Raw genomic sequence first — 55570 nt, 5'->3', positions numbered from 1 at the left:
CACCAACCAGGCGATCCGGCGGGTCAGCACCCGGGTCTTGCCCGACCCGGCGCCGGCCACGACCAGCACCGGAGACCCCTCATGCAGCACCGCCTCGCGTTGGGGCGGGTTGAGCCCCTCGATCAGGGCGGCAGGATCGATCGACGGCGCCTTGCGCCCGCCTTCGCCCGACTGCTCGGCTCGACTCCGGTCGCTCGAGGGTCGCGCGGGCTGGGCCTCTGCGGCGAAGAACGAGAACAGGTCGGGCATCGGTTCGGTCATGGTGGTGATCAGGTTACTTGTTGGGGGCAGGTCCCCCCGCAGTCCCGCACCGGCGGCTGGCTACGCTGGGCCCCATGGTGTGGATGTCACGGACCCGACGCGTCGTGCACTGGGTCACCGCCACCACCTTCGGCCTCCAGTTGCTGGTCGCCTTCGTGCTGATGGTCAACGACTTCGTCCGCCGTCGGCATCGCAAGCCCTACCGCTTCCCGGTCACCGACCCCACCCCGGTGATGGCCGGTGAGGACGAGGTGGTCGTCCACACCTTCGGGGCCGTGCTCTACGAGGACATGCTCGACGCGATCGACCAGGCTCGCGAGACGGTCATGTTCGAGACCTACATCTGGAAGGGCGACGAGGTCGGCCAGCGGTTCAAGGACGCGCTGACCCGCGCTGCTGCCCGCGGGGTCGCCGTGCACGTGATCTACGACGCCTTCGCCAACCTGGTCGTACCGCCGAGCTTCTTCGAGTTCGACCCCCGGATCATGGTGCGCCGCCACCCGGTCATCTCCAGCCTGCTGATCAGGCCGCGCACCTCGGGGCGTGACCACCGCAAACTGCTCGTGGTCGACTCGTCGGTCGCCTTCGTCGGTGGCTACAACATCGGCTCGCTCTACGCCGACCGCTGGCGCGACACCCACGCCCGGATCACCGGTCCCAGCGTCGCAGAGTTCGAAAACGCCTTCGTCGACCAGTGGAACACCCACCCGATCGGGGTGCTCGCCCCGTTCCAGCGCCGCACTCCCCTGCCGTCACCCTCGGAGCGGATCTGGGAGGGCGCCATCCGGGTGCACCGCAACAGCCCGCGGTGGATGGTCTACCCCATTCGCAACATGTACCTCGAGGCGATCGACCGGGCCTCCGAACGCATCTGGCTCACCCACGGCTACCTCATTCCCGACGACGACCTGGTCGCTGCGCTCTACTGCGCTGCCCGACGCGGTGTTGACGTGCGCGTCATCGTCCCGGCCCGTTCGAACCACGTCATCGCCGACTGGCTCAGCCGTGGCTTCTATGCCGACCTGCTGGCCAAGGGCGTGCGCCTGTTCCTCTACCAAGGGGCCATGGTGCACGCCAAGACCGCTGTGGTCGACGGGGTGTGGTCGACCATCGGCACCGCCAACCTCGATCGGCTCAGCCTGCTCGGCAACTACGAGGTCAACGCCGAGTTCACCTCGGCCGACGTCGCCCATCGCATGCAGGAGGTCTTCGAGGTCGACCTCGGAAACTGCCGCGAGTTGACCGTCGAGGAGTGGCGAACCCGCTCGCACGCCGCCAAGCTGACCGAGCAACTGTTGGCGCCGTGGCGCCCCATCTTCTGAGGTCCTCACCCGTGAGGGTGGACTGCAAGCACAATCTGAGAGCTTCTGCAGAGAATCGGAGGAGACGTTCAGGCCCCTCACAGCTTGGTCCACCCCTGCGGGTGAATTCGATTCGTTGACGGCGAAAACACGCTGTCGAAACGGCGCCGTCGGGGCCGGTCATGGCACTGTGGACCCATGGGTATTCTCGGTTGGCTCGTTCTGGGCCTCATTGCAGGGGCAATCGCCAAGGCGATCATGCCCGGAAATCAGGGTGGCGGCTGGATCGTCACCATCATCCTCGGCATCATCGGCGCCGTGCTCGGCGGCTTCCTGGGCAGCTTGCTGTTCGACGTTGGCCTCGGCACCTTCTGGGACATCAAGACCTGGGTGCTGGCGATCGTCGGCGCCCTGCTCGTCCTGTTCATCTGGGGCTTGGTCACCAAGAACCGTCGCGTCTGAGCGACACCCCACTCAACAACCTCGAAACCCCGGGTCGATGACCCGGGGTTTCGTGTCTTCTCACACCGTCGCGGTGGCGTCAGCCATCTAGACCAGCTTGCGGTCGGTGGCCCACTTGGTCAGCTGGTGACGGTTGCTCAGCTGCAGCTTGCGCAACACGCTCGAGACGTGGGTCTCGACGGTCTTGATCGAGATGAACAGTTCCCGCGCGACCTCCTTGTAGGCGTAGCCGCGGGCAATCAGCTTGAGCACCTCGCGTTCGCGCTGGCTGAGCCGGTCGAGGTCCTCGTCGATGCTGGCCACGTCGATCGCACCCGAGAAGGCGTCCAACACGAACCCCGCCAGGCGCGGAGAGAACACCGCGTCGCCAGAGGCGACTCGTCCGATCGCCTCGACCAGGTCGTGCGAGCCGATCGACTTGGTGACGTAGCCGCGAGCGCCGGCCCTGATCACACCAATGACGTCCTCGGCGGCGTCCGAGACGCTGAGTGCGAGGAAGCGCGGACGCGTCGCCGGGTCCTCACCGGCCGCGATCGAGGCCTGCTCGCACTGCCGGATCACTTCGGCCCCTCCCCCACCGGGCAGGTGCACGTCGAGCAGCACCACCTGCGGGCCGGCCTTGCGCACCATGGCAACCGACGTGGCGACGTCCTCACCCTCACCGACCACCTCGATCCGGTCAGCGAAGCGGGCCAGCTCGTGGCGCACTCCCGCGCGAAACATGGCATGGTCGTCGACCAGCACCACGCGAACGGGTCCACTCAGGGCTTCGGTGCCCTCGTCGGCGCTCTCGTGCGAGGACGGGTCGAGGTCGTGCTGGGTCATCGGTTCATCTCCAGTCTGATGTCGGTTCCTTCACCCGGCGCGGAGCGGATCCGCGCCGTTCCGCCATGGCGTTCCATGCGGGCGATGATCGAGTTGCGCACGCCCTGGCGGTCGTCGGCGATCTCGGCCAGGTCGAATCCTCGGCCCCGGTCGCGGACGAAGATCTCCACGGCCTCGTCCTCGACCTCGGCGAAGACGTCGATGCTGGGAGCGTCGGCGTGCTTGGCGGCGTTCATGATGGCCTCACGGGTCGCGGCGACCAGGGCCTGCAGGTTGGGGGTCAGCTCGACGTCGCCGACACAGACCACCTCGACCGGTACGCCGCGCTCGTCCTCGACCTCCTGGGCCGCCCGAACGAGCGCAGCCTTGAGGTGGGTCTCGTCCGAACCGCCACCGTAGAGCCAGCCGCGCAGTTCGCGTTCCTGGCGGCGGGCCAGCGAGGCCACCGCGCGCGGGTCGTCGGACTGGCGCTGGATCAGCGCCAGGGTCTGCAGCACCGAGTCGTGCAGGTGGGCGGCCATGTCGGCGCGGGCGTCGGCGAGCAACTTCTCCTCATGGGCCTCGGCGATCCTGCGCCGCATCCGGTAGAGCCACGGCGCTGCCACCAGCACCAGGCCACCGACGCTGAACACGTTCAGCAGCAACAGCGCCGGCAACTGGTCGAGCCCGATCTGCGAGGCGGCCACGATCGAGATCGCGGTGCCCACCATGCCCAGACCGAGCGCGACCCGGGCCATGGCCAGCCAGCCGCCCTTGGTGACGAAGGGGGCCATCAGCCTGTGAGTGCCGGGGGGCACCTCGGTGGGGTCGTCGGCCTGTCGCCACACCAGCGCCAAGCCGGCGGCGGCGAAGGCCATCGGCCAGAACCACTGGCTCGGGAGCCCGTGGCCGAAGCGCTGGGCGAGCATCGCCCCACCGACCGCGATGGCCGCCAGCGCCGACACTGCGCCGAACTCAGCCGGCGTGCCGCGAGGTCGGACGCGCTTGCCGGTGCGCTCGGCCGAGACCAGACCGGGGGCCTCCTCCTCGTCCTTGCGCGCGGGCAGCACCACCCACAGCAGGCCGTAGACGAACACCCCGAGGAACTGCCACAGGCTCAGGGCGACGAACACCCCGCGCACCAGCCACACCGGCCAGCCCAGGTGGTTGGCCACCCCGGTGGCCACGCCGGCGACCCATCGGCCTTCACGCTCACGGTGCGCGCGGGACGAGAGCGCAGGTGCGCCCGCCCCCGGGTCGGTGCGCTGCAGGTCGGTCGGCTGGGGGTTGGTTGCCGGAAGGTCAGTCGGAGACGGGTCGGCTGGCCGCAGGCCGGTCGCGTGCGGGCCCGCTCCCGGGGCAGGCGGAGCGGCCGGGACGGCGGCAGCCTCGATCGGCTGGCGGTCCGTCCAGGTGTCCTGGGTCTCGGGAGGCATCGTCATGCTGCGTCCAGCGTCACACGTCTCAGGCTCCCAAGCCAACCACCCCGGTGCCTGCTCAAGGACCGCTCAGGGTCTCCCCCGATGGTCGGCGGGCCCCGGTGGGGCTTGGATGGAACCATGAGCGGACTCGAGCCCGGCGCCGGCACACCCCGTGGTGTGCTGGACCTGCAGCGCAGTGACGAGGGCAAGCTCGCCGGCGTCTGCGCGGCACTGGCCGAGCACTGGCGCATCGACCCAACGCTGGTGCGAGTGGCTGCGGTGCTGCTCGCGGTCAGCGGTGGCATCGGTGCGGTGCTCTACGCCGGCGGCTGGCTGTGGATGCGCACCCCCGAGGGGGACGAGCCGATGGTCGCCAAGGTGCTGCCGGGCGCCGAGTCCTGGCCGCGCAGCCGGGTGATCGGTGTGCTGGTGCTGGCGGCGATCGTCGCCACCATCGTCACCGGCCAGCTGCTGCCGTTCGGACCGGGCCCGCTCATCGTGCTCGGCCTGGCCGCCTACTTCGCGCACCGGGCCCGTCGTCCGCAGGAGTCGGTGCCCACGCAGGCGCCGATGGCCGTGGCTCCGTTCGTGCCGGCCGTCGCGCCGCTCGACCCGAGTACCGACTTCGGACGAGCGGTGCGCGCCTGGCAGGCCCGCCTCGACGCCCTCGACCGCGGCGTCGTCGACCCCCCGCGCCCGCTGGTGGCTCCCGCACCTGTGCGTGACAACCCCTATGCGGCCGCGGCTGCGCTCCCGGTGCCCACGAAGGCCCACCGGCCCGCCCGTCGACGCCTGTCGTGGTGGTACACGTGGGTCGCCCTGGGGTCGTCAGCCGCTGCCTGGGCCATCACCTCCCAGGTCGTGACCGGTGCCTCCACCGTGCTGCTGGCCTCGGTCTCGCTGGCCACGATCGCGGTGTTCCTGCTGGTCGGTGCGTTCCTCGGACGACCGCGCCTGCTGGTCACCACGGGTCTGGCACTCGGTCTGGTCGTCATCCTTGGCCTGTCGCCGACGATGCCCGGGCAGTCCCACACCAAGGCGGAATGGTCCACCACCGCTGACGTGCCGGCCGACATCTCGCTCACCGGTCAGACCATGACCGTGAAGGCAGGCCAGCTCGTCCTCACCGCCGACCAAGAACTCAGCGTCGACATCTCGGGTGGAGCGCTCAACATCGACCTGCCCTCAGACACACCGGTCACGATCCACTACACCCTGTCCGGCGGGGCGCTGACCCTGCCCGGCGACCAGGCCGCCGTCGGCTGGAGCGAGGGCGAGATGAGCTCCGGACCCGCGGACGGACCGCGACTGACCATCACGATTCGCGTCACAGCAGGGGCGGTGGTGATCGAATGAAGCTCGACAGTGCATCACTGGTCTGGGGGCTGATCTTCCTCGCCCTGGCTGCCTTCGGCCTCTGGGTCGGCACCGGCAACCAGGTGAACTGGGCCCGGGTCTCGATCGTCGCCCCCCTGCTGCTCATCGCCGTCGGAGTGTTGGGGCTGGTACTCCAGCGCTCCAGCAGCCGCTCCTCCCGCCGCAAGAACCCCCGTCCATCCCGAAAGGACCGGTCATGACCGACCACCAGTTCTCCCACGAAACCCTGACCACCGACACCGAGAGGCCTCGTCCTGTGAACTACTCCACCGGCAAGCTCGTCCGCAGCAATGACCGCATGATCGCCGGCGTCTGCTCCGCCATTGCCAAGGCGACCAAGCTCGACGTCGGCCTGGTGCGGATCATCGCCGTCGTGCTCGCCTTCGTCACCAGTGGCGTCGGCCTGGCCATCTACCTCGCCGCCTGGGCGATCCTTCCCTCGGAGGGTGAGTCGTCGACCATGCTCGACTCACTGATCGAGACCGGCAAGAAGCAGTACTCCGACTACAAGGCCAACAAGGACGCCGCCCAGCCCGGCGCCGCCCCGCGGGCCGGCTCGACCGAGACCTTCGACCCCTACGCCGAGGACGACCGCGCCTGAGCGCCCGCCTCACCTGCTGCGGCCTCCCTGACCATCGGTCGGGGAGGCCGTGTCGTTGTCAGGAGCGTCGTTCCACGCCGCCAATCGGCCGAGCCTCGGGTGACGGACGAGCCCGACAACGGATTGGCGGATCGCTCCGCGACTACCCGGAGTGATCCGCCCATCGGAGGCCTGGCAGGTGCCTCCCCTACTCCCACTCGATGGTGCCCGGGGGCTTGCTGGTGATGTCGAGGGTGACCCGGTTGATCTCACGGACCTCGTTGGTGATCCGGGTCGAGATGGTCGACAGCACCTCGTAGGGCACCCGCGCCCAGTCAGCAGTCATCGCGTCCTCGGAGGTGACCGGTCGCAGGACCACGGGGTGGCCGTAGGTTCGTCCATCACCCTGCACACCCACCGAGCGCACGTCGCCCAGCAGCACGACCGGGCACTGCCAGATGTCGCGGTCGAGGCCGGCCTTGCTGAGTTCTTCGCGGGCGATCGCATCGGCCTCGCGCAGCAGGTCGAGCCGCTCGCGGGTGACCTCACCGACCACCCGGATGCCCAACCCGGGGCCGGGGAACGGCTGGCGCCACACCATCGCCTCGGGCAGCCCCAGCTCAGTGCCGACGGCGCGCACCTCGTCCTTGAACAGGGCGCGCAGCGGCTCGATCAGGGTGAACTGCAGGTCGTCGGGCAGCCCGCCGACGTTGTGGTGGCTCTTGATGTTGGCCGCGCCCTCGCCGCCGCCGGACTCGACCACGTCGGGGTACAGGGTGCCCTGCACCAGGAACTCGATGTCACGCTCGTCGTTGAGGGCGCGCGCGGTGGCCTCGAAGGTGCGGATGAACTCCCGGCCGATGATCTTGCGCTTGGTCTCGGGCTCGGTCACCCCGGCCAGCGCGTCGAGGAAGCGGTCGACCTCGTCGGCCACCACCAGGTCGACGCCGGTCGCGGCGACGAAGTCGGTTTTGACCTGCTCGGCCTCGCCCTTGCGCAGCAGTCCGTGGTCGACGAACACGCAGGTGAGTTGGTCGCCGATCGCCCGTTGCACCAGGGCAGCCGCCACGGCGGAGTCGACCCCTCCCGACAGTGCGCAGAGCACCCGCTTGTCGCCGACCTGTTCGCGGATCAGTTCGACCTGTTCGGTGACGAAGTTGGCGCTGGTCCAGTTCGGACGACAGCCCGCGATCTCGAACAGGAACTGCTGCAGCACCACCTGGCCGTACTCGGAGTGGATGACCTCGGGGTGCCACTGCACACCTGCCAGCCGCTTCTCGGGGTGCTCGAAGGCCGCCACCGGGGCCCCGGCGGTGCGGGCCAGCGCGATGAACCCCTCCGGCGCGTGGGTGACCGAGTCGCCGTGGCTCATCCAGACGTTGAACGAGGGTGCCAGCGCGCGCAGCAGGGTGGCGTCGTGGGTGACCGCACAAGCGGTGCGTCCGAACTCCGACAGGCCGGTCTTGGCGACCGTGCCTCCGAGAGCCTGGGTCATCGCCTGGAAGCCGTAGCAGATGCCCAGCACCGGCACCCCGGCCTCGAACAGGGCCGGGTCGACCTGCGGGGCGCCCTCGGCGTACACCGACTGCGGCCCGCCGGACAGGATGATCGCGGTGGGTTCACGCTCGAGCATGCTGGCCACCGGCATCGAGTGCGGCACGATCTCGGAGTAGACCTTGGCCTCGCGCACCCGGCGCGCGATCAGCTGGGCGTACTGCGCGCCGTAGTCGACGACGAGGACGAGGTCGTGCTCGCGACCTGCTGCGGCCTCTGGGTGTTCGGCGGACGCACTGGGCTGGGTCATGGAGGTGATTCTAGGGCTGTCGGCGCGGTGCTCCGCACGTGCACCAGCCCCACCGTCCGACCAGTCCCGGGGACGCGTTGCCGTCCCACGATGTGGATGGCGGGAATACCCTCGCCGTCAGCACGTTTCTTCCGACATGGGCATCTATGACAACGTCACCCACCTCGTGGGCCGCACTCCCCTGGTTCGAGTCAACCGTGTCGCCGGCGAGGCCGCGAACGTGATCGCCAAGCTGGAGTTCTACAACCCGACCAACTCGGTCAAGGACCGCATCGCGGTCGCCATGGTCGACGCCGCCGAGAAGTCGGGCCAGCTGCAGCCCGGCGGAACGATCGTCGAGGCCACCTCGGGCAACACCGGCATCGGCCTGGCCATGGTCGGCGCCGCTCGTGGCTACAAGGTCGTGCTGACCATGCCCGAGACGATGAGCCTCGAGCGTCGCGCCCTGCTGCGCGCCTTCGGTGCCGAACTGGTGCTGACCCCCGGCGCCGACGGCATGCGTGGCGCCGTGAACAAGGCCGAGGAGCTGGGTGCCCAGGGTGCGGTGCTGGTGCGCCAGTTCGACAACCCGGCCAACCCCGAGATCCACTACGCCACCACCGGTCCCGAGATCTGGGAGGACACCGACGGCTCGATCGACATCCTGGTCTGCGGTGTCGGCACCGGCGGCACCGTGACCGGCGCGGGCAAGTACCTCAAGGAGCGCAAGCCCGAGATCCAGGTCGTCGCCGTCGAGCCGGCCGAGTCGCCGCTGCTGTCGGGGGGCCAGCCCGGTCCGCACAAGATCCAGGGCATGGGCGCCAACTTCGTCCCGACCGTGATCGACCGCTCGGTGATCGACGACGTCATCACCGTCTCGAGCGAGCAGTCGGTCGAGACCGCCCGCAAGGCCGCCACCGACGAGGGCCTGTTCGTCGGCATCTCGTCCGGTGCCGCGCTGACCGCTGCGGCGCAGGTGGCCGCTCGTCCTGAGAACGCCGGCAAGAACATCGTCGTGGTGCTGCCCGACTTCGGTGAGCGCTACTTGTCGTCGGTGCTCTACTCCCACCTGTACAACCAGGAATGAGCCCCCTCGGCCCGCGCCTGCGCCTGATCAAGGATCGGGTGCTCGAAGACCTCGACACCGCGATGAGCGAAGACCCCGCTGCTCACTCGCGGCTCGAGGTGGCCGTGGTCTATTCGGGCCTGCACGCCATCTGGATGCACAGGGGGGCGCATGCGCTGTGGACGAAGTCCCCGGCGCTGCGCCCGCTGGCCCGGGTGGTCAGCCAGGTCTCACGTGCCCTGACCGGTATCGAGATCCATCCCGGGGCGCAGATCGGTCGCCGGTTCTTCATCGACCACGGTATGGGCGTGGTGATCGGCGAGACCGCCATCGTCGGCGACGACTGCATGCTCTACCACCAGGTCACCCTGGGTGGACGAAGCCTCAAGCCGGTCAAGCGCCACCCCACCTTGGGCAACCGGGTGGTGATCGGTGCCGGCGCGATGGTGATCGGCGACATCCACATCGGTGACGACGCCAAGATCGGGACGAATGCCCTGGTCATCAAGGACGTGCCCGCAGGTGAGATCGTGCTGGCTGCACCTTCGAAGGTGCGCTCGCGCACCCCGGACGCCCACGGCAGCCCGGTGCCCGGCCCGGACGACATCGTCACCCAGGTGGGCGGTCGTGGACGCACCCCCGACAGCGGCACCGACCTGGGCCTGGCGCCGGAGTTCATGATCTGAGGGCCTGCCCCTAGCTAGGCGGGTTGCGGTGCCGCCGCCGATGGCGGCGGGGTCGCTGCGGGAGCGCGCTGGGCGAGGATGATGCCCGCCAGCATCAGCGCACACCCGGCCAGCGACCGACCATCCATCCGCTCGGCCAGGAACAGGGTGCCGGCGACCACCGCGAACACCGACTCCAGGGCCATGATCAGCGCTGCGGTCGAGGGGCGTGCGTGCTGCTGGGCCATCACCTGCAGGGTGAACGCGACACCGGTCGACAGCACACCGGCGTAGAGCAGCGGGGCCATCGCGGTGAAGGTGCCGGCGAAGGGATCAGTCTCGGTGACCACCGAGACCACCAGGCCGATCACCGCACAGGCGGCGAACTCGGTGGCGGCCAGGCGCACCGCGTCCAGGGTCGGCGCGTACTTGTCGACCAGCAGGATCTGCACCGTCCAGGCGACCGCACAGGCCAGCACGAGGGTGTCGCCCAGCCCCATCCGGAACCCGTCTCGCACCGACAGCAGGTACAGCCCGGCGGTGGCCAGCAGTACACCCACCCACACCCAGCGGCTCATCCGCGCACCGAGCAGCCGGGCGGCCACCGGCACGAACACCATGTAGAGGCTGGTGATGAAACCGGCGTTGCCGGCGGTGGTGTAGGCCAGGCCGAACTGCTGCAGGTACGAGCCGGCGAACAGTGCGACACCGACCAGGGCACCGGGCAGCAGCACGCGACGGGTGCGTTCCCAGCCCTCGACCTTGCTGATGCCACGGCGTCGGTCGAACCAGATGATCACCGGGATCAGCACCAGGGCGCCGATCACGTGGCGAACCCCGGTGAAAGCCGCCGGCGGCATGGAGTCCGAGCCCACCCGCTGGGCGACGAAGGCTGAGCCCCAGATCGCCGAGGCGAGCAGGAGCAGCAGGTTGGCGCGGGCGGCGGGGGTCACGAGGCCACGCTAGTGCCAGTCGCGCACGTGGTGTGGCATTGACCAGCGCAGACGCCAGCTCAGTTGCCGGTGGCCTCGCGCGCGATCGCCTGGTGGTGGCGGACCACCTCGGAGACGATGAAGTTGAGGAACTTCTCGGCGAACTCCGGGTCGAGGTGGGCCTCCTGGGCAAGGCGGCGCAGTCGGGCGATCTGGGCGGCCTCGCGATCGGGGTCGGCGGGTGCCAGTCCTTCGGTCGCCTTGAGTTCCCCCACCCGCTGCGTCACCTTGAACCGCTCGGCGAGCAGGTGGATCAGGGCAGCGTCCATGTTGTCGATGGACGACCGCAGCCGGGCCAGTTCGGGATGCACCTGAGCCATGCGGCGAGTCTAGGAGCCAGCCCCCAACGCCACGGCGGTGTCCACGACCTCAGTGGATCCGCAACTCGATGCGCTGGAACTCCTTGAGCTCGGTGTAGCCGGTGGTGGCCATCGCCCGACGGATCGCGCCGACCAGGTTCATCGTCCCGTCGACGACGTGGCTGGGGCCCTGGACGACCTCCTCGAGGGTGCCGACCGGGTCGATCTTGACGCGGCGACCGCGGGGCAGGGTCTCGTGCCACGCCTCGGCCCCCCAGTGCCAGCCTCGTCCGGGAGCCTCCTTCGCGCGGGCCAGCGGGGTGCCCACCATGGCGGCGTCGGCACCGCAGGCCAGCGCCTTGATGATGTCGCCAGATCGTCCCATCGAACCGTCGGCGATCACGTGCACGTAGCGGCCACCTGACTCGTCCATGTAGTCGCGGCGCGCTTCGGCGACCTCGGCGATGGCGGTGGCCATCGGCACCTCGATGCCGAGGATGTCGCGGTTGGCCTTCGACGAGGCCCCGCCGAAGCCGACCAGCACACCGGCGGCACCGGAGCGCATCAGATGCAGCGCGGTCTGGTAGTTGGCGCAGCCGCCGACCACCACCGGCACGTCGAGTTGGTGCACGAATTCCTTGAGGTTGAGCGGCTCGACCTGGTCGGAGACGTGTTCGGCCGAGACCGCCAGCCCACGGATCACGAAGAAGTCGGGGTTGCTGGCCAGCACGTCGGCGGCGAACTCCTGGGTGTTCTGCGGCGACAGTGCACCGGCTGCGGGCACCCCGGCGTCCTGGATCTGGCGCATCCGCTCGCGGATCAGCTCGCCCTTGATCGGCTCGGCGTAGACCTGCTGCATGCGCATCGTGGCCTCGGTGCCGGCCTCGAGCCCAGCCAGTTCCTCCAGGATCGGGGTGGGGTCCTCGTAGCGCGTCCACAACCCTTCGAGGTTGAGCACGCCAAGGCCCCCGAGCTGGCCGAAGGCGATCGCGGTCTCGGGGCTCATCACCGAGTCCATCGGTGCGGCCACCAGCGGGTAGTCGAGCGAGACCGCGTCGATCTTCCAGGCCAGGTTGACCTGGTCGATCCCGCGGGTGCGGCGCGAGGGCACGATCGAGATCTCGTCGAAGGTGAAGGCCTTCACCGCGCGGCGGGAGCGTCCGAGGTCGTACATGGCAGGGGCTCGATTCACTTGGAGTGGTAGTTGGGGGCCTCGACGGTCATCTGCACGTCGTGCGGGTGGCTCTCCGACAGCGAGGCCTGGGTGATCCGGACCAGCTGGCCCTTGGTCTTGAGTTCGTCGATGGTGCGTGCCCCGACGTAGAACATCGACTGCGACAACCCGCCCAACAACTGGTGGACGACCGTGCTGAGTGCGCCGCGGTAGAGCACCCTGCCTTCGATGCCCTCAGGCACCAGCATGTCGTCGGACTCGACCTCGGCCTGGAAGTAGCGGTCCTTCGAGAACGACTTCTTGCCCCGCGAGCTCATCGCACCGAGCGAACCCATGCCTCGATAGGCCTTGTACTGCTTGCCGTTGACGAAGACCAGGTCGCCCGGCGACTCGTCGCAGCCGGCCAGCAGCGAGCCGACCATGACCGTGTCGGCGCCGGCGACCAGCGCCTTGGCGATCTCACCGGAGTGCTTCAGGCCGCCGTCAGCGATCACCGGCACCCCGGCTGGGCGGCAGGCCTTGGCCGCCTCGAAGACCGCCGTCACCTGGGGCGCACCGACACCGGTGACCACGCGGGTGGTGCAGATCGAGCCCGGCCCGACCCCCACCTTGACCGCGTCGGCGCCGGCGTCGACGAAGGCCTGGGCGCCCTCGCGAGTGGCGACGTTGCCACCGATCACCTGCACGTGGCTGGTGGCGGGGTCTGACTTCAGCCGGGCCACCATCTCGAGCAGCATCCGCACATGGCCGTGGGCGGTGTCGGCGACCAGCACGTCGACACCGGCGTCGATCAGGGTGGTGGCCCGCTCCCACGCGTCACCGAAGTACCCGATCGCGGCACCGACCATCAGCCGGCCCTGGTCGTCCTTGGACGCCTTGGGGAACTGCTCGGACTTCACGAAGTCCTTGACCGTGATCAGGCCGGCGACCTTGCCCTGCTCGTCGACCAACGGCAGGCGCTCGAGCTTGTGCTTGCGCAGCAGCAGGGTGGCGTCCTCGCGCGAGATGCCGACCGGGGCGGTGACCAGCGGCATCGGGGTCATCACGTCGCGGACCAGCGTGGTGCCCCACTCGGCGACCGGGGTGAAGCGCAGGTCGCGGTTGGTGCAGATGCCGATCAGGGTCTGGTCGGGCTCGACCACGGGCAGGCCAGAGACCCGGTACTCACCGCACAGCCGGTCGAGTTCGTCCAACGTGGCGTCGGGGCCGATGGTGACCGGGTTGGTGATGATGCCGGTCTGGGTGCGCTTGACCAGGTCGACCTGGTAGGCCTGGTCGGCGATCGACAGGTTGCGGTGCAGCACGCCGATTCCACCCTGGCGAGCCATGGCGATCGCCATCCGCGACTCGGTGACGGTGTCCATCGCGGCACTGAGCAGCGGCGACTTGATCTGGATCGTCCGGGTCAGCCGGGTGGTCATGTCGATGTCGCCGGGGGCCAGGTCTGAGAACCCGGGCAGCAGCAGCACGTCGTCATAGGTGAGGCCGAGCGGCAGGTCCAGGGGTGCGTCGTCAGTCAAGATGATCCATCCTCGCGGTCGTCCACGACGGGTCTCGGTGGGACGAGAGCCACTCTATCGCCGCCACCGGCATGCCCCTGCCGCCCGATCAGGGTGACCTGCGACCGCAGGACGATGTCGGTCGCTCCCCTGCGCTGCCAGACTGACCCGATGAGCGAGATCGAACCCCGCAGCACCGACGGATCCGATGACCTTCGGACGTCGCGCCACATGGTGCACAACCTCGGACGTGCCTTCGAGTACGCCCATTCGGTGCTGGCCGAGAACGCCGGCAGCGCCGTCACCGACCGGATCGGTGACCACATCGGCCTTCCGGCGTTGGAGGCCAGCATCGTCGAGGCGACGTGGCCGACCTGGGCGCACGCCTCGGTGCACCTGGCGGTGCAGGCCCACCTCGAGGCCCATCCCGACCCCGACGGCGCCGCACCCGTGTGGTTCGGGCTGTCGGTGTCGCACCACCAGCACCAGGACCTGGCCTCGGTGCTCGACCAGGAGCTGCGTCAGGGTCGCTCGACCCTCAGTCGCCCGACTCACGCCCAGGTGGCCGTCGGCCATGACCGGATGCTGACGGTGGTGCAGGCCGGGCTGGTGACCAGCCGTGCCCCCAGCGGTGAGCCGGTGGTGCTCGTGCTCCGATTCACCAGCAGGCAGTCGCCCGCCGAGATCACCCTCGAGGTGGTGTCGGCGACTCCTGAGGCGGGTCAGGCCACGCTGGAGGCGCTGCGGACCCTGGTCGACTCCAACGACCTGCTGCGCGGCCAGGTGGTCACCTTCGGCATGAGCGAGCACTACGGCAACGAGTTGGTCAGCTTCATGCCTCGCCCCGACGTGGCTGCCGAACAGGTGATCCTGCCCGAGGGCGTGCTGGACGAGATCGTCGACCACGTGATCGGCATCGGGGCCAGCGCCCAGCGGCTCGGCGAGTACGGCCTGCACCTGAAGCGTGGCGTGCTGCTGTACGGGCCGCCCGGCACCGGCAAGACCCACACCGTGCGCCACCTGATCGGACGAGCGCCCGAGGCGACCGTGGTCGTCCTCACCGGCGGCGGCCTGCGATTCATCAGTCCCGCGACCGCGTTGGCCCGCCGGCTCACGCCGTCGATCGTGGTCTGTGAGGACGTCGACCTGGTCGCCCAGGACCGCTCCTACACCCCTGAGGGGAACCCGCTGCTGTTCACCCTGCTGGACGCCATGGATGGGGTGTCGTCCGACGCCGACGTGACCTTCATCCTGACCACCAACCGGGCCAGCGAACTTGAGGAGGCGCTGGTGCAGCGTCCCGGCCGGGTCGACCTCGCGGTCGAGGTGCCGCGCCCCGACCAGGCCGGACGAGAGGCGCTGCTGCGGTTGTACGCGGCGAAGGTGCCGGTGACTGCTGACCTGTCGGTGGCTGCCGAGCGACTGGAGGGGGTGACCGCCTCGGCGATGAAGGAGGTCATGCGCCGAGCCGGACTCGCCGCCCTGCGCGCGAGCGAGGACTCCCCCGAGATCACCGACGAGGTGCTCGACGAGGTGGTCAGCCGCTTCCTGGACGACTCGTCCATGCTCACCCGGTCGCTGCTGGGCACGTCGGAGAGCGAACCGGGCGGTGGCGAGTTCGGGCTGGGCGGCGGCCCGCGGCCGGGGTTGTACCCCACAGATGGGTTCGCCCCGTTCCCGATGAACTGACGCACCGGCTGGTCGAGTGGGGAGCGCCAGCGCGAGGGCCCCGGAACCTGAGTCGGTTCCGGGGCCCTCGTGTGCCTGGTGAGGCGAGCAATCAGTGGCTGTGTCCAGCCGCCGGCTCCTCGTCCTCGGGCTTGTCGACCACCAGGGTCTCGGTGGTCAGCAGCAGCGCGGCGATCGAGGCCGCGTTGGCCAGCGCCGAGCGGGTGACCTTGACGGGGTCGATGACACCGGCCTCGAGCAGGTTGCCGTACTCACCGGTCTTGGCGTTGAAGCCGTGACCCGGCTCCATCTCGGCGACCTTGGTGGTGATCACGTAACCCTGTTCGCCACCGTTCTCGGCGATCCAGCGCAGAGGCTCGGCCACGGCCTTGGCGACGATCTGCACACCGGCCTTCTCGTCACCCTCGAGACCGAGGTTGTCCTTGAGCACCGACGCGGCATGGATGAGGGCCGAGCCGCCACCGGCGACGATGCCCTCCTCGATGGCCGCACGAGTGGCCGAGACGGCGTCCTCGATGCGGTGCTTCTTCTCCTTCAGCTCCACCTCGGTGGCGGCGCCGACCTTGATCACGCAGACGCCACCGGCGAGCTTGGCGACCCGCTCCTGCAGCTTCTCGCGATCCCAGTCGGAGTCGGTGCGCTCGATCTCCTGACGCAGCTGCGCCACGCGACCAGCGACCTCGTCCGATGAACCGGCACCGTCGACGATGGTGGTGTTGTCCTTGGTGACCACGATTCGGCGAGCCCGACCGAGCACCTCCAGACCCACCTGGTCGAGCTTGAGGCCGACCTCGGGAGCGACCACCTGGCCGCCGGTGAGGATGGCGATGTCCTCGAGCATGGCCTTGCGACGGTCACCGAAGGCCGGGGCCTTGACGGCGACCGAGGTGAAGGTGCCCCGGATCTTGTTGACCACCAGGGTCGACAGCGCCTCGCCGTCGACGTCCTCGGCCACGATGAAAAGCGTGCCGTGGGCGGCGATGACCTTCTCCAGCACCGGCAGCAGGTCGTTCATCGAGCTGATCTTGCCGGAGTGGATGAGGATGTAGGGATCGTCGAGGACGGCCTCCATGCGGTCGGCGTCGGTGACGAAGTAGGGCGACAGGTAGCCCTTGTCGAACTGCATGCCCTCGGTGAACTCGAGTTCGGTGCCGAAGGTGTTCGACTCGTCGACGGTGATGACGCCGTCCTTGCCCACCTTGTCGAACGCCTCGGCGATCAGGGCGCCGATCTGCTCGTCACGGGAGCTGATGGTGGCGACATTGGCCATGTCGTCGGTGGTTTCGACAGCGCGCGAGATGCTGCGCAGTTGCTCGACCACGGCGTCGACGGCCTTTTCGATGCCGCGCTTGAGGCCGACCGGGTTGGTGCCAGCGGCAACCGCGCGCAGGCCCTCGTGCACCAGCGACTGGGCCAGCACCGTGGCGGTGGTGGTGCCGTCGCCGGCCACGTCGTTGGTCTTGATGGCGACCTCCTTGGCGAGCTGGGCGCCAAGGTTCTCGTAGGGATCGCTGAGCTCGACGTCACGCGCGACGGTCACGCCGTCGTTGGTGATGGTGGGGGCGCCCCACTTCTTGTCGAGCACGACGTAACGGCCCTTGGGGCCGAGGGTCACCTTCACGGTGTTGGCGAGGGTGTCGACGCCGCGCTCGAGTGAGCGACGCGCCTCCTCGTCAAACTGAAGGATCTTGGGCATGGGTCAGACTCCTTGATCGCTGACTGTGTGGGTCGTCCGGGTCACTTGCTGACGACGGCGAGGATGTCGCGCGCGTTCAGCAGCAGGTACTCGGTGCCGTCGTACTTGACCTCGGTGCCGCCGTACTTCGAGAAGATGACGACGTCACCCTCGGCAACGTCCAGCGGGACGCGGTTGCCGTTGTCGTCGATGCGGCCGGGACCGGTCGCAACGACGCGACCCTCCTGCGGCTTCTCCTTGGCGGTGTCGGGAATGACCAGGCCGGAGGCGGTGGTCTGCTCGGCTTCGAGAGGCTGGACGAGGACGCGGTCCTCGAGCGGCTTGATCGTGGCTGCCACGTTCAAACCCCTTTCTGGCTAGTTCTGTGCCGCCGTGCGGCGGCTGGTGTGGACAGATCGGCCAGGGCGTCGTCGCGGTGTCGCCCCGAGCACATCTGGCACTCCGGTGGTGCGAGTGCCAGAGACAAACTTAGTACCGCTCTGGCACTCGATCAACCTGAGTGCCAACGAAGTCGCCTGGGCGCACGAGGATTGACGCAGGCCTCGCCCGTCGGAGGAGTCTTCAGCGCAGCCCAGCGCTGGTGTTCCGGGCACGGTGCCGGGCGAGTGCCCCACGCTCGTGCTGGTGCACCCGAGCCAGCGCCACGCCGGGCATGTGGTCGAGAAGCAAGCCGAACTCCTCCTGCAACACGCTGCGCCACGCCTCGAGAGAGTGGAGCTCGACGATCTGGGTCCTGCCTCCCCAACACGGGTCAGTACCACCCCGCGCATGGTCATGGAGGCGTCCTGCGGACGCCGGCGCACGATCACGTTCTGGACGAAGACCGATTCGGGGTCGGTGGAGAGCAGGTCGTGAATCACGGAGCAGTCGTCGTAGGCCACGCCGGCCGTGTCGAGGTCGATGCCGTGGCAGCTCTGCAGCCTGGGATCCTGGTCGAACCGCCAGCCGGACTCGACCACCTCCGATGGGCGCATCGCGAAGGCGAAGGGGCCTTGGCGGCTGACCGCACTGACCAGCGGCAAGGGGTCGACGGAGGCATTGCCCAGACCGGCATCGCAGTAGACAGCGACGTGGTCCGGCAGGGTCACCAACAGCCCCAGATGCGCACCAGTCGCGCCGACAGGTGCAGGATCACGCGCCAACTGCACCCCCGCCCGGACGCGCTTCACGGAGTAGCCCATCGTGTGCATCAACCACCCGAAGGCACCATTGAGGTGGAAGCAGTAGCCGCTTCGCCGAGACAGCACCAGGTCGACGCAGCTGTCAGGATCGGTGGGTGCCACCGCGGGGACCTCGCCACGTGCGGCGAGCACGATGTCGAGTGTGCTGGAGGGAACTCTCGCATTGTGGGCTCGGTGGAGTCGAGTCAGCGCTGCGAGCGTGGGGACCGCTCCCATCAGGTCGCTGCACCCGAGCGGGTCGAGGTATGCCTCGACCCTGGCCCCGTCCACTCGTCGGGGCTTCAGGCATCATCGCCTCCCGACTCTCGCAAGCCGGCCAGTCCAAGGCCGGCTTCGGCGGCCCCCGGCACCACCGCGAGCACCCTGTCGAGCCGGGACCGCGTGATGTCGGCGACAGATGCAAATCCCTGCGCGGCGGCGATCGACCTCGGGTGGGTCGGCTCGGCGTTGTTGACGCTGAGGCAGCGGCGTCGTCCGCCGTCGAGGGAGTTCTGCAGGGCCACGGCGTGACCGGTGGACCCAGACCCGGCAAAGAAGTCGAGCACCAGGTCGTCCGGGCCGGTGGCGGCAGCGATCAGCGGACGAAGCAGCGCCACCGGCTTGGGGGTGTCGAACACCCTCGCGAGCCCCAACGCAGCCAGGTCGGCCTGCCCGGTGAGCGTGCCGGGGCCGATCACCAGGTCCTTGAGGGCCACGCCGTCGGTGTCGCGGATCTTCGTCCAGATCCGCAACCGGTCGCCAGCGGTGTCGAACTTCAGCTCGGCGTGCTCTGCCAGCACCCGGGCGCGACTCCACCGCCAGGCGTGGAAGCGCACTCCCTCGCGGGCGTTCGGGTGGGGCATCGCTGTCACGAACCCGGGGAAGACCGTCTCGTCGTCGATGTCGGTGACCCGCACCTCGCCCGTGCCGGGGTGGTGGTGGATGCGGAACACCATCGACGGTGCGGTCTGCTCGTTGAAGCGGGAGTTGGTGTTGTGCAGTTCGTTCTTGGTGACGAAGGGGCCGCGATCGTCGTGCTGGATCGGGTAGCCGGCACGCTTGTAGACACTGGGCATCAGTGCGTGGAGCTCGGCGAGCGACCCGCGGAACTGCGGCACGCGACCGGCGTCGCGGGCGTACACCAGGATGTGTTCGTGGGTGACGGCCGCGCCCGGGGCCTCGAGTTGGCGGCCCTTGAGGTTGCTCACCCAGACGATGTCGTTGAGCCGGTTGGCCTCGCCGAAGACCTCATCCATGAGCAACGCCAAGTGGTGCACCTCACCGGAGTCGATCGAGACAGCGATCACTCCGTCGTCGGTCAGCAGGCGCCGGGCCAGCACCAACCGCGGGGCCATCATCGACAGCCAAGCCGCATGGTCGGGGTGCTCGTCGTCGCGGTAGACGAAGGACTTCCCCGTGTTGTAAGGCGGGTCGATGTAGATCAACTTCACCGCGCCGGTGTGCGTGCCCACCAGGTGCTTCAGCACCTCGAGGTTGTCCCCCTCAAGGAACACCTGACCGGCGTTCAGGTCGCCCACCAGCTGCGATCTCGGTGGCACCTCGGCCAGGGCGAGCGCCTCGTCCTTGCCGGGCCAGACCAGTTCGACTCGGGGTCCGCGGCGCTCAGGCATCTCTCACCCGCCGCACCACCAGGCAGACCGCTCCCCCGCTGTGCGGGGCGAGGATGACCGTCGCCGACGCCTGACCCGAGAGCTTGAGCCGTCGTCGCAGCGCGGCGGGATCGACGTCGAGTCCACGCTTCTTGATCTCCAGGGTGCCGATGCCGTGCTCACGGCACCAAGCCCGCAGGGTCTGCTCGCGCCAGGGCAGCACCTCGAGCACCTCGAAGCTGGTCGCCCAGGTCGAGGACGACGGCTGGTCGCTGCTGGCGTAGGCGACCCCGGGTAGGGGCCCCCACCACCGCTCGGCTCCGGGCAGGTCGGCGACCGCATGCGCGCGGATCGCCGCTCCGACCGGTTCGTGGACGAACCGACCGATCCGTCCCTGACCGTCGTCCAGGGCTCGCTCGGTGCTGGCGATGACCTCGATGTCGTCTCCGTCGACCCGCAGTGCTCGCCGGCCGGGAGCGACCTGGGGCCCGTGCCACACCGTGGCCTCGACCACGTCGCCACCCTCGTCGACGATGTCGACCTCGGCGTCGGTGGGCAGCACCCGGTCGGGCACCCCGGGCCCGAGCTTGACCACGACCAGCTGGCCTCGTCCCAGCATCGCCTCGACGAAGCTCCAGGGCGGGCTGAGATCGGTCAGGCTCCAACTGCGACCGGCGGCGGTGCGCCGTGCCGGGTCGAGGAAGACCGCGGTGTCGGGGCTGGCGGGAGAGGCCGGATCGACCAGGTCGAGCACGTCGCCGACCTCGACGTCAGCGTGCGGGAACCGAGCCAGGTTGAGGGCCGCGAACTCGGCGGTGTCCTCGTCGCACTCGACCGCCAGCACCTCCAGGCCCGCCTCGGCGAAGGCCACCGCGTCAGCGCCGATGCCGCAGCCCAGGTCGACAACACGGGTGATCCCCCACTCGACCAGGCGTCTGGCCCGCCACCTCGCGACCGCCGGGCGGGTGGCCTGCTCGAGCCCGTCACGGGTGAACCACATCGAGGCGGCAGCGTCACCGAACTTGCGGCGTGCGCGGCGCCGCAGCGCCTCCTGGGTGAGGGCGGCCGCTGCGATGTCGGCGGGAACCTCGGCACGCAGCCTCGAGGCGGCAGCCAGCGAGTCGACGTCGTCGAGGCCAGCGGCGAGTTCCAGGGCTCGTTGCCCCAGCGGCGTCAGCAGGATGCTCATCGTCGGCTCAGCGACGAACGCCGCCGCGCCCGGTGAGCAGTTGGGCGCGGGTCGGCAGTCCTTCCCAGTCGCCCGAGGTCGACACCGCCCAGGCCCCCATGGCGACCGCGCGAGCCAACGCGGCGCCGTCATCCAGACCGTCGAGCATCGCCGAGACCAGACCGGCGGTGAAGGCGTCGCCGGCACCGATCGGGTCGACCTCGACCGCCGGCTCTGCCAGCAGGTCGTGGCGTTGCCCGGCACGAACCAGCGACGCCCCGTTGACCCCGCGCTTGATCGCGACGAGGTCGACACCCTGGCTCATCAGGTCGGCGACCACGTCGTCCTCGGACGAGGCGTCGCTCAGCAGCCGCAGCTCGTCCAGGTCTCCGACGACGACGTCCGCCCGGCCGACCACCTGTCGCAGCGTTGCGGCGGCATCGTCGGACGACCACAGGGTGGGTCGGTGGTTGACGTCGAGTACGACCGTGGCACGTTCAGCTGCGGCGGCGACCACGGCCAGCCAGCCGTCGCGACAGGTCGGCGACAAGGCCGGGGTGATGCCGCAGACCAGGGCGATGTCAGCGTTGGCGCGCTCGAGCGACGTGGTGAGCGTGGCGGCGTCGAGGGCTGAGGCAGCCGACCCGCGGCGGGTGTAGCTGACCGACGAGGTTCCGGCTTGGCGCACCACCCGCAGACCACCGGTGTGGCGCTCGGGGTCGACCTCGACGTCGAGGGTGACCCCCTCGGCGCGGGCCTCGCGCACGACCAGTCGTCCGAAGTCGTCGTCGCCGACCCGGCTGCACCAGGTGACCTGGTGGCCGAGCCTGGCCAACCCGACCGAGGCGTTGAGTTCTGCGCCGGCGACGTGCGTGGTCCAGGTCGTGCCCAGCCGCAACGGTCCGTCGGTGCGCAGGGCTCCCATCGCCTCGCCGCAGGTCCACACGCTCAACGTCGGCACCGTTCCACGAAGTCACGGGCGCGTTCGCCCAAGTCGTCCAGTGATCCCCCGGTGGCGGCGTCGCCGACCAGCGGTCCACCGACCCCGACGGCGATGGCTCCGGCCTCGCGGTAGGCCACCACGTCGTCCGGCCCGACCCCGCCGACGGCCACCAACGGCACCCGCGGGAACGGGTCACGGATCGCCTTGAGGTGGGCAGGCCCCCCGGTGCGCGCCGGGAACAGCTTCACGGCGGTGGCGCCGGCAGCGTCGGCCTGGTGCACCTCGCTGGGCGTCCACGCACCCGGGACGACCGGCACGCCGCGTTCGACGGCTGCAGGCACCGCCTCGGCCCACGACGGGGTGACGATGAACTGGGCACCGGCCTCGAGGGCGCTGTCGAGGTCGTCGACGGTGAGCACCGTGCCGGCGCCGACCAGCACGCCCGGGGTGTCGAGGGCACGCAGTTCGCTGATCGCCTCGAGGGCATCGGGCGTGGTCAGGGTCACCTCGAGCACCGTCACGCCGGCCTCGATCAGGGTCCGTCCGATCGGGGTGGCGGTGCCGGCGCCCGGGCAACGGATGATCGCCACCAGTCCGGACTCGGTCAGGGCGGTGAGCAGGTCGGTCATCGGCTCACCACTCCGCGAACGAGCCGTCGCGCAGCCGCCAGAGCGGTCCGCGCCAGGCATGGCCGCGGGCACCGGCCTCACGCACGGCGGCCTCGTCCAACTCGACGCCCAGGCCAGGAGCCTCCCATCGCTCGATGAAGCCGTCGTGGGTGGTGAAGACCGACCGGTCGACCATCAGGTCGAGCAGGTCGCCGGTGGTGTTGTAGTGGATGCCCAGCGACTGCTCCTGGATGACGTGGTTGGCGGTCGCGAAGCCCAGTTGCAGGCAGGCGGCCAGCGCGATCGGACCCAGCGGGCAGTGCGGCGCGAGCAGCGCGCCGAAGGTCTCGGCCATGGTGGCGATCTTGCGGCACTCGGTGATACCACCGGCGTGCGACAGGTCCGGCTGGACGATCGCGATGCCGCCCTGCAGCACCGGCAGGAACTCCTGGCGGCTGTAGAGCCGCTCACCGGTGGCCAGCGGAATCGAGGTGCGGGCGGCGAGGTCGGCGAACAGGTGGCTGTTCTCGGGGACGACAGCCTCTTCGACGAACATCGGACTCACCGGCTCGAGCAGGTGCAGCAGCCGACGGGCGTTGGGCATCGAGACCCGGCCGTGGAAGTCGATGCCGACATCGCCCTCGTCGCCCATGGCCTGCTTGGCGGCAGCGACCCGCTCGACGGCGGCGTCGAGCACCGCGCCACTGGCCAGGTGCTCCAGCGCTGCGGTGCCGTTCATCTTGACGGCGGTGAGCCCGGTCTCACGGGCGGCAGCGGCCTGTTCGGCGACCTCGGCCGGCTCGTCACCGCCGATCCAGCCGTAGACCCGGATCCGGTCACGGACCGCACCCCCGAGCAGTTGGTACACCGGCACGCCCAGGGTCTTGCCCTTGATGTCCCACAGCGCCTGGTCGAGGCCTGACACGGCACTGGCGAACACGGCGCCACCGCGGTAGAACGACCCCTTGGTCATCACCTGCCAGTGGTCCTCGATCCGGCTCGGATCGGCGCCCATGATCAGTTCCGAGATCTCCTCGATGGCCTTCGCGGCGGTGGCGGCACGTCCCTCGACGGTGCCCTCACCCCAGCCGACCACCCCGTCGGCGGTCTCGACCCGAACCAGCAGCCACCGCGGTTCGACCAGGAACGTTTCAACGCGGGAGATTGTGTCGGTCATGGTCCAAGCCAATCACGGACACTGACCAGCCGGTGGGTCTTGCGTCGACGTAGGGCAGCACACCGTGGAACTGGGGCACCGAGTCGTCGAAGACCAGCGGCATGAAGTACCGATCGCCCTCCCACATCGGCAGTTGGTCGAGCGAGTCGATCCGCTCCCAGGTGAGCGGACCTTCCTCGTTGCGTTCGGGCGGGGTGCCCTCGAAGGCGTCCACCACGAAGACCAGGCCGAAGTGGTCGGAGCCGTCGGTGCCGAAACCCGGCCAGCTGACCGTTCCGCGCAACCGCATCCGGGTGGCGACGATGCCGGCCTCCTCGAGCAGTTCGCGTCGGATGCAGGCCACCACGTCCTCGTCGCGCTCGACCTTGCCACCCAGACCGTTGTACTTGCCGAGCTGCTGGTCGTCCTCACGCCCGATGCGGTGGCACATCAGCACCCGCTCGCCGTCGGGGTGGAGGACGAAGGCCAACGTGGTGAGGATGGGCGTGATCACGCTGGTCAGGCTAGTCGTCCCCCGTCTGACGTCATCTAGGGTGGCGCCATGGTCGACACGATGGACGCCCCGGCGGGCCGGGTACGGGCTGCGACGCGTGGTCTGGTGGTGCGCGACGGGCACCTGTTGGTGACCGTGCTGCACGACCGGGAGGGCGAGTGGTGGTTGACCCCGGGCGGTGGTCAGGAGTTCGGTGAGTCGAAGGTCGACAACGCCACCCGCGAGGTGTTCGAGGAGACCGGTTACCGGGTGCGCGTGGGCGACCTGGCCTGCGGACGTGACTACATCGGCGCCAACCACTTCGCCTGGGACTCGAGCTTCCAGCAGACCGAGTTGTGGTTCTGGTGCGAGCTTCTGGACGACCAGCCTGACGAGCCGCCCGCGGTGGACACGGCCCAGACCGAGGTGCGCTGGGTGCCGCTCTCGGAGTTGGTCGGGTCACCGTTCTATCCGCAGCGGCTGGCGACCTGGCTGCTCGAAGACCCGGCGACCCGGCCGCTGTGGTTGGGCGACGTGAACTGAGCGCTGCCCTCGCCGCTGAAATGTCGTGGATTGCGGCACCAACCCTCTGCGGGAGCGGTTGGCCGCGCCGGCGACGACATCTCAGCAGCGCAGATCTCAGGACCTCGCTGGCGCTGGCGCTGGCTCTTGGCTCCTCGACCGACGTCTGAGCGTTCGTTGTGGACTGCTCCGCCATGCGGAGCAGTCCACAAGGACGTCAGACCAAGACTGTTGAGACCGGCAGGCCCGAGTTGGCGCCGATGTCCATCGAGCTGGGACGAAGCCCTGCCTTGATCACCTGGGTGCCCACGGCAGCGATCATCGCGCCGTTGTCGGTGCACAGACCCGGGCGAGGCCGCCGCAGTTGCAGGCCGGCCGACGCGGTGCGCTCCTCGAGCAGGGATCGCAGCCGCGAGTTGGCCGCCACTCCCCCGCCGATCAGCACGTGCTTGACGCCGTGCTCGAGCGCTGCGTCCACGGTCTTGGCGGTGAGCACGTCGCAGACCGCCTCCTGGAAGCTGGCGCAGACGTCGGCGACGGGCACCTCTCGTCCGTCACGCCGTTCGGTCTCGACCCAGCGGGCCACAGCCGTCTTCAGGCCGGAGAACGAGAAGTCGAAGCGGTGGCGCTCCAGGTCGTGCCGGGCAGTCAGCCCCCGCGGGAAACGGATCGCCTTGGGATCACCCTCGGCCGCCAGTCGGTCGATGATCGGACCGCCGGGGTAGCTCAGATCAAGCAGGCGGGCCACCTTGTCGTAGGCCTCACCAGCGGCGTCGTCGATGGTGGACCCGATCTCGGTGATGTCTGTGGCAATGTCGCCCACCAGCAGCAACTGGGTGTGCCCACCCGAGACCAACAGCGCCACACACGGGGTGGGCAGGTCGCCGTGGTCGAGCAGGTCGACCGCGACGTGTCCGACCAGGTGGTTGACCCCATACAGCGCCTTGCCCAGGTACGAGGCCAAGGCCTTGGCGCTCGACAGCCCGACCACCAGGGCCCCCATCAGGCCAGGTCCGGCGGTGACGGCGATGCCGTCGAGTTCCGACAGGTCGACGTCGGCGGCGGCGCAGGCCCGTTCCAGGGTCGGCACCATCGCTTCGAGATGGGCCCGGCTGGCCACCTCGGGCACCACCCCGCCGAAGCGGACGTGCTGATCGACCGAACTGGCCACCTCGTTGGCGAGCAGGGTGTTGCCACGCACGATTCCGACACCGGTTTCGTCGCACGATGACTCGATGCCCAGCACCAGCGGTCCGGTGGAGCCGACCACATCGTTCGTCACAGCGACATCATTCATGACAGCGACATCATTCATGACAGCGCCTCCCAGGGAAGGTCGGACTGCATGACGACCGCGTGCAGGCCGGGGCCGTAGTAGTCAGGGCGCCGATCGATGGCACGAAAGCCCAGCCTCGCGTACAGCATCAGCGCCGCCGCGTTGTCGTGGCGCACCTCGAGCAGCACCCGGTCGGCGTCGCGCACGTGCCAGACCGCTTCGTGGACGAGCCGCTCGCCCAGGCGGCGACGACGCGATCGCTGGGCGACAACCACGCGCAGCAGGTCGACGGTGTCGAACTGGCGGGCGATGGAGATCGCCCCTGCCAACCCCTCGGTGTCACGGGCGACCAGCACCACCCGGTCAGCCGCGGCGAGTTCGTCCGCCCAGGCCTGGCGCGACCACTGCTCCCGCTCCTCGAAGCCGGCACGGTCGATGGCGGCGAGGTCGTCCAGGTCGTCGATGGTGGCCCGACGAACGGTGATCGTGTCGGTCACGGCCGCCTCCTCAACCCCAGTCGTGGCTGCAGCACGGTCGACTTCCGCGCCACGGGAACCTCCGCATCGGGCTTGCGCAGGTAGAGCGGTTCGGTGCCGGAGTCGGGCAACAGGTCGAGGTCGCGAGCGAGCACGCCGGCATCGAGGGCGGTCGGCCCCACCACGGTGATCCCACCGGGGTGCACCAGGGCGCCCGGCCCGGTCACCGGCAGGTCGGGCAGCTGGTCGTAGGTGCTCACCTGCGGCTCACCGCTCCGGCTGCCGTCAGCACGGTGGTGCGACCAGTAGAGCTCCTTGCGGCGGGCGTCCAGCGCGGCGACGAACTCCCCGGTCGGCGGTTCGGACGAGGTGACGTACTGCCGGGCGACGACGTCGAGAGAGCTCACCCCGGTGACCGGGACGCGTCCCAGGCTGGCGAGGGTGAGTCCGGTCACCACCCCGACCCGAAGGCCGGTGAACGGCCCCGGTCCGACGCCGACCGCTATCCGGTCGAGCTCGCGCAGGGTGATGCCTGCCTCGGCGCAGACCTGGTTGAGCAAGGGGGTCAGCTGCTCGGCGTGGGCTCGGCTGTCGTCGAGCCGTGCGCGCCAGGTGTCGTTGCCGTTGCTGAGTCCGACGCAGACCACGGTGGCGGTGTCGATGGCGAGCGTCCAGGTCATCGTGTCGCTCCCTCGACCGCGAGCACACCCAGGTCGACCGTCGCCCAGCGCGGCCCGACGCCGACCACGTAGACCTGTCGACCCTCGTCCTCACCGGTCGTGTCGCCCCTGTCGGCATCACGGCGGATGTCGACCTCGAGTCGATCGCTGCTCAGACCCTCGGCGAGTCCGGCACCCCACTCGACCAGGGTGACCGAGTCGGCGAGCGAGGCGTCCAGGTCGAGGTCCTCGAGTTCGGCAGCAGATCCCAGCCGATAGGCGTCGACGTGCACCAGACCGGGCCCACCCACCCGCGAGGGATGGATGCGCGACAGCACGAAGGTGGGCGAGATGATCGGCCCGTCGACCTGCAGGCCCTCGCCCAGGCCCTGGGTCAGGGTGGTCTTGCCGGCACCGAGTTCACCGGTGGCGATGACCAGGTCACCGGCGCGCAGCAGACCGGCCAGCGAGGCGCCCAGGCGGTGCATGTCGTCGGCGGTCGGCACCTCGACCCGCACCGGCAGTCGTCGACGAAGGATGTGGCCCAGGTCGTCCTCGCGGTCGATGGTGAAACCGTGCCGTTGCCACCAGCGCAGGGTCTGGGGGAACTCGCGTCGGCAGAGCAGTTCGATCCAGCGGGCGTCGAGGTCAGCGGCGAGTTCGGCCGCCCCTCGCACCATCGCCGCGGCCAGTCCGGCCTGACGGTGGTCGGGATGCACCGAGACCCGGTGCATGTAGACCACCCCATCGGCGCGAGGGGTGAGCAGCAGCGTTCCCGCGGGAACGCCGTCGACGTCGGCGACCACCCCGTAGCCCTCGACCAAGTGTGCCTCGATGTCGGCCAACGTTTCGGACAGAGCAGCTGCCGGCGGGTCGACCGGGGGACGCGCCGCGAAGGCCGCATGGATCAGGCGCAGCATGGTGGGCGCGTCAGCCAGTTCGGCCACGCGCAGTTCCACCACGGCTTCGTCCCCCACTGCGTCGATCACAGCCGACAACTCTAGTTGGACCAATCGCGGCGGGGACGCTCGTTCCCACGCCCACGACCGAAGCCGCCACGCCCGGATCCCCCGCGTCCGAACCCGCCACGACCACGACCACCGTGCGCCTGACGGGGACGGGCGACCCGCACGCTCTTCTTGGGGGCGATCAGCGCGTCGAAGTCCTCCTGGGCGATCGGCCCGTCGGTGACCGGACGAGCGCCGGTCAGTTCGGACAGCTGCTCATCGTCCGGCTCGAGCTTGATCGGCTCGGTGCGCACCCCGGCAGCCCCGACCAGTCGCTGCACCTGGCGTCGCTGGTGCGGCAGGACAATCGTGGCCACCACACCGGTCTCGCCGGCGCGAGCCGTGCGTCCGGCGCGGTGCAGGTAGTCCTTGGAGTTCATCGGCGGATCGACCTGCAGCACCAGGGTGACGTCGTCGACGTGGATGCCGCGCGCGGCAACGTCGGTGGCGACCAGGACCGGCACGCTGCCGGCCTTGAACGCGGCCAGCATCCGGGCCCGGGCACCCTGGGTGAGCCCACCGTGCAGGGCACCGGCCATCACGCCGGCCTCACGCAACTGCTCGGCGACCCGCGAGGCGCCCATCTGGGTGCGGGCGAAGATCACGGTGCGACCCTCGCGGTTGGCGATGGCGGCGGTGGTGGCGTTCTTGTGGTGCGGGGCGACCAGCAGCAGGCGGTGCTCCATGGTGGTGACCGCGGCCTTGCTCGAGTCGACCTCGTGCAGCGAGGGGTCGTGCAGGTAACGGCGCACCAACCGGTCGACCGCCCCGTCGAGGGTGGCCGAGAACAGCATCCGTTGACCGTCGGTCGGCACCGCGTCGAGCAGGGTGGTGACCGCGGGCATGAAGCCCAGGTCGGCCATGTGGTCGGCCTCGTCGAGCACGGTGACCTGCACCTTGGAGAGGTCGGCGACGCCCTGCTCGAGCAGGTCGATCAGGCGGCCGGGGGTGGCAACCACGATGTCGACGCCACGGTCGAACGCCTTGATCTGCGGCCCGTAGCTCATGCCACCAGCAACCAGGGCAAGGTGCAGGCCCAACGTCGAGGCCAGCGGCGACAACACGTCGGCCACCTGGAGGGCGAGCTCTCGGGTGGGCACCAGCACCATGCCGGCCGGTGAGTTCTTGTGTCCGTTGCGAGAGGCGATCCGGGTGAGCATCGGCAGCCCGAAAGCCAGCGTCTTGCCCGAACCGGTGCGTCCGCGGCCCAGCACGTCGCGCCCGGTCAGCGCGACCGGAACGGTCGCAGCCTGGATCGGGAACGGGTCGGTGATGCCCTGCGCGGTCAGCGCGGCCACCAACTGCTCGGGCAGGCCGAGTCGGGCGAAGCCGTCCTCGTCACTGACCGCCGACAGGTCGAGATCATCGATCTCAGTCTCGGTCCACTCCATGGTGTCGCTGGGCTCGACCTCGTCGTTGGCCCAGTCGTCACGGCGCGCACGATCATCGCGCGAGAAGCGGTCGTCGCGGTCCCGCCGCGGACGGTCGTCCCACTCACGGCGCGGACGGTCGTCACGACGAGGCCGGTCGTCCCGGTTGAACTGGGCGGCCCGGCTGAACCGATCGTCACGGCTGTGCCGGTCGTCACGGCGAAGACGATCGTCGTGCGAGAAGCGGTCATCGCGGCCCCGCCGCGGACGGTCGTCCCAGTCACGACGGGGACGGTCGTCACGGCCGGGACGTTCATCCCGGCTGGACCGCTCGTCACGGCGCGGACGCTCGTGGCGCCCCCAGGTCTCACGGCGCGGCCGGTCGTCGCGACCCCAGGCGTCACGACGCGCACGATCCTCGCGCGGGCCACGTCCCCAACGGTCCTCGGAGCGCTCGATGCGGTCGGCGAACTGACGCTCCTCACGCTTGATCCAGTCACGGTTGCGGGGGCGCTCGCCGGCCTGGGCGTGGCGGTCACGTCCCTCGACCCGGCCCTCGTGACGGTCGCGGCTCTCGCGACGGGCATCGTCCCAGCGAGGTGCACGCTCTTCGCGCGGACGCCTGGTGTCGTCGTCGCGGCGCTGACCACCACGGCGGCGCGGGTCGTGACCGCGCTCGGCGCGCTCGCTGGCGCTCCACCGCTTCTTGGGGGTGCCGTCAGCCTTGTGCGACTTGGCCGGACGGCTGGTTGATCGCTTCGGGCCGCCTTGGCGGGGGCCACCGGACTTCGCGCCGCGGGGCGCGTCGAACTTGCTCATTGCAGGCTTCAATCTCGACCGAACAGGTCGCATCAGTGCGGGAAATCGCAGGGAAGGTGTCATGCGAATTGGTCGCCCACATCTGCTCGCGTCCCTGTCGGACGCGCATCCACGCAACTGATTCGCCATGGGGTCCAGGCGTCGGGCCCAGACCGACTGACCACTCTACCAGTCGGCACAGGATCCTCGTGAATGGGCGAGGCCACCCCTTGTCAGCGATGGAAGCGTGCTGCCGTTCGCCAAGACGTCACCCGACGTTCAGGGTGCGGTGGCGCTTCGCGATGCAAGCCAGTCACCAGAGCGCAGTTACTCTGGAAAGGTGCGCGTAGCCATCGTGGCGGAGTCCTTCCTCCCCCAGGTCAACGGGGTCACCAACTCGGTGCTCCGCATGCTGGAGCATCTGCGAGCCACCGGGCACGACGCCTTCGTGATCGCGCCACAGGACGGTGGACGCACCCCACAGCACTACATGGGTTTCCCGGTGCTCACCCAACCCTCGGTCGCGCTGCCGGTCTACACCGACGTCCGCGTGGTCGGGACCACCACCAACGCGCTGGTCAAGATCCTCGACGAGCACGCCCCTGACATCGTCCACCTCGCCGCCCCGTTCGCACTCGGGTACAAGGCCGCCCTGGCCTCGGCCGAACTCGGCATCCCCGCGGTCGGCATCTACCAGACAGAGTTGGCCACCTACGTCGCCCGCTACGGCTTCCCGCAACTGGAACCGGTGTTCTGGCGGCGCCTGCGTCAGGCGCACTCGCTGTGCACGCTCAACTTCGCCCCCAGCTCGTATGCCCGCGACCAGCTGATCAGCCAGGGCGTCCCCCGCGTCGGCATCTGGGCGCGCGGTGTCGACCAGGTGCGGTTCAACGCCAGCAAGCGGGACGAGTCGCTGCGCCGTGAGTGGGCTCCCGAGGGCACCAAGATCATCGGCTTCCTCGGACGACTCGCCAGCGAGAAGCGGGCTGAGGACCTGCGCGCGGTCGCCGACGTGCCGGGCTCACGACTGGTGATCATCGGGGACGGCCCCCTGCGGGCGTCGTTGGAGAAGGCGCTGCCCAACGCGCTGTTCCTGGGTCACATGGGTGGCGAAGAGTTGGCGCGAGCGCTGGCCAGCTTCGACCTGCTGGTGCACACCGGCGACCTCGAGACCTTCGGCCAGACCATCCAGGAGGGCATGGCCAGCGGGCTGCCGGTGGTGGCACCGCGCCGTGGCGGCCCGATCGACCTGATCGACCCCTCCCGCACCGGGTGGCTCTACGAGCCGGGCGACCTCGAGGGCCTCAGGCGCCACGTCGACGACCTGATCGGGGACGACGCCAAGCGCGCCGCCTTCTCGGCCGCCGCCCTCGCCACGGTGAAGGGACGCACCTGGGAGGCCATCTGCGCCCAGCTGGTGGGTCACTACGAGACCGCGATCAACACCGGCAGCCGTCTGCCGCGGCCTCAGCGGTCGTTGTTGCGACTCTGATCCGCCCGAACCTGGGCCGGCCGTATCTCGGCCGTCAGACTCTGGGCTGACTGCTGCAACCCCGCGATCGTCTCGGGCAGCCACTGGGCGATCCGCTGCGGTGGCCACGGGCCGGGACGGAACCTGGCGGTCATCGCCTGCACCGATGCCGCAGCGGCAGCCGCGTCCGCAGCGGGCAGCCCTGCCGCCAGCAGGGTGCCGCAGATGCCGGCCAGCACATCACCCGAGCCGGCCTGCGCCGTCCACGACGGCCCGACCACGGCCACCGTCACCGCACCACCGGGGTCGGCCACCACCTGCGTGGCGCCCTTGAGCAGCACCGTGGCACCGAAGCGCTCGGCAGCACGCTGGACATGGCCTATCGGATCAGCGGCGACCTCGTGGCGTTCGACCCCCAGCAGCCGGGCCAGCTCACCGGCGTGCGGGGTCAGCAGACAGCCCTGTGGCAACGGGTTCTGGTCGTCCAGCAGGCTGATCGCATCCGCGTCGACCACGAGCGGCACCCCGTCGGCGACCCGGGTGGCGAGCCGATCGCGGTTGCCGGCGTGTTCACCCCAGCCCGAGCCACAGACCCAGGCTTGGACGCGTCCGGTGCCGACCACCACGTTGGGCAACTGCTCGACCACCCGGGCCGGTACCGGATCAGGCGAGGCGCAGCGCACCATGCCAGCACCGGCGTGCACCGCCCCCAGCGCCGACAGCACCCCGGCGCCGGGGTAGAGCACCGAACCCGTGTCGAGCCCGACCACACCGCGCGAGTACTTGTCGCTGGTGACATCGGGACAGGGCCACACGGCCGCCACGTCGTCGGCATCCCAGACACGGCCCAGCGCGGCCGGCACGGCGACGCCGATGTCGACCAGGTCGACGTCGCCGCAGCGCGAGGCGGCCGGTTGCAGTACGTGCACCGGCTTGGCGGCCACGAAGGTGACGGTCCGAGTGGCCTGCAGGTGGTTGGATGACGCGTCGGCGCGGTCGGCGTCCAACCCGCTGGGCAGGTCGACGGCCAGCACTGGCACTCCCGCGGCGACACAGTGCCCGGCGAACTCTGCGACCGACTCAGGCAGGCCCGGGCGGCCGCCGATGCCGAACAGCCCGTCGACCACGAGCGATGCCTCGCCCAGGGCGGTGACCGCCTCGGCCCGCGAGACCAGCAACCCACCTCGTCCCAGCGCAGCCCTCAGCCCCTCGGGGTGGGTGCGGTCGAACGGGGCCCAGACCAGAACCCGCACGTCCTGGTTCTCGAGGTCGGCAGCGGCCAGCAACGCGTCACCCGCGTTGTTGCCAACGCCTGCCAGCACCACCACGGTGTGCGGGGCGGGGCGCGATGACTCGGCCAGCATCTCGGAGGCCACCTCGCTGACCGCGGCCGCAGCCTGCCGCATCAGCGGGGTGACAGTTGACTGGTCGATGCCGCGCGCGGCGAACCAAGCCTGTTCGGCCTGCCTGACCTGGTCTGCCGTGGCGAAGGTGTGCATCATCCCTCGCAGACGACGTAGGCGCAGGCCAGGCCCGCGTCGTGACTGATCGACAGGTGCACGCGCGTGATGCCAAGTTCATCGGCCCTGGCAGCGACCGTGCCGCGCAGTTCGAAGCTGGGCTGACCGTGGCCGGCGCGCACCACCTCGGAGTCGAGCCACACCATGCCGGCCGGGGCGCCCAATGCCTTGGCCAGTGCCTCCTTGGCGGCGAACCGGGCGGCCTGTGAGGCGATCGGCACCTGTCGTTCGGAGGGGTTGAGCAGGCGAGCGACGACACCGGGGTGGCGCTCGACCATGCGCTCGTAGCGCTCGACCGAGCACACGTCCATGCCGATGCCGACGATCATGGGCCAAACCTACAGATTCGTGCGGCCCACGGGCGTTGACAGCCACAGTCGGCGGTGCGACGCTCACAGGCATGGCAGCCGAGTGGTGGCGCAACGCCGTGGTGCACCAGATCTACCCGCGAGCCTTCGCCGATGCGAATGGGGACGGCATTGGTGACCTGGCCGGCGTCACCGCCCACGTCGACCACCTGGCTGACCTCGGGGTCGACGCGGTGTGGCTGAGCCCGTTCTACCCCTCGACCCGGGGCTGGGTGAAGCTGTCGCTGCAGGGCGCCAGTCCGCCTCCCGAGACCTGATTCGGGGCCTGCCACATCGGGTAGCCCTCGAAGCCGGGATAGGTCGCGATGTTCCACCCGAACAGGTCGCTGTAGAACTTGGTCGCCTCGGCGCTGTTGCTCACCGGGATGTCGACGTGGGTGACGTCGCCATGAGCCATGGGGATTCTCCTTGATCCTGGTACGACGTGATTCCCGGGTACGACCTAGATCAGGGGTACTACCTAGACCATGGGTACTACCTAGATCATCACGGGTACGACGTGAATCGTGGGTAGGACGTGGTTGTGGGATGGCACAGCGTCGTGCGGTGACGGTAACAACTCGCACTGACAGTTGCGGCCACACTCGGGTGAAATCTTCGAGAACGTGGCCGCAACGACTCCGGTCAGCAGGTCACTCGACGGTCACCGACTTGGCCAGGTTGCGCGGCTGGTCGACGTCATGTCCCTTCTGGGTGGCCAGTTCGCAGGCGAACAGCTGCAGCGGCACGGTGGCCACCAGCGGCTGCAGCAGGGTCGAGACCCGCGGCAGCGGAATCAGCACGTCCGCGTAGGGCTCGACGTCGGTGTCGCCCTCCTCGGCCAGCACGATCGTCCTCGCGCCACGGGCGCGGATCTCCTGGATGTTCGAGACCACCTTGTCGTGCAGCTGGTCGCGGCCCTGGGGCGGCACCACCACGAACACCGGCAGCTCCTGGTCGATCAGCGCGATCGGGCCGTGCTTGAGCTCACCGGCCGCGAACCCCTCGGCGTGGATGTAGGCGAGTTCCTTGAGCTTGAGCGCGCCCTCCAGCGCCACCGGGTAGCCGACGTGGCGGCCCAGGAACAGCACCGACGGTACCTTGGCGAACTCAGCGGCCAGGTCGAGTACCCGCTGGCGCTCGTCGAGCACCTTCTGGATCTTGGCCGGCATGGTGTCGAGTTCGTCCATCAGCGCCTTGATCTCGTCGCCGTACTTCATGCCGCGCACCTGGGCGAGGTAGAGCCCGAGCAGGTAGCAGGCCACCACCTGGGTGAGGAAGCCCTTGGTCGAGGCCACCCCGATCTCGGGGCCGGCGTGGGTGTAGATCACCGCATCCGACTCGCGCGGGATGGTCGCGCCGTTGGTGTTGCAGATCGCGATCACCTTGGCGTGCTGCTCACGGGCGTGGCGGATGGCCATCAGCGTGTCGGCGGTCTCGCCGGACTGCGAGATGGTGACCACCAGGGTCATCGGATCGATGATCGGGTCGCGGTAGCGGAACTCGCTGGCGATCTCGACCTCGCAGGGGATCCTCGTCCAGTGCTCGATCGCGTACTTGGCGACCATTCCGGCGTAGAACGCAGTGCCACAGGCGACGATGACGATCTTGTCGATGCGTCGCAGGGTTTCGGGGCTGATCCTGATCTCGTCGAGGACGAGCTCGCCCTTGCTGCCCCAGCGACCGAGCAGGGTGTCGGCGACGGCCTTGGGCTGCTCGAAGATCTCCTTGCGCATGAACCAGTCGAAGCCGTCCTTCTCGGCCGCCGACAGGTCCCAGTCGACGTGGTAGGGACGGGTCTCGGCCTCACCGCCGTCGAAGTCGGTGACGGTCACGGTGTCGGGGGTGATCTCGACGACCTGGTCCTGCCCGAGTTCGAGGGCCTCGCGGGTGTGCTCGATGAAGGCGGCCACGTCGGAGGCGAGGAAGTTCTCCCCCTCACCCAGCCCGACCACCAACGGGGAGTTGCGACGAGCAGCGACCACGCTCTCGGGCTCGGCGGTGTCGATCGCCACCAGCGTGAAGGCCCCCTCGAGCCGCCGGCTGACGGCGCGCAGCGACTCGACCAGGCCGGCGCCGGACTCGACCTCGCGACCCAGCAGCTGGGCGGCCACCTCGGTGTCGGTCTCGGAAGTGAATTCGACCCCCTCGGCCTCGAGCTCGGCGCGCAGCTCGGCGAAGTTCTCGATGATGCCGTTGTGGACGAGGGCGACCCGTCCGTTCTGGCTTAGGTGCGGGTGGGCGTTGGCGTCGGTGGGTCCGCCGTGGGTGGCCCAGCGGGTGTGGCCGATGCCATGGGTCGACGCGGGGATCGGGTGCTCGTCCAGTTCGACGACCAGGTTGGCCAACTTGCCCGACTTCTTGCGCGCCGACAGCTCACCCTGCGACTCGACCGCGATGCCCGCGGAGTCGTAGCCTCGGTACTCGAGCCGGCGCAGCCCTTCGATCACGACGTCCTGGGCGCTTCGGGGCCCCACATATCCAACGATTCCGCACATGGCAAGAAACGTACAATGAGAGTGAGCGTTTCGCTAAATCGGCGCGGAGGGTGGCGCGTCGCCGACCGTGCGTGAAAATCTTGCCCGATGAACGCCGATCCCGGTGCCAAGCACGCCGACAACGGTGGGCCCTTCGTCGAGTTGACCCGTGATGAGTGGGCAGCCCTGGCCGACCACACCGACATCGAGATCGACCAGGCGACGCTCGAGCGACTACGAGGCCTGGGTGATCCCACCAGCCAACGCGATGTCGAAGAGGTCTACGTCCCGCTGACCCAGTTGCTGCACCTGCACATCCGTCACACCGGGCACCTGTACCGGGCGTCCAACGCCTACCTCGAACTGTCGACCACCCGCACCCCGTTCGTGATCGCGATCGCGGGCTCGGTCGCGGTCGGCAAGTCGACCACAGCCCGCCTGCTGCGCGAACTGCTGTCGCGCTCGCCGGGCAACCCGCGGGTCGAACTGATCACCACCGACGGCTTCCTGCTGCCCAACGAGGTGCTCGAGGCCCGCGGCATCCTCGAGCGCAAGGGCTTCCCCGAGTCGTACGACCGCAGGGCCCTGCAGCGCTTCGTGATGGACGTGAAGTCGGGCGCGGACGAGGTGCGTGCCCCGATCTACAGCCACCTGGTCTACGACATCCTGCCCGGGGAGTTCGAGGTGGTGCAGCGCCCCGACATCCTGATCATCGAGGGACTCAACGTGCTGCAGCCCGCTCGTCCGCACAGTGACGGCTCCGTCGGGCTCGCACTGAGCGACTTCTTCGACTTCTCGGTCTACGTCGACGCCGCCGACGACGACATCAGGGCGTGGTTCCTGGAGCGATTCCTGCAGTTGCGCGCCACCGCCTTCCAGGACCCGGACTCGTTCTTCCGCCAGTTCGCCGGCCTCAGCGAGGACGAGGCCACCCGGTTCGCCCACCAGGTCTGGGACGAGATCAACGGCCCCAACCTCGACCACAACGTGCGACCCACCCGCGAGAGGGCCACGGTGATCCTGCGCAAGGGGTCGGACCACTCGGTCGAGAGCGTGCGGATCCGCAAGATCTGAGTGCCTGGCGGGTCACGATGCCGTCACGGTCCCAGCCCGGGCCGTTGGCGACGGCCTGGGCAACCTACGGTGGCCCCATGAGAGGTCACACTGCCGACGCGGCGAGGCAACTCGTGCTGACACGCAGGTCCTTGGGATGGCTCGCGGGCGCCGCCGTGCTCGCCGCGTGCAGTTCGCCCAAGGCCGAGGGGGCGCGGTCACCAATCACCTCACTCGACGACCTGGCCTCGAAGAGCGACACCGTCACCATGGGCGAGTTCACTTCGTTCGAGACCGTCCCCTACAGCCCGGCACCGGGTGTCGAGGGCAGCCTCGTGGTGGGCCGCTTCCGGGTCGCACGATCGTCGCCCCGGCTGGGCGACCAGATCAGCATCGTGTGGCAGGAGGAGTTGGCCGAACAGAGGCCCGGCTTCGACAAGATCACACCCGGAGTCACCTTCGTGGTGTTCAGCAAGGTCAATCTCGAAGCCGACCGTGACGACCTGCCCGGCATGGGAGACCTGTACACGCCGACCGGCCTGACCACGGGCATCTTCGCGGTGGACGGCGACCAGGCCACCCAGGTGGGAGCCGATTTCGACTCGGCCGAGGGCCAGGGAACCACACCCGCACCAGCCAGGACCGGGCGGACCTTCCCGGTCGAGGAGCTGTTCAGCGTCGAGCTCGGCCAACGCTGAGGCCTGCACTCACCCGGGCGGCTAGCCTTCTGCGCAGGGACAGCTCAAGGAGGAGCCATGCAGGTGCAGCGTTTCGACAACCCCGGCGGGCGCACGATCTCGACCGCGACCGGACGCGTCGTCCACGCCGATGGGCTGGTCTTCCGCGACCTCGCCGGCACCGGTGAGCTGGTGCCGTGGGCCGACTGGCGGCTCAGCCCGGACGAGCGGGCGCGGGCGCTGGCGGCTGAGCTGTCGATCCAGCAGATCGCCGGCCTGATGCTCTACTCCCCCACCAGGTGGTGCCCAACCCACCCGGCGGACCGTTCCGCTCCACCTACGGCGGTCAGGACTTCGACCCTGCCGTGCATGCCCCCCACGAGCTGAGCGACCAGCAGCGCGACCTGTTGCTGCGCGACCACATCCGCCACGTGCTGGTGATCGGCTACGCCAACGTCGACACCGCGGTGACCTGGCACAACGCCATGCAGCAGTTGGCTGAGGAACAGCCGTTCGGCATCCCGGTGAACTTCTCGACCGACCCCCGCCACGGCGCCTCCGACAGCGGGGCGGAGTTCAAGTCGAGCGGCGCGGTCGTCTCGAAGTGGCCCGAAGGGTTGGGCATGGCCGCGATCGGGTCGGCCGAGCGGGTGCGCCAGTTCGCCGACATCGTGCGCCAGGAGTACCGGGCACTCGGGTTCTGCACCGCGCTGGGCCCGCAGATCGACCTGGCCACCGAACCACGCTGGATGCACGCGGTCGACACCTTCGGGGGCGACGTCGAGCAGGTGATCGCCTTCACCCGTGCCTACCTGGACGCCCTGCAGACCACCCCCGGCGCCGACGGGGCTGGGGCGGCGGCAGCGTCATCGGCATGGTCAAGCACTGGCCCGGCGGCGGCACCGGCGAGGGTGGTCGCGACGCCCACTACCGCTACAGCATGTACAACGTCTACCCCGGCGGCAACGCGGCCGCCCACCGTCGTCCGTTCACCGAGGGCGCCTTCAACCTCGACTCCCCCCGCGACTCCTGGGCGAAGACGCCCACAGAGTAGTTGTCCGGCATGTGGCTGGTCTCGTGCGCCGACGTGGCGACGTTGACCACCTCGACCTCGTGCCCCCCGCGCCGCAGGATCTCTGCGACCCTCTCGGACCGCGCCAGCGCCAGCGCCGACCCGCGTGTACCCAACCGAAGCTTCACCGTTGATCCTCCTAGAGTCTGCGCCTAGCTTCTCATGAATGCGCCGCGGCCCGCGCGGCGGCCGGCATGGCGTCCGCGATCCGGGCCATCGCGCCGTCGTCGTGGGCCGCCGAGAGGAACCATGCCTCGAACGCCGACGGCGGCAGGTAGACCCGCGAATCCAGCAGTGAGTGGAAGAACCGCGCGAACCCGGCGGTGTCCTGGGCCTTGGCGTCGTCGTAGGTGCGGACGGCGCCGTCGCGGAAGAACACCGAGAACAGGCTGCCCGCCGCCTGGATGACGTGCGGCACGGAGGCGGCCGTCAGCGCGTCACCGATCAACCTTCGCAGTTCCGCGGACCGGCGTTCGACGTGGGCGTAGACGGCGTCGTCGGCGAGGCGCAGCGTCGCGATGCCGGCCGCCGTCGCCAACGGGTTCCCCGACAGCGTGCCCGCCTGGTAGACGGGTCCGACCGGAGCGAGGAGCTGCATGAGTTCCGCCCGGCCACCCAGCGCCGCGAGCGGCATCCCGCCGCCGACGACCTTGCCGAACGTGATGATGTCGGGATCGTAGCCGCCCTCAAGGCCCCACCAGCCGGCCGGTCCGACTCGGAAGCCCGTGAGCACCTCGTCGAGGATCATGAGCGCCCCATGGCGCCTCGTGAGGCTGCGGATGGTGGCGTTGAAGCCGTCGTCGGGCGTGACGACGCCCATGTTGCACGGCGCACCCTCGGTGATGACGGCGGCGATCTGGCCCCCCGCCTCGTCGAAGACGCGGGTGAGGGCGTCAACGTCGTGGAAGTCGACGACGATGGTGTCCCCCGCCGCCGCGGCCGTGACGCCGGAGGAGCCCGGCAGCCCCTGGGTCGCGACCCCGCTGCCCGCGGCCGCCAGCAGCGAGTCGGAGTGCCCGTGGTAGCAGCCGGCGAACTTCACGATCTTGTCGCGGCCCGTCGCGCCGCGCGCGAGCCGGATGGCGGTCATCGTCGCCTCGGTGCCGGTGGACACGAAGCGCACCTGCTCGGCCAGCGGTACCCGGGCCCGGATGGCCTCGGCGAGTTCGACCTCGGCCTGGGTCGGGGCGCCGAACGACAGTCCCCTGGCGGCAGCTTCCTGCACGGCGGACACCACCTCGGGATGCGCATGGCCGAGCAGCGCCGGGCCCCACGAGCCGACGAGGTCGACGTAGTCCACGCCGTCGGCATCGACGACGTACGCCCCCCGCGCCGACGTCACGAAGACAGGGGTGCCGCCCACCGGGCCGAACGCCCGCACCGGCGACGACACGCCGCCGGGGATGACGCACTGCGCCCTCGCGAACATCTCGTCCATGTGCGTCACTTCAACCACCCTGCCATCTCCTCTGCCCAATAGGTGAGGACGATGTCCGCCCCCGCCCTCACGATCGCCGTCACCGACTCCTCGACGGCGGCCGTCCTGTCGATCCATCCCTGCGCGGCGGCCGCCTCCACCATCGAGTACTCCCCCGACACCTGGTACGCCGCCACCGGCACGTCCGAGACGGCGGCCACGTCGGCCAGCACGTCCAGGTAGTAGCCGGCGGGCTTGACCATGAGCATGTCGGCGCCCTCGGCGAGGTCGAGTTCCGCCTCTCGGAGCCCTTCGCGACGGTTGGCCGGGTCCTGCTGGTAGGACCGGCGATCGCCCTGCAGCGACGATGTGACCGCCTCGCGGAACGGCCCGTAGAACGAGGAGGCGTACTTCGCGGCATAGGCGAGGATCGCGACGTCGTCGCGGCCCACGCCGTCGAGCCCCGCCCGGATCACCTCGACCTGGCCGTCCATCATCCCCGACGGCGACACCACGTGGGCGCCGGCGTCGGCCTGGGCGATGGCCATGGAGACGTAGGCCGCGAGCGTCTCGTCGTTGTCGACGACGCCGTCGTCGCGCAGCATTCCGCAGTGGCCGTGGGAGGTGAACTCGTCGAGGCAGGTGTCGGCCATGACGACGAGGTCGTCGCCCACCGCCGCGCGGACCGCCCGCAGGCCGCGCTGGAGGATCCCGCCCTCGGCCCAGCCCTGGCTGCCTCGGTCGTCCTTCTCGTAGTCGCGGGGCACGCCGAACAGCATGATGCCGCCCAGCCCCACGGCGGCGGCCCGCTCGGCGACGCGACTGACGCCGTCGAGGTCATGGCGCCAGACGCCGGGCATGGACGAGATCTCCGCCCCCTCGTCGGCGACGAACACAGGCAGCACCAGTTGGGAGGGCCGGACGGCGACCTCGCGGACGAGCCGGCGCATGGCGGGCGTCGTCCTCAGGCGGCGCGGGCGGATGGGGATCATTGCGGTGCCTTTCCGAGCGAGGCGATGGCTGCGACGACGCCGGGGGCGTCCTGGGTGGCTGCGGTGGCCGCGACGTCGACGCCCAGACGGCCGAGCGCGGCGGCCGACGGCGGCCCGAACGCCACGACGGAGGCCGACGGCGCCCACCCCAGCAGCGACCCGACGGCCGCGGCGATGGACCCCGCGGTGATGACGACGACGTCGAAGTGCCCGTCGAGCCACTCGGCCAAGAGCTGGGCAGGGGCCCCGTCGAGGGGGTCGACGGCGTACGTCGCGAACTGGCTGACGGCGTACCCCTTGGCGGCGAGCCCGTCGGCCAGGACGGTGCTGGACAGCGCGGAGCCGGGGATCGCGACCCGTCCGCTCCCCTCCGGGAAGGCCTCGGCCAACGCCCTGGCGGAGGATTCGCCGTCGGGCACGAGGGAGACGGCCAAGCCGACGTCGCGGGCGGCCCGGGCGGTCGCCTCGCCGACGGCCGCGACCCGCGCACCCTCGGGGACCGCCAGCCCGGCCCCCGCCAGCGCCTCGACGGCGAACGGCGAGGTCAGCACGACCCAGTCGGCGCCGTCGAGCGTGCCGCTCGCCGCCACGGGGACACGGCGGGTGAGCGGCTCGGCGACGACCTCGGCGCCAGCGGCGCGCAGCCCCTCGGCCAGGTCCCCGTCGGCGCGGGGCAGGAGGATGCGCAGCCCGGCGAGGACCGCGTCGCCGCCCCAGAGCGAGGTGTCGTCGTGGAGGTCGGCCAGGCGGGAGGGCCGGCTGGCGGTGAGTTCGGTGACGTCGGCTGCGCCGTCGGTGAGCAGGAGGCGGACGGCGTCTCGCCCCGCGCCGTTGCCCAGCGCGACCTCGGCGCGAGCCGCCGATTCTCCGTCGAGGGAGGAGACGGTGGCCCGCAGCACGCCGTCGGCACCCCAGGCGGCGATGGGCGCCGCGCAGCCGCCGCCGAGCCCGGCGAGCACGGCGCGCTCCTCGTCCACGGCCAGCCGCGTGTCGGCGTCCTCCAGTTCGGCCAGCGCCGCCGCCACCTCGACGGCGTCCTCGCGGCACTCCAGCGCCAGGGCCCCCTGGCCGGGGGCGGGCAGGATGTCGAGCAGGTCGGTGATCCGGTCGGCCAGCCCCAGCCGCCTGAGGCCGGCGGCCGCCAGCACGACGGCGTCGAGGTCGCCCTCGGTCACCCGAGCCAGCCGGGTGCCCACGTTGCCCCGGATGTCGACGAAGACCAGGTCGGGCCGCAGCGCCCGCAGTTGCGCGACCCGCCGCGGCGAGCCCGTGCCCACCGTCGCCCCAGACGGGAGGCCGGCGAGCGTGAGCCCGTCACGCGCGCACAGGGCGTCGCGGGCGTCCTCGCGCGCGGGAACGGCCGCGATCACCAAACCTGCCACGGGCTCGGTCGGCAGGTCCTTGAGCGAGTGGACAGCGAGGTCGCAGCGCCCGTCGAGCAGCGCCGTGCGCAGCTCGGCCGCGAACACGCCGAGCGTCGGCAGCGCCGTCAGCGAGCCGGTCGTGACGTCGCCCTCCGTCTTGATCCGCACCAGGGCCACGTCATGACCGCGTGCCCGCAGGGCCTCGGCCACGTGCTCGGACTGCGTGACGGCCAAGGCCGAGCCTCGGGTGCCGAGGCGCAGCCTCACGACGCCACCCCGGCACCCCCGGCGATGACCGAGGCGATCCCGTTTCCGTCCAGCCAGCCGCCGACGACGTCGACCCCGGCCTCCGAGAACAGGCCCCTGAGGTGCTGCGCCGTCGACGGCTCCAGCCTGGTGGGCATGGCCTCCCAGCCCACCGTCTCGATGCCGGTGACGTCGCGGTCGGCGATCTCGGTGCCGAGGAAGCGCGAGGCGTCGGCGATGGCGTCGACCAGGGAGGGGATGAGCTGCTCCGGGTACGAGAGCCGGATGACCTCCTGGCCGTTGACCCTCGCCCACGGCCACTTCTCGGAGTAGTGGGTCAGCGCCTTGGCCTTGATCTCCGGGTCCGGGCGGCCGACGAGGAGGCCGGAGCCGATCGGCGCGTCGGCGAGGGCCTCGGAGCGGATGCTGAGCATCGTCAGGCGCGCCGTCTTCACCCCCGGGACGGCGAACTGGACGCCAAGCGGTTCCATGAGCCCCGCCGTCAACGACGCGGGCGCGGCGAGCACCAGCTTCTCCGCCGCCAGCGACGACTCCCCCGTCTGGACGACGAAGCCAGAGGTTCCCCGCCGCAGCGCCGTGACGGGCGCCGTCGTGACGATGGACCCGCCGCCGGCGCGAATGGCGTCGGCGAGCGCGTCGACGAGGCGGAACATGCCGCCCTCCGGCTGCTCGACGGCGGCCGCGCCGGGGCGCCTGACCGCGGCGACGGCGGCCACGAGGGATCCCGTGTCGCCCAGCGCCTGCAGGAGGCCGGGCGCGAAGGAGGCCAGGGGCATCCGGTCGGGCTCCAGCGAGTAGACGCCGCGCGCCACCGGGGTGACGAGCTTCGCGAGGGCGCCGTCGCCGAGGCGGAGCCGGACGAGGTCGCCGACGGTGGTGGAATCGGAGCCGACGGCGCGGTCGAGCTCGGCGTCGAGGCGGAGCCGCTCGAGCTCCGCAGGTGTCAGGACGCCAAGGGCCGGGTCGTCGAGGCTGGCGGGGATGCCGAGCACACCCTCGGCCATGGGCCACACGCCGTCGGGCCACCACAGATGCGGCTGACCGGCGGGGCCGTGGACGGTGAGGCCGAGTTCCTCGCACAGCGAGCGCCCGACCCCGCCGCGGACGGCGTATGCCTCGGCCCCGGAGTCGACGGTGACGCCGCCGAGCGTGACGCGGCCCACCATGCCGCCGAGGACGCCGGACGCCTCGAGCAGCGTGACCTGCATGCCTGCCTTCACGAGTCGGTGGGCGGCGACGAGCCCGGCGAGCCCGCCACCGACGACGACGGCGTTCACAGCTCGTGGAGGAGCGCCACCAGGTCGGTGATCACTCCGGGGTCGGTGGTCGGGGGGACGCCGTGGCCGAGGTTCACCACGTGCGCGGGGGCCGCCTTGCCTCGTTCGACGACGTCACGCGCGTGCGCCTCGAGGGCATCCCAGCCGGCGGCCAGCAACGCCGGGTCGATGTTGCCCTGCAACGGCAACCCGGGCAGCAGCCAGGCGGCCTCGTCGAGCGGGGTGCGGTAGTCGATGCCCATGGCCTCGACCCCGCACGCGGCCATGTCGGTGAGCAGGTGCCGTGTGCCGACGCCGAAGTGGATGCGGGGCACCCGTCCGGCGACCGCCGCCAGCGCCGTCGCCGAATGGGGGGCGACGGCGGAGACGTAGTCGGCGCGGGTCAGGGCGCCGGCCCACGAGTCGAACAACTGGACGGCGCGGGCGCCGGCATCGACCTGGGCGGTGAGGAACTGGCCGGAGAGCCGGGCGCACCAGTCGAGGAGGCGGTGCCAGGACTCGGGGTCGGCGTGCATCATCGAGCGGGCGGCGAGGTGGTCGCGCGAGCCGCGGCCCTCGACGAGGTAGGCGGCCAGGGTGAACGGGGCGCCCGCGAACCCGATGAGCGGCGTCTCCTCCCCCAATTCCGCGACGACGTGCCGCACCGCCTCGGTGATGGCACTGACGTCGTCCATCGTGTGCGCGACGAGGCGGTCGACGTCGGCGGCGGTGCGGATGGGCTCGTCGATGACGGGCCCGACGCCGGAGTGGATCTCCACCCCGACCCCGGCCAGCACCAGCGGGGTCATGATGTCGCTGAAGAAGATGGCCGCATCCACCCTGTGCCGACGCACCGGTTGCAGCGTGATCTCGGCGGCGAGGTCGGGCCGGAGGCAGGCCTCGAGGATGGTCGTCGACCCACGAACCTCCTTGTACTCCGGCAGCGAGCGGCCCGCCTGGCGCATGAACCAGACGGGCAGGTGGGCGGGGCGTTGGCCGTTCAGGGCGGCGAGGAGTGGACTCATGGTGTATCGATTCTGCCCCATCCGCAAGTGATGGTTGAATGGGCGCCACTGTGACATTGCGCATCTTCTCAATCCAGCACGACCGACAAGGACTGTCGGAGGTCGAGCGGGTCAGTGGGCACATCCCCGGCATCACCGAACGGCTCCAGTCATTCCCCGACGTCAATGGTGCCGTCGTGCTCGGCACCTGCAACCGCGTCGAGGTGATGTTGGAGACGGCGGCCGACGTCCCCAACCACTGCCTGCGCGCCTTGCTCAACGAGGGCATCGACGAGCAGCCGTCGTGGGACCTGTTCCTCGGCGAGGCCGCGCTGGCCCACGTGTTCCGCGTGGCCGCCGGCCTGGACTCGATGGTCGTCGGTGAGCGGGAGATCGCCGGCCAGTTGCGCCGCGCCCTCATGGACGCGCAGGACTCCGGGCGCTGCTCCCTGCCGCTCGGCATTGCCGTCGAGGAGGCGTTGAAGACGTCGCGCCGGATCGCGCGGGAGACGAGCCTCGAGGGGGCAGGGCGCTCCGTCGTCAACACCGGGCTCGACATCATCAACCTCCCCGATTGGCCGTCGGCGCGCGTCACCATCGTCGGCACCGGCTCCTACGCGGGCGCCGTCGTGGCCGCGCTCCGGGCCCGCGGCGTGCGCGACATCGCCGTCCACTCCGCCAGCGGCCGGGGGGCCGAGTTCGCCGCCAGCCACCACACCTCGCACTCCCCGTGCCTGGCCAGCGCCCTCAACGGCGCGGACCTCGTCGTCACCTGCCGCGGCCTCGGCTCCACCGAGGTCACCGTCGACGACGTCGCCCCCGGCATGCGCCTGCTCGACCTGTCGCTCCAGCACGACGTCGACCCCCGCGTCGGCTCGCTGCCGGGCGTGACGCTGGTGGACCTCGCCGCCATCCAGGGCGCCGTCGGCCCCGGCTACGCGGAGGACTCCGAACGTGCGGAGACCCTCGTGCGCGCCGGCGTCGCCGCCACGATGGCCAGGCTCCGGGCCCGGGTCGTCGACCCCGCCGTCGTCAGCCTCCGCGACACGGTGCTGGCGATGGTCGACGACGAGGTCGCCCGCCTGCCGCAGCGCCAACTCACAAAGGAGGATGCGGCGCTCGCCCTTCGACGGCTCGCCACCCGGCTGCTGCACATTCCCTCGAGCCGGGCCCGCCAGGCCGCAGAGTTGGGCCGCACAGACGAATACCTGAGCGCCATGGCCGAGTTGTACGGCATCGGCGACGAGCCCGCCGTCGACCCCGACGAGTTGGAGACCGGCCGCTGCCCCGTCACCGACATGAAGATCTGCGACCTCGACTCGACGACTACCCGGGAGGCCATGTGACCCTCGACCCATATTCCGCCGTGCTGTTCGCCTCGTACGGGGGGCCCGACGAGTCGGCCGACGTGCTGCCGTTCATGCGCAATGCCACCGCCGGCAAGGGCATCCCGGACGAACGGCTGGTGGAGGTGTCGCAGCACTACGAGCTGTTCGGCGGCCGCTCCCCCATCAACGAGCTCAACGCCGCCCTCATGGCGGCCGTCCGCGAGGAACTGGCGCGCCGCGGGGTGCACGTGCCGGTGGTCATCGGCAACCGTAACTGGAAGCCGTTCATCGCCGACACCGTCCAGGGCCTCGTCGACGACGGCCATACGCGCGTGCTCGCGCTGGCGACGTCGGCCTATCAGTCGTACTCCAACTGCCGCCAGTACCACGAGGACATCCTCGGGGCCGTCCGGGACCTGCCGATCGCCGTCGACAAGGTGGACCCATTCTGGGATGCGCCCGAGTTCGCGGCGGCCAACGCGCGGGCGCTCGTGGCGGCGGTGCGGGCGCTGCGGGAGCGCATCGGGGACGGCGTCCTGCGCGTGCTGTTTGTCACTCACTCCATCCCCACCGCGATGAACACGGCGTCGTCGACAGGTGAGCCGCATCGTCGCTACGAGGCCCAGCACCTGCGGGTCGCGGCCGACGTGGCGGCGCGGGCCGGCGCGGAACTGGGCGAGGACCTCGTGTGGGAGCTGACCTTCTGCTCCCGTTCGGGCTCGCCGCGCATCCCGTGGCTGGAACCCGACGTCAACGACCGGATGCCCGAGGTACAGGCCGATGGCGTCGCCGGCGTCGTCGCGGCCCCCATCGGCTTCATCTCCGACCACATGGAGGTCGCCTACGACCTCGACACCCAGGCCCGGGAGACCGCCGCCGAGCTGGCGCTGCCGTACGAGCGCGCCGCGACAGTCGGCACCGATCCCGCGTTCGCCACCCTGCTCGTCGACCGCCTCCTCGAACGGGCCGCCGTCGCCCGCGGGGAGAGGGACTCGACCGCGCTGTGCCAGTTCGCCACCGGCCGCTGCTGCCTGCCGCGGCCCGCCACCACGGAGGAGACCCCATGAGCAAGCACCCCGGCCGCGACGAGCGCGACGCCGTCGACGTCGACCTCGAGGCCATCAACCACCAGCCGCTCTACGCCATGTACTCCGTGTTCGCGACGGCGGCCCCGCTGCCGATGCTGGAGGACGCGGCCGCACTGGAGCATTCGCTGCGCGAGACCGGCGTGACGGTGCGCGGCTTCTACGACGTCGGCGGTTTCCGCGCCGACGCCGACCTCATGGTCTGGATGCTCGCCGATGACCCCCGCAAGCTGCAGGACGGGTACCACACGATCCGGCAGAGCGCGCTGGGGCACTACCTGGACCCGGTGTGGTCCGTCATGGGCGTGCACCGGCCGGCCGAGTTCAACCGGACGCATGTGCCGAGCTGCTTCGCCGGCTTCGCGCCGCGCCCGTGGCTGACGGTGTACCCGTTCACGCGCAGCTACGACTGGTACTACCTCGACAACGAGCACCGCTCGAAGATGCTGTACGAGCACGGGGCCGCGGGTCGCGAGTTCCCGGATGTGGTGGCGTCGACGCTGTCGAGCTTCGCGCTGGGCGACTACGAGTGGATCCTCGCCTTCGAGGCGGACGAACTGCACCGGCTCACCGACGCGATGCGCCACCAGCGCGGCGTCGAGGCGAGGTTGCACGTCCGCGAGGAGACGCCGTTCTTCACCGGCCCGAGGGTCGAGCTGGGCGACTGGATCGGGCGCCAGCCGAGCTGCTGACCTCCGCCGGTCGCGCCCGGCCCCTCGCTGGTTGAGCCCGGCTCCTTAGCCTCTGAGCCGACCGCGAGCGCTCTGCGCGAGGGTCGTGTCGAAACCGTGTCTGGCAACTCACAATCCCATTGTCGGTCCGGGCAGGCAGACCAGCCCTCGCTGTTGAGCCCGGCCCCGGGCGAGGAACGAGCCCGCGGCCGGCGTCGAAACCCTGTCTGGCTCCCGATGGCGCCGCCCCCACCCGCGTGATAGCTGGCCCGCTCGTCTGGAACGGGCCGAAAATCGACATGAGATGGCACTATGCCATCTCATGTCGATTTTCGGCCCCTTTCGGAAGCGCCGCGGGTGGTTGCCCGGGGTCCGCAAGAACGGTCGGGAGGTTTCAGACGCGGGTGCGGGCTCGTTCCTCGCCCCCATCCCGGCCCAACCGGCCGTGACCCCATCCCGGCCCAACCGGTCGTGACCACAGTCCGAGCCCAACCGGCGTGCTCAGCCGACGTTGTGGGCGACCAGGGTCCACGCCCCGTGGCCGTGCAGCAGTTCCGAGTGGTGGGCGTTGTCGAGGCTGCCCAGCACCCGACCCTCCAGCCCCAGCAACGCATGGATCATCCGGTTGAGGAACAGCCCGTGCGACACCACCAGCACCGACTCCCCCGCATGCCTCTCCGCGATGTCAGTTCGGCGGCAACTCCGATGCCACGCCGGTGGTCGAGGCCTTCGGTCTGGGCGCCGAACAGCACGGCGAGGACGCGATGCGGGCACGGTTCGAGTTGTCGGCCACCCGACTGCTGCGTGGCATGTTCCGGGTGGGCCTGTTCGACGACCCCTACCTCGACGCCGACCACAGCCGCAGCGTGGTCGGCTGCCCCGAGTTCGTGGCCGCCGGCCTGCAGGCCCAGACCGACTCGATCGTCCACCTCAAGGGCGACGCGGCTCCGGTGGCGAAGGGCGCGAAGGTGTGGCTGCCACGTCGACGCATCGCCGGCCACAAGGGCTTCTTCCGCCAGCCGGTGCCGCCGGCTGAGGTCGACGCGCTCGACCTGGCGGTGGCAGGTGACTACGTCACCCTGGTCGACTCCCCCGACGAGGCCGACGTCGCCGTGGTGGCGATGAACTCACCGATGAGCGACCCGTACGTCGACGAGAAGTTCCGCCCGCTCAGCCTGCAGTACCGCCCCTACCACGCCGAGACTGCGCGCGAGCAGTCGCTGGCGGGTGACCGGGCCTACCGCGGCGTGCAGTCGGTGGTGGCCAACGAGGCCGACCTCGACAACCTCGAGGCCGCGCGCGAGGCCATGGGCGACAGGCCGGTGGTGGCGGTGGTCAAGCTCGACTCCCCGGTCGTGATGACCGAGGTCGAGCCGCTGGCCGATGCCCTGTTCGTCCACTACGGGGTCTCGACCAAGGCCCTGCTTGACGTGCTGACCGGGGCGGCGACCGCAGGCGGACGACTGCCCGCTTCGATGCCGGCCGACATGGTCACCATCGAGGCGCACCACGAGGACGTCTTCGACGACTACACGCCCTACACCGACACCGTCGGCAACACCTACCGCACCGGTTTCGGACTGGGGCACGCCTGACTGCGGGGTTCGCCACGGCGCCCGGGGTCCCGCTGCCGGGCGGTGGCGCCGCAGCACCCCCAGGGGTGGACTCTGCAGGCCTGGCCCGGGGGCCGTCCGCTCCGATGGCCCCGCGCGGGCCGGGGCCGCGTAGCGTCGGTCGTCCACCCCTTGACAGGAGCAGTTGATGAGCGAACAAGAACGCGACGCCGGGCTGTTGGGCACCTACCTGCAGGATCACCATGCCGCAGCGAGCGCTGGCGTGGACGCGTTCCGCAGGGTCGCCGCGAACCACTCGCGCGCCGACGTGCGAGCACGCCTGGAGGCGATGGCCGACCAGATCGCCCAGGACAAGGAGTCGCTCGAGCAGATCATGGAACTCGTCGACGCCAATCGCTCGGTGCTCAAGGACACCGCGGCCAGGATCGCCGAGAAGGCCTCACGCCTCAAGCCCAACAACCGCATCGTGCAGCGCTCACCGCTGAGTGACTACCTCGAACTCGAAGCCCTCACCGGGGCGGTGCACATGAAGTCGTTGCTGTGGAAGGCCCTGCTGGAGTTGGGCAACCCTCGTCTGGATGCGCTCATGCTGCAGCAGTTGCTCGATCGTGCCCACGAGCAACAGCGGCAGCTGGACGAGCTTCGCGCCGGTTCGGCGCGGGTGCTGGCCGGCGACTGACCGCCCGTCCCGCGCCGGCGAGCCCCTCAGGCGGCCGGCGCCGGGATGGATCGCTGGGTCCAGCCCAGGTAGAGCACGAGCGATGCCACAGCGACGACGGTGGCGGCCAGGTACAGGCCGACATAGCCGAAGGGTGCGACCAGCACCCCGAGCAGGATCGGGCCCACACCGGTACCGAGGTCGAGGCAGAAGAAGAAGGTGGCCACCGCTGCCCCGGTGCGCTCGCGAGGCACCCGGTTGACCGCAGCCGCCTGCCCACCGGTGGTCACCGTTCCCCAGCCGGCGCCGAGGATGACGGCCGCCACCAGCAGCAGCACACCGCCGACCGGTCGTCCGGCCAGGGCTATGGCGGCAGTGACCAGCCCGAGGCCGATGCCCAGCCCGCCCAGCGCGGGCGCCAGCACCGTGCGCTCACCGAACCGGTCCTGCAGTCGTCCACCCACCGGGCGCGAGAACAGCACGACGCCCGCGTAGACCAAGAAGAACAGCGACGCTGCTCCAACCAGTCCGGTGCCGGCCGAGGCCGGCCCCAAGTAGGTCAGCACGGCTGCGTAGGCGAAGCCACCGAGCACGACCATGGCGCCGACGCTGAGCGCCCGGGCGTCGAGCAGGCTGCCCAGTCCAGGGCGAGTGACCGCGGCCTGGTGCACCTGCTGGCGGCCGGGCAGGTCGCGTCCGAGGGTGAGCAGCAGCACCAGTGACAGCGCTGCGAACGCGATGGCGACGGGGAACACCCCGCGCATCTGCCACCGGGTGGCGGCCAGCGTGAGCGCCAGCCACGGTCCCAGGCCCACGGCCGCAGCGTTTCCGACCCCGACCCAACCGGCACCCTCACTGCGCCGGTGGGCTGGGACGATCAGCATGACGCCACTGGTGAGCGCCGAGCCGAGCAGACCGAAACCGATGCCGTTGAACAGCCGCAGGCCCATCGTCGTCCACAGCGTCGGGGTGACCAGGTAGCCGATGGTGGTGAGCAGGTAGAACACGGCCGAGGCGATGGCCAGGGTGCGGGAACCGAACCGGTCGACCGCCCAGCCCGACACCAGCCGTGCCAGCAGCGCCCCGATGAAAAAGACCGACGACAGCGCTCCCGCCTCGACGTCGTTGGCCCCGAACCGGGTGGTGGCATACGCCGCCATGGTCGGCACCAGCAGGTAGAAGATCATCGAGTTGCCGAGGCTCGCCAAGGTGACCCCGATGAACGTGGGGGTCCACAGCCGCTCGGTCACCCCAGGCTGACCCTCGCCTTGACCAGGTCGGCCAGTCGGTGGCAGATCTCGGTTGCCCGCTCGGTGGTGTCGGCCTCGACCATCACGCGGACGACCGGCTCGGTGCCCGAGGGGCGAAGGACGACGCGGCCGGTGTCGCCCAATTCACGGTTGGCAGCCGAGACCGCCGACTGGATCTCGGGGTCGATGCCGGCGCGGGTCTTGTCGACGCCCTTGACGTTGACCATGACCTGCGGCAGCCGGGTCATCACTGCGGCGAGTTCGGCGATCGACTTGCCGGTGGTGGCCATCCGGGCGGCCAGGTGCAGGCCAGTCAGCACACCGTCGCCGGTGGTGGCGAAGTCGCTCATGATGACGTGGCCGGACTGCTCGCCACCGAGGGTGAAGCCGTTGGCGTTCATCGACTCGAGCACGTAGCGGTCGCCCACCTTGGTCTGGTCGACCCTGATGCCGTGCTCGCGCATGGCCAGGGTCAGGCCGAGGTTGCTCATGATGGTGGCCACGACGGTGTCGGAGTTGAGCTTGCGATCCTCCTTGAGCGCCAGCGCGAGGATCGCCAGGATCTGGTCGCCGTCGATCAGCTCGCCATTGGCATCGACAGCCAGGCAGCGATCGGCATCGCCGTCGAAGGCCAGCCCGAGATCGGCCCCCTTCTCGACCACGGCGCGCTGCAGGTCGCCCAGGTGCGTCGAGCCGCAGTCCTCGTTGATGTTGAGCCCGTCGGGAGTGTGGTGGATCATGTGCACCGTCGCGCCCTGGGTCTCGAATGCGGCCTGCGCGGTCATCCAGGACGCGCCGTTGGCCGCGTCGAGCACGACGGTGATGCCCTCGAGGCTGCCGTCGGAGCCCAGCGATCCGACCAGGTGGGCGACGTACTCCTCGATGGCACCCAGGTCGGTGGTCACCCGGCCGACCCGGTCACCGGTGGGGCGCTGCCAGTCCTCACCGAGCCGCTCCTCGATGGCGTCCTCGAGCAGGTCGTCGAGCTTGACGCCACCGCGCGAGAAGAACTTGATGCCGTTGTCGGGCATCGGGTTGTGCGACGCCGAGAGCATCACGCCGAGGTCGGCGTTGTGCGCGTTGACCAGGAAGGCCACACCCGGGGTCGGCACGATGCCCACCCTGACCACGTCGACACCCGCGCTGGCCAGACCAGCGATCACCGCGGATTCGAGGAACTCCCCCGAGGCGCGCGGGTCTCGTCCGACCAGGGCGGTCGGACGACGGTCGCGACCGAAGAAGCCCACCTCCCCCAGCACGTGGGCAGCGGCGACCGAGAGGTCGAGCGCGAGCTCTGCGGTCAGGTCCTGGTTGGCGACGCCACGAACGCCGTCTGTTCCGAAAAGTCGAGCCACGCGCAACACCCTAGCCCGATTCGCTCACTGCCCATGCGCGCAGCACCGGGCCAGTGGCAGGCGGCGACGGGGGCCGGAAATGCACGAGGCCCCGCCGTGGCGGGGCCTGTGCTGGCTGACCTGGACTGGTGAGGGTCAGCGCTTGGAGTACTGCGGAGCCTTGCGAGCCTTCTTGAGACCGGCCTTCTTGCGCTCCTTGATGCGGGCGTCACGGGTCAGCATGCCGGCCTTCTTGAGCACCGGGCGGCTGGCCTCCTCGTCCACACCGTTGAGGGCGCGGGCCACGCCCAGGCGCAGGGCGCCGGCCTGGCCGGTGACGCCGCCACCGTTGATCCGGGCGATGATGTCGTAGGAACCTGCGACGCCGGCCACCTGCAGCGGCTCGCTGGCGACCTGCTGGTGCACCTTGTTCGGGAAGTAGTCCTCGAGGGTGCGGCCGTTGATGGTCCACTGGCCAGAGCCCGGGACCAGGCGCACGCGGGCCACGGCCTCCTTGCGACGACCGGTGGCCTGCCCGGGGGCGATCACGGCCGGACGGCTGCTGGCACCGGCGGCGGCAGTGGCCGGGTTGGAGTCGGAACGGTAGGCGATCTCGCGATCGTTCTCGTCCACGAAGGGAGTGGTCTCGTTCTCGACAGTGGTCTCGTCGAGCTCAACGGTCTCAGTCACGGCGGTTCCTTCTCGGCTCACTGAGCGGTCTGGGAGATCTGGGTGATCGTGTACGGCTGCGGCTTCTGCGCAGCGTGCGGGTGCTCGGGGCCGCTGTAGACCTTGAGCTTGCCGATCAGCTGACGGCTCAGCTTGTTCTTGGGGAGCATGCCCCACACAGCCTGCTCGACCGCCTTGCGGGGATCCTTCTCGAGCATCTCGCCGATCGAGATCGACTTCAGGCCGCCGGGGCGACCCGAGTGGCGGTAGCGCAGCGAGGTGTCGCGCTTGTTGCCGCTGAGGGCGATCTTCGACGCGTTGACGACGATGACGAAGTCGCCGCCGTCGACGTGGGGGGCGAAGGTGGCCTTGTGCTTGCCGCGCAGCAGCGTGGCCGCCGCGACGGCGAGTCGACCGAGCACGATGTCCTCGGCGTCGATCACATGCCAGTTCCGGGTGATCTCACCCGGCTTGGGAGTGTACGTAGACACGGTCACAGACCATCTTCCATCAGTTGTTGAACGGATCTTCGGCGCCCTGGCATCGTGGGTCTCCCACACGAGGGCAGCGCTGGGCGCAACAGCGTCTTAGGCTACCTTCACCACGCCGACGGCGCAAAATCAGTGCGGCGCTTCCGGTCCAGTGTCCCACGGCAATGTCCCAAGGCAGTGTCCGAGTGCCGCGCCCCAGCCCCGTCCCCCGGTCGCCCGACCGAAGGAGTCCCATGACTGACCAGATCTCATCGGTGATGGCCCTTCTCGATGCGATGCAGGCTGCCCTCGAGCAACGTGGCCCCAACGGAGTGCGCGGGGCTGGCTCGGTGTCGACCCTGCGTGGCGCCGCCCCCGGCCCGCCGGTCCCGTGAGTACAGCCGCGTCTGTGCCACGACGCTGGTCGAGCCCCGGCTCCTGGCCGGGGCTGCTGCGTGGTCTGGCGCTGCTGGCGGCCCGCGAGACCCGCTCGCGACTCGGCCTGGCTCCCGCCCGGCCCGTGGTCAACCCCGCCAGCCCCGAACTGCGCAGGCTGATCGACCAGCACGCCCGGCGGGTGGCCCCGGTCGACGGCGAGGCGGCAGCTCGGCTGTTCACCGAGGGCATGCTCGCCATCTGGCAGACCACCCTGGTGCGTCGGCCCGACGGCACCATCCACGTGCTCACCGGCGACATCCCCGCGATGTGGCTGCGCGATTCCGCGGCCCAGTTGCGTCCGTTCGTGCTGCTCGCCGACCAGTCGGACGAGGTCAGCGACGCGATCGCGGCAGTCGTCGCCCGACAGTGGGCGTGCATCGAGGTCGACCCCTACGCCAACGCCTTCAACCCCAGCCCCAGCGGACTCAGCTGGCACCCCGGCGACCAGGTCAGCGATCCCCGGGTCTGGGAGCGCAAGTACGAGGTCGACTCGCTGGCCTTCCCGCTGCAGCTGGCCTGGCAACTGTGGCAGGTGACCGGACGCACCGACCACCTGCCGACCGTGGTCGCGGGCGCCCAGACCGTGCTCGAGTTGTGGCAGCGGGAACAGCAGCACCCCACGCGCTCGATCTACCGGTTCACCCGGTGCGGCGGCGGATCCCTGCCGGCCAATGGCCGCGGGACGCCGGTCGTCGACACCGGCATGACCTGGTCGGGCTTCAGGCCCAGCGACGATCCCTGCCGGTACGGCTACAACATCCCCCAGCAGTTGTTCGCCGCCCACACCCTGCGCCTGCTCGCCCAGATGGCGGCCCGCGAGGACGCTGCTCCCAACGTGGCCGAGCGCGCGGTCACGCTGGC

The 55570-nt window shown here is 70.2% G+C and carries 56 protein-coding genes and 4 pseudogenes (2 of these 60 cut by a window edge); 22 read left to right on the top strand and 38 right to left on the bottom strand.

All coding sequences use genetic code 11. The features are described from left to right. Nucleotides 1–261, bottom strand: the beginning of a protein-coding gene (pcrA, locus tag IE660_RS14740) for a DNA helicase PcrA (protein ID WP_203569133.1). Its footprint begins 2235 nt before the window's first position; the window shows 261 of its 2496 coding nt (coding positions 1–261); the start codon lies at nt 259–261; the stop codon falls past the left edge of the window. Between the two features lie 74 nt (nt 262–335). Between pcrA and IE660_RS14735 the strand changes: the two genes are divergently transcribed. Further along, entirely contained in the window at nt 336–1583 is a 1248-nt protein-coding gene (locus tag IE660_RS14735) for a phospholipase D-like domain-containing protein (RefSeq protein WP_203569132.1), read from the top strand. A 177-nt stretch (nt 1584–1760) separates the two neighbouring features. Further along, entirely contained in the window at nt 1761–2024 is a 264-nt protein-coding gene (locus IE660_RS14730; RefSeq protein WP_203569131.1) for a GlsB/YeaQ/YmgE family stress response membrane protein, read from the top strand. 87 nt (nt 2025–2111) lie between these two features. Here the strand turns inward: IE660_RS14730 and IE660_RS14725 are convergent, their stop codons facing one another. Further along, complete coding sequence (locus IE660_RS14725; RefSeq protein ID WP_203569130.1) at nt 2112–2849, bottom strand: LuxR C-terminal-related transcriptional regulator; 738 nt, start codon at nt 2847–2849, stop codon at nt 2112–2114. Beyond that, nucleotides 2846–4270, bottom strand: coding sequence for an ATP-binding protein (locus tag IE660_RS14720; RefSeq protein ID WP_203569129.1), 1425 nt, complete (start codon nt 4268–4270; stop codon nt 2846–2848). The genes IE660_RS14725 and IE660_RS14720 overlap by 4 nt, the downstream gene beginning before the upstream one ends. Before the next feature lie 117 nt (nt 4271–4387). Between IE660_RS14720 and IE660_RS14715 the strand changes: the two genes are divergently transcribed. Genes IE660_RS14715 through IE660_RS14705 form a run of 3 tightly spaced genes read left to right on the top strand, consistent with a single transcriptional unit; the run spans nt 4388 to nt 6227 of the window. Next, nucleotides 4388–5605, top strand: coding sequence for a PspC domain-containing protein (locus tag IE660_RS14715; protein WP_203569128.1), 1218 nt, complete (start codon nt 4388–4390; stop codon nt 5603–5605). Further along, nucleotides 5602–5826 carry a hypothetical protein gene (locus tag IE660_RS14710; RefSeq protein ID WP_203569127.1) on the top strand — a complete coding sequence of 75 codons (225 nt, stop codon included), beginning with the start codon at nt 5602–5604 and terminating at the stop codon, nt 5824–5826. The genes IE660_RS14715 and IE660_RS14710 overlap by 4 nt, the downstream gene beginning before the upstream one ends. Then, complete coding sequence (locus IE660_RS14705; protein ID WP_203569126.1) at nt 5823–6227, top strand: PspC domain-containing protein; 405 nt, start codon at nt 5823–5825, stop codon at nt 6225–6227. Before IE660_RS14710 ends, IE660_RS14705 begins: the two co-directional genes overlap by 4 nt. Before the next feature lie 187 nt (nt 6228–6414). Here IE660_RS14705 and guaA read toward each other — a convergent pair whose 3' ends face one another. Beyond that, nucleotides 6415–8010 carry a glutamine-hydrolyzing GMP synthase gene (guaA, locus tag IE660_RS14700; RefSeq protein ID WP_203569125.1) on the bottom strand — a complete coding sequence of 532 codons (1596 nt, stop codon included), beginning with the start codon at nt 8008–8010 and terminating at the stop codon, nt 6415–6417. Between the two features lie 136 nt (nt 8011–8146). Here guaA and cysK point away from each other — a divergent pair, with 136 nt between their 5' ends. Together cysK and cysE are read left to right on the top strand one after the other, a co-directional pair. Beyond that, nucleotides 8147–9076: a cysteine synthase A gene (cysK, locus tag IE660_RS14695; protein WP_203569124.1), complete on the top strand. Its 930-nt coding sequence runs from the start codon at nt 8147–8149 to the stop codon at nt 9074–9076. Further along, nucleotides 9073–9609 (top strand): annotated as a pseudogene (gene cysE, locus IE660_RS14690) (serine O-acetyltransferase); the annotation flags it as partial. The gene cysK and the pseudogene cysE, both read left to right, overlap by 4 nt. A 146-nt stretch (nt 9610–9755) precedes the next feature. Here cysE and IE660_RS14685 read toward each other — a convergent pair. From IE660_RS14685 to guaB, 4 genes are read right to left on the bottom strand one after another with little or no spacing between them, the layout of a single operon-like run. Further along, nucleotides 9756–10673, bottom strand: coding sequence for a DMT family transporter (locus IE660_RS14685; RefSeq protein WP_203569122.1), 918 nt, complete (start codon nt 10671–10673; stop codon nt 9756–9758). 59 nt (nt 10674–10732) lie between these two features. Beyond that, a complete protein-coding gene (locus IE660_RS14680) occupies nt 10733–11032 on the bottom strand; it encodes a chorismate mutase (protein ID WP_203569121.1) in 300 nt (99 codons plus the stop codon). A gap of 49 nt (nt 11033–11081) precedes the next feature. Further along, the gene (locus tag IE660_RS14675) at nt 11082–12185 is read right to left on the bottom strand and encodes a GuaB3 family IMP dehydrogenase-related protein (RefSeq protein WP_203569120.1); all 1104 of its coding nucleotides are present in this window, start codon (nt 12183–12185) and stop codon (nt 11082–11084) included. 14 nt (nt 12186–12199) lie between these two features. After that, nucleotides 12200–13705, bottom strand: a complete 1506-nt coding sequence (guaB, locus tag IE660_RS14670; protein ID WP_235998111.1) for an IMP dehydrogenase — start codon at nt 13703–13705, stop codon at nt 12200–12202. 150 nt (nt 13706–13855) lie between these two features. Here guaB and IE660_RS14665 point away from each other — a divergent pair, with 150 nt between their 5' ends. Next, nucleotides 13856–15373, top strand: a complete 1518-nt coding sequence (locus IE660_RS14665; RefSeq protein ID WP_203569119.1) for an AAA family ATPase — start codon at nt 13856–13858, stop codon at nt 15371–15373. Nucleotides 15374–15464: 91 nt separating this feature from the next. Here the strand turns inward: IE660_RS14665 and groL are convergent, their stop codons facing one another. The 9 genes from groL to IE660_RS14620 form a co-directional block, all read right to left on the bottom strand. Next, a complete protein-coding gene (gene groL, locus IE660_RS14660; RefSeq protein WP_203569118.1) occupies nt 15465–17069 on the bottom strand; it encodes a chaperonin GroEL in 1605 nt (534 codons plus the stop codon). Nucleotides 17070–17110: 41 nt separating this feature from the next. After that, nucleotides 17111–17407: a co-chaperone GroES gene (gene groES, locus IE660_RS14655; RefSeq protein WP_203569117.1), complete on the bottom strand. Its 297-nt coding sequence runs from the start codon at nt 17405–17407 to the stop codon at nt 17111–17113. Between the two features lie 18 nt (nt 17408–17425). Next, complete coding sequence (locus IE660_RS14650) at nt 17426–18466, bottom strand: arylamine N-acetyltransferase family protein (RefSeq protein ID WP_203569116.1); 1041 nt, start codon at nt 18464–18466, stop codon at nt 17426–17428. Between the two features lie 65 nt (nt 18467–18531). Continuing rightward, nucleotides 18532–19860, bottom strand: a complete 1329-nt coding sequence (locus IE660_RS14645; RefSeq protein WP_203569115.1) for a site-specific DNA-methyltransferase — start codon at nt 19858–19860, stop codon at nt 18532–18534. Further along, complete coding sequence (locus IE660_RS14640; protein WP_203569114.1) at nt 19853–21028, bottom strand: class I SAM-dependent methyltransferase; 1176 nt, start codon at nt 21026–21028, stop codon at nt 19853–19855. The genes IE660_RS14645 and IE660_RS14640 overlap by 8 nt, the downstream gene beginning before the upstream one ends. Before the next feature lie 7 nt (nt 21029–21035). Continuing rightward, nucleotides 21036–21953 (bottom strand): sugar kinase, encoded by a 918-nt coding sequence (locus IE660_RS14635; protein ID WP_328701987.1) that lies wholly within the window; start codon nt 21951–21953, stop codon nt 21036–21038. Between the two features lie 2 nt (nt 21954–21955). After that, complete coding sequence (locus IE660_RS14630) at nt 21956–22579, bottom strand: bifunctional 4-hydroxy-2-oxoglutarate aldolase/2-dehydro-3-deoxy-phosphogluconate aldolase (RefSeq protein ID WP_203569112.1); 624 nt, start codon at nt 22577–22579, stop codon at nt 21956–21958. A gap of 4 nt (nt 22580–22583) precedes the next feature. Continuing rightward, nucleotides 22584–23735, bottom strand: coding sequence for a galactonate dehydratase (gene dgoD, locus IE660_RS14625; protein WP_203569111.1), 1152 nt, complete (start codon nt 23733–23735; stop codon nt 22584–22586). Further along, nucleotides 23710–24228 carry an NUDIX hydrolase gene (locus IE660_RS14620; protein WP_203569110.1) on the bottom strand — a complete coding sequence of 173 codons (519 nt, stop codon included), beginning with the start codon at nt 24226–24228 and terminating at the stop codon, nt 23710–23712. Before IE660_RS14620 ends, dgoD begins: the two co-directional genes overlap by 26 nt. 48 nt (nt 24229–24276) lie before the next feature. On the opposite strand from IE660_RS14620, the gene IE660_RS14615 reads away from it, so the two are divergent. Further along, nucleotides 24277–24750, top strand: coding sequence for an NUDIX domain-containing protein (locus IE660_RS14615; RefSeq protein ID WP_203569109.1), 474 nt, complete (start codon nt 24277–24279; stop codon nt 24748–24750). Nucleotides 24751–24946: 196 nt separating this feature from the next. On the opposite strand, the gene tsaD is transcribed toward IE660_RS14615, so the two are convergent. The 5 genes from tsaD to IE660_RS16670 all read right to left on the bottom strand — a co-directional run bounded on the left by tsaD (nt 24947) and on the right by IE660_RS16670 (nt 30336). Beyond that, on the bottom strand, nt 24947–26011 hold the full coding sequence (gene tsaD / locus IE660_RS14610; protein ID WP_328701982.1) for a tRNA (adenosine(37)-N6)-threonylcarbamoyltransferase complex transferase subunit TsaD: 1065 nt from the start codon (nt 26009–26011) through the stop codon (nt 24947–24949). A 29-nt stretch (nt 26012–26040) separates the two neighbouring features. After that, nucleotides 26041–26502, bottom strand: coding sequence for a GNAT family N-acetyltransferase (locus tag IE660_RS14605; protein ID WP_203569107.1), 462 nt, complete (start codon nt 26500–26502; stop codon nt 26041–26043). Further along, nucleotides 26499–27161 carry a tRNA (adenosine(37)-N6)-threonylcarbamoyltransferase complex dimerization subunit type 1 TsaB gene (tsaB, locus tag IE660_RS14600; RefSeq protein ID WP_203569106.1) on the bottom strand — a complete coding sequence of 221 codons (663 nt, stop codon included), beginning with the start codon at nt 27159–27161 and terminating at the stop codon, nt 26499–26501. The genes IE660_RS14605 and tsaB overlap by 4 nt, the downstream gene beginning before the upstream one ends. Beyond that, complete coding sequence (tsaE, locus tag IE660_RS14595) at nt 27158–28060, bottom strand: tRNA (adenosine(37)-N6)-threonylcarbamoyltransferase complex ATPase subunit type 1 TsaE (protein WP_203569161.1); 903 nt, start codon at nt 28058–28060, stop codon at nt 27158–27160. The genes tsaB and tsaE overlap by 4 nt, the downstream gene beginning before the upstream one ends. A gap of 80 nt (nt 28061–28140) precedes the next feature. Next, nucleotides 28141–30336, bottom strand: coding sequence for a DEAD/DEAH box helicase (locus tag IE660_RS16670; protein ID WP_235998110.1), 2196 nt, complete (start codon nt 30334–30336; stop codon nt 28141–28143). 319 nt (nt 30337–30655) lie between these two features. Here IE660_RS16670 and IE660_RS14585 point away from each other — a divergent pair, with 319 nt between their 5' ends. Continuing rightward, nucleotides 30656–31807: a glycosyltransferase family 4 protein gene (locus IE660_RS14585; protein WP_203569105.1), complete on the top strand. Its 1152-nt coding sequence runs from the start codon at nt 30656–30658 to the stop codon at nt 31805–31807. On the opposite strand, the gene IE660_RS14580 is transcribed toward IE660_RS14585, so the two are convergent. Both IE660_RS14580 and IE660_RS14575 read right to left on the bottom strand, forming a co-directional pair. Continuing rightward, a complete protein-coding gene (locus IE660_RS14580; RefSeq protein ID WP_203569159.1) occupies nt 31783–33285 on the bottom strand; it encodes a bifunctional ADP-dependent NAD(P)H-hydrate dehydratase/NAD(P)H-hydrate epimerase in 1503 nt (500 codons plus the stop codon). The two genes, IE660_RS14585 and IE660_RS14580, sit on opposite strands and share 25 nt — an antisense overlap. Next, a complete protein-coding gene (locus tag IE660_RS14575; RefSeq protein ID WP_203569104.1) occupies nt 33285–33635 on the bottom strand; it encodes a holo-ACP synthase in 351 nt (116 codons plus the stop codon). Before IE660_RS14575 ends, IE660_RS14580 begins: the two co-directional genes overlap by 1 nt. Nucleotides 33636–33706: 71 nt before the next feature. Here IE660_RS14575 and IE660_RS14570 point away from each other — a divergent pair. Continuing rightward, nucleotides 33707–33874 (top strand): annotated as a pseudogene (locus tag IE660_RS14570) (alpha-amylase family glycosyl hydrolase); the annotation flags it as partial. On the opposite strand, the gene IE660_RS14565 reads toward IE660_RS14570, so the two are convergent. After that, nucleotides 33865–34071: a VOC family protein gene (locus tag IE660_RS14565; RefSeq protein WP_203569102.1), complete on the bottom strand. Its 207-nt coding sequence runs from the start codon at nt 34069–34071 to the stop codon at nt 33865–33867. The pseudogene IE660_RS14570 and the gene IE660_RS14565 overlap by 10 nt on opposite strands. Before the next feature lie 235 nt (nt 34072–34306). Beyond that, nucleotides 34307–36151 (bottom strand): glutamine--fructose-6-phosphate transaminase (isomerizing), encoded by a 1845-nt coding sequence (glmS, locus tag IE660_RS14560; protein ID WP_203569101.1) that lies wholly within the window; start codon nt 36149–36151, stop codon nt 34307–34309. 87 nt (nt 36152–36238) lie between these two features. Here glmS and coaA point away from each other — a divergent pair, with 87 nt between their 5' ends. From coaA to IE660_RS16645, 4 genes and pseudogenes are all read left to right on the top strand, one after another. Continuing rightward, entirely contained in the window at nt 36239–37204 is a 966-nt protein-coding gene (gene coaA / locus IE660_RS14555; protein ID WP_203569100.1) for a type I pantothenate kinase, read from the top strand. A 77-nt stretch (nt 37205–37281) separates the two neighbouring features. Beyond that, nucleotides 37282–37881, top strand: a complete 600-nt coding sequence (locus IE660_RS14550; RefSeq protein ID WP_203569099.1) for a hypothetical protein — start codon at nt 37282–37284, stop codon at nt 37879–37881. 57 nt (nt 37882–37938) lie between these two features. Next, entirely contained in the window at nt 37939–38247 is a 309-nt protein-coding gene (locus IE660_RS14545; protein ID WP_203569098.1) for a hypothetical protein, read from the top strand. After that, nucleotides 38160–38633 (top strand): annotated as a pseudogene (locus IE660_RS16645) (glycoside hydrolase family 3 N-terminal domain-containing protein); the annotation flags it as partial. The gene IE660_RS14545 and the pseudogene IE660_RS16645, both read left to right, overlap by 88 nt. A gap of 178 nt (nt 38634–38811) precedes the next feature. Here IE660_RS16645 and IE660_RS16640 read toward each other — a convergent pair. The 7 genes and pseudogenes from IE660_RS16640 to hemE all read right to left on the bottom strand — a co-directional run bounded on the left by IE660_RS16640 (nt 38812) and on the right by hemE (nt 45253). After that, on the bottom strand, nt 38812–39060 hold the full coding sequence (locus IE660_RS16640; RefSeq protein ID WP_407929034.1) for a hypothetical protein: 249 nt from the start codon (nt 39058–39060) through the stop codon (nt 38812–38814). A 32-nt stretch (nt 39061–39092) separates the two neighbouring features. Next, nucleotides 39093–40379, bottom strand: a complete 1287-nt coding sequence (gene hemL, locus IE660_RS14535) for a glutamate-1-semialdehyde 2,1-aminomutase (RefSeq protein ID WP_203569096.1) — start codon at nt 40377–40379, stop codon at nt 39093–39095. Beyond that, entirely contained in the window at nt 40376–41341 is a 966-nt protein-coding gene (gene hemB / locus IE660_RS14530; RefSeq protein ID WP_203569095.1) for a porphobilinogen synthase, read from the bottom strand. The genes hemL and hemB overlap by 4 nt, the downstream gene beginning before the upstream one ends. Next, entirely contained in the window at nt 41338–41997 is a 660-nt protein-coding gene (locus IE660_RS16475) for a uroporphyrinogen-III synthase (RefSeq protein WP_328701986.1), read from the bottom strand. The genes hemB and IE660_RS16475 overlap by 4 nt, the downstream gene beginning before the upstream one ends. A 90-nt stretch (nt 41998–42087) precedes the next feature. Continuing rightward, nucleotides 42088–42966: pseudogene (gene hemC / locus IE660_RS16470) on the bottom strand (hydroxymethylbilane synthase); the annotation flags it as partial. A gap of 2 nt (nt 42967–42968) precedes the next feature. After that, nucleotides 42969–44249 (bottom strand): protoporphyrinogen/coproporphyrinogen oxidase, encoded by a 1281-nt coding sequence (locus IE660_RS15540; RefSeq protein ID WP_207731144.1) that lies wholly within the window; start codon nt 44247–44249, stop codon nt 42969–42971. Beyond that, complete coding sequence (hemE, locus tag IE660_RS14520) at nt 44246–45253, bottom strand: uroporphyrinogen decarboxylase (protein WP_328701979.1); 1008 nt, start codon at nt 45251–45253, stop codon at nt 44246–44248. The genes IE660_RS15540 and hemE overlap by 4 nt, the downstream gene beginning before the upstream one ends. A gap of 50 nt (nt 45254–45303) precedes the next feature. Between hemE and IE660_RS14515 the strand changes: the two genes are divergently transcribed. From IE660_RS14515 to hemQ, 3 genes are read left to right on the top strand one after another with little or no spacing between them, the layout of a single operon-like run. Continuing rightward, nucleotides 45304–46578, top strand: coding sequence for a glutamyl-tRNA reductase (locus IE660_RS14515; RefSeq protein WP_203569092.1), 1275 nt, complete (start codon nt 45304–45306; stop codon nt 46576–46578). Beyond that, a complete protein-coding gene (locus IE660_RS16000; RefSeq protein ID WP_328701978.1) occupies nt 46575–47627 on the top strand; it encodes a ferrochelatase in 1053 nt (350 codons plus the stop codon). The genes IE660_RS14515 and IE660_RS16000 overlap by 4 nt, the downstream gene beginning before the upstream one ends. Then, on the top strand, nt 47624–48337 hold the full coding sequence (gene hemQ, locus IE660_RS15995) for a hydrogen peroxide-dependent heme synthase (protein ID WP_235998109.1): 714 nt from the start codon (nt 47624–47626) through the stop codon (nt 48335–48337). Before IE660_RS16000 ends, hemQ begins: the two co-directional genes overlap by 4 nt. Nucleotides 48338–48817: 480 nt before the next feature. Here hemQ and IE660_RS16465 read toward each other — a convergent pair whose 3' ends face one another. Further along, nucleotides 48818–49090 (bottom strand): histidine phosphatase family protein, encoded by a 273-nt coding sequence (locus IE660_RS16465; protein WP_328701977.1) that lies wholly within the window; start codon nt 49088–49090, stop codon nt 48818–48820. On the opposite strand from IE660_RS16465, the gene IE660_RS16250 reads away from it, so the two are divergent. Continuing rightward, nucleotides 49033–49911 carry a glycoside hydrolase family 3 C-terminal domain-containing protein gene (locus tag IE660_RS16250; protein ID WP_203569090.1) on the top strand — a complete coding sequence of 293 codons (879 nt, stop codon included), beginning with the start codon at nt 49033–49035 and terminating at the stop codon, nt 49909–49911. The two genes, IE660_RS16465 and IE660_RS16250, sit on opposite strands and share 58 nt — an antisense overlap. A gap of 166 nt (nt 49912–50077) precedes the next feature. Further along, nucleotides 50078–50569: a DUF892 family protein gene (locus IE660_RS14495; RefSeq protein ID WP_203569089.1), complete on the top strand. Its 492-nt coding sequence runs from the start codon at nt 50078–50080 to the stop codon at nt 50567–50569. Between the two features lie 26 nt (nt 50570–50595). Here the strand turns inward: IE660_RS14495 and IE660_RS14490 are convergent, their stop codons facing one another. The 4 genes from IE660_RS14490 to rplM all read right to left on the bottom strand — a co-directional run bounded on the left by IE660_RS14490 (nt 50596) and on the right by rplM (nt 54292). Beyond that, nucleotides 50596–51798 carry an MFS transporter gene (locus tag IE660_RS14490; protein WP_203569088.1) on the bottom strand — a complete coding sequence of 401 codons (1203 nt, stop codon included), beginning with the start codon at nt 51796–51798 and terminating at the stop codon, nt 50596–50598. Then, nucleotides 51795–53153, bottom strand: a complete 1359-nt coding sequence (glmM, locus tag IE660_RS14485) for a phosphoglucosamine mutase (RefSeq protein ID WP_203569087.1) — start codon at nt 53151–53153, stop codon at nt 51795–51797. The genes IE660_RS14490 and glmM overlap by 4 nt, the downstream gene beginning before the upstream one ends. 135 nt (nt 53154–53288) lie before the next feature. Next, nucleotides 53289–53822: a 30S ribosomal protein S9 gene (rpsI, locus tag IE660_RS15535; RefSeq protein ID WP_203569086.1), complete on the bottom strand. Its 534-nt coding sequence runs from the start codon at nt 53820–53822 to the stop codon at nt 53289–53291. 17 nt (nt 53823–53839) lie between these two features. After that, complete coding sequence (gene rplM / locus IE660_RS14475; RefSeq protein WP_203569085.1) at nt 53840–54292, bottom strand: 50S ribosomal protein L13; 453 nt, start codon at nt 54290–54292, stop codon at nt 53840–53842. A 233-nt stretch (nt 54293–54525) separates the two neighbouring features. On the opposite strand from rplM, the gene IE660_RS14470 reads away from it, so the two are divergent. Together IE660_RS14470 and IE660_RS14465 are read left to right on the top strand one after the other, a co-directional pair. After that, nucleotides 54526–54666, top strand: coding sequence for a hypothetical protein (locus tag IE660_RS14470; RefSeq protein WP_203569084.1), 141 nt, complete (start codon nt 54526–54528; stop codon nt 54664–54666). A gap of 125 nt (nt 54667–54791) precedes the next feature. Then, a protein-coding gene (locus tag IE660_RS14465; protein WP_407929035.1) for a glycoside hydrolase family 125 protein crosses the window boundary here: on the top strand, nt 54792–55570 show its 5' portion. The gene runs 508 nt beyond the window's last position; 779 of the gene's 1287 nt are visible here — the first part of the coding sequence; the start codon lies at nt 54792–54794; its stop codon lies off the right edge, out of view.

Origin of the sequence: Aestuariimicrobium ganziense, from assembly GCF_015352975.1 — a bacterium.
Lineage (GTDB): Bacteria > Actinomycetota > Actinomycetes > Propionibacteriales > Propionibacteriaceae > Aestuariimicrobium > Aestuariimicrobium ganziense.
This window is presented reverse-complemented; position numbering and strand designations above follow the sequence as displayed.

Bases quoted from the DNA above. Each gene is read 5' to 3' on its own strand.
- IE660_RS14735 (WP_203569132.1), top strand. From the start codon at position 336: ATGGTGTGGATGTCACGGACCCGACGCGTCGTGCACTGGGTCACCGCC.
- IE660_RS14730 (WP_203569131.1), top strand. From the start codon at position 1,761: ATGGGTATTCTCGGTTGGCTCGTTCTGGGCCTCATTGCAGGGGCAATC.
- IE660_RS14725 (WP_203569130.1), bottom strand. From the start codon at position 2,849: ATGACCCAGCACGACCTCGACCCGTCCTCGCACGAGAGCGCCGACGAG.
- IE660_RS14720 (WP_203569129.1), bottom strand. From the start codon at position 4,270: ATGACGATGCCTCCCGAGACCCAGGACACCTGGACGGACCGCCAGCCG.
- IE660_RS14715 (WP_203569128.1), top strand. From the start codon at position 4,388: ATGAGCGGACTCGAGCCCGGCGCCGGCACACCCCGTGGTGTGCTGGAC.
- IE660_RS14710 (WP_203569127.1), top strand. From the start codon at position 5,602: ATGAAGCTCGACAGTGCATCACTGGTCTGGGGGCTGATCTTCCTCGCC.
- IE660_RS14705 (WP_203569126.1), top strand. From the start codon at position 5,823: ATGACCGACCACCAGTTCTCCCACGAAACCCTGACCACCGACACCGAG.
- guaA (WP_203569125.1), bottom strand. From the start codon at position 8,010: ATGACCCAGCCCAGTGCGTCCGCCGAACACCCAGAGGCCGCAGCAGGT.
- cysK (WP_203569124.1), top strand. From the start codon at position 8,147: ATGGGCATCTATGACAACGTCACCCACCTCGTGGGCCGCACTCCCCTG.
- IE660_RS14680 (WP_203569121.1), bottom strand. From the start codon at position 11,032: ATGGCTCAGGTGCATCCCGAACTGGCCCGGCTGCGGTCGTCCATCGAC.
- IE660_RS14675 (WP_203569120.1), bottom strand. From the start codon at position 12,185: ATGTACGACCTCGGACGCTCCCGCCGCGCGGTGAAGGCCTTCACCTTC.
- IE660_RS14665 (WP_203569119.1), top strand. From the start codon at position 13,856: ATGAGCGAGATCGAACCCCGCAGCACCGACGGATCCGATGACCTTCGG.
- groL (WP_203569118.1), bottom strand. From the start codon at position 17,069: ATGCCCAAGATCCTTCAGTTTGACGAGGAGGCGCGTCGCTCACTCGAG.
- IE660_RS14650 (WP_203569116.1), bottom strand. From the start codon at position 18,466: ATGGGAGCGGTCCCCACGCTCGCAGCGCTGACTCGACTCCACCGAGCC.
- IE660_RS14645 (WP_203569115.1), bottom strand. From the start codon at position 19,860: ATGCCTGAGCGCCGCGGACCCCGAGTCGAACTGGTCTGGCCCGGCAAG.
- IE660_RS14640 (WP_203569114.1), bottom strand. From the start codon at position 21,028: ATGAGCATCCTGCTGACGCCGCTGGGGCAACGAGCCCTGGAACTCGCC.
- IE660_RS14630 (WP_203569112.1), bottom strand. From the start codon at position 22,579: ATGACCGACCTGCTCACCGCCCTGACCGAGTCCGGACTGGTGGCGATC.
- dgoD (WP_203569111.1), bottom strand. From the start codon at position 23,735: ATGACCGACACAATCTCCCGCGTTGAAACGTTCCTGGTCGAACCGCGG.
- IE660_RS14615 (WP_203569109.1), top strand. From the start codon at position 24,277: ATGGTCGACACGATGGACGCCCCGGCGGGCCGGGTACGGGCTGCGACG.
- tsaB (WP_203569106.1), bottom strand. From the start codon at position 27,161: ATGACCTGGACGCTCGCCATCGACACCGCCACCGTGGTCTGCGTCGGA.
- tsaE (WP_203569161.1), bottom strand. From the start codon at position 28,060: ATGCTGCGCCTGATCCATGCGGCCTTCGCGGCGCGTCCCCCGGTCGAC.
- IE660_RS16670 (WP_235998110.1), bottom strand. From the start codon at position 30,336: ATGAGCAAGTTCGACGCGCCCCGCGGCGCGAAGTCCGGTGGCCCCCGC.
- IE660_RS14580 (WP_203569159.1), bottom strand. From the start codon at position 33,285: ATGCACACCTTCGCCACGGCAGACCAGGTCAGGCAGGCCGAACAGGCT.
- IE660_RS14575 (WP_203569104.1), bottom strand. From the start codon at position 33,635: ATGATCGTCGGCATCGGCATGGACGTGTGCTCGGTCGAGCGCTACGAG.
- IE660_RS14565 (WP_203569102.1), bottom strand. From the start codon at position 34,071: ATGGCTCATGGCGACGTCACCCACGTCGACATCCCGGTGAGCAACAGC.
- glmS (WP_203569101.1), bottom strand. From the start codon at position 36,151: ATGTGCGGAATCGTTGGATATGTGGGGCCCCGAAGCGCCCAGGACGTC.
- coaA (WP_203569100.1), top strand. From the start codon at position 36,239: ATGAACGCCGATCCCGGTGCCAAGCACGCCGACAACGGTGGGCCCTTC.
- IE660_RS14550 (WP_203569099.1), top strand. From the start codon at position 37,282: ATGAGAGGTCACACTGCCGACGCGGCGAGGCAACTCGTGCTGACACGC.
- IE660_RS14545 (WP_203569098.1), top strand. From the start codon at position 37,939: ATGCAGGTGCAGCGTTTCGACAACCCCGGCGGGCGCACGATCTCGACC.
- hemB (WP_203569095.1), bottom strand. From the start codon at position 41,341: ATGATCCCCATCCGCCCGCGCCGCCTGAGGACGACGCCCGCCATGCGC.
- hemE (WP_328701979.1), bottom strand. From the start codon at position 45,253: ATGAGTCCACTCCTCGCCGCCCTGAACGGCCAACGCCCCGCCCACCTG.
- hemQ (WP_235998109.1), top strand. From the start codon at position 47,624: ATGAGCAAGCACCCCGGCCGCGACGAGCGCGACGCCGTCGACGTCGAC.
- IE660_RS14495 (WP_203569089.1), top strand. From the start codon at position 50,078: ATGAGCGAACAAGAACGCGACGCCGGGCTGTTGGGCACCTACCTGCAG.
- IE660_RS14470 (WP_203569084.1), top strand. From the start codon at position 54,526: ATGACTGACCAGATCTCATCGGTGATGGCCCTTCTCGATGCGATGCAG.